This window comes from Bacillus sp. GMs2/2, from assembly GCF_050172095.1.
GTDB classification, from domain to species: domain Bacteria; phylum Bacillota; class Bacilli; order Bacillales; family Bacillaceae_G; genus Bacillus_A; species Bacillus_A cereus.
The window spans coordinates 1-56361 of sequence record NZ_JBNLYE010000007.1 but is presented as its reverse complement, the minus strand read 5'-3'; the positions used below and the strand labels follow the sequence as shown (position 1 = coordinate 56361).

Here is a 56361-nt window from a genome sequence, read left to right as displayed (position 1 = left end):
AATATTTAATTTATTTATTTGTATTAGAGGAAATAAAAGCATTTATGTTCCTTATTATGTGTACACTTATGTTAATAGTTGCATATATCATTTTAAATCGATTTTTACAATATCTTTCAGCCGTAAAGGAAAGTATTGCGATTGCTAGTGAATCACAAAAATTAGCAGTAATCGGAAAAATGGCAGCGACTGTTGGACATGAAATTAAAAATCCACTGGCTTCATTAAAAGGATTTACGCAATTACAACGAGAGAAGCATGAAGAGGATCCTATTTATAAACGTATGATTTTTGAAATAGAAAATATGAATAATATGATAAGTGAGTTGATGGAAGTTGCTACATGCAAACCTTCTATTTATAAGAAACATGATGTAGGAAAAATTGTATTACAAGTAATAACAAGTCTTCGCGGAAAAATGAATGAATTAAACGTGCAGTTTATTTCTAATGTGGAAGAAAAAACAATAGAAGTTGAATGTGATGAACGAAAAATAAGAGGAGTCTTTTTATATACGATAAAAAATGCTTTAGAGGCAATGGAACAAGGTGGCATATTACATTTACAATTAGAGAATAAAGGGAAAGAATATGTAATAATCAGCGTAATCGATAATGGTCATGGTATTAAGCAAGAAAACTTAACCCGTGTTACAGAAGCCTTTTATACAACGAAACAAGATAAAATTGGTCTGGGACTTACGGTAGCGAATCGAATTGTCGCCGAGCACTTTGGTGAGCTGCATATTTCAAGTGAAAGAGATACTGGAACGAGAATAGACATCATTCTCCCAAGGAAGTGTGGAAATACTGAAATCCAAGTGGAAGAAAAGCTAGGAGTTACCATATGAATAAAGGCTATATATTTAAAAATGAAGAAATAAAGGCATTGAAAGTATTTTTAAGTTTATTTTTTATTATATTTTTTGTGTATGATCTTGCCTATGAATTTATCGTACCTTTAATCGCGGGAGAGCAAGAAGGCGTAGGAAAGTTTGAAGATGGTTTAGGTTTATGGCTTTACCTTTTGACGGTAGTATTGTTTTGCATTGGAATATACTTTATGAAATGGAAGAATGTTTTTGTGGTAAAGTATATTATTCTAATTGGCTATAATGTATTAGATTGTATCCATAACATTATGATTTATTATGGTAGCGATGCGGAATTTGACGGTGGAAATATAGTAGAAGTATTTTTTATTTTGTTCGCACCAATCTTTGTGAACAAAAGATATTTCTGGTTAGTTCCAGCGATACTTGTCGGGAAGTACGCTCTTACAGGAATCATTATTCAATCTTCTCTCGTTTTAATCCCAATGGCATTATATAGTGTATTTACTATTATATGTTGGATTATATTTTTGAGGGTTCAGTCTTACGTTCGTACGCTTGAGATGATGGACAAAGAAATAAAACAGACAGAAAAACTAGCAGCTGTTGGAAAAATGGCAACGGTTATTGGTTATAAGATTAGAAGACCTTTAGCAAACTTAAAAAAACTTGTGAATAAACAAGCCGACAAGCATCCAGAGGATAAAATTTATAGTGATATTATGAAACAAGAAGTAGATCGGATTCATATAATTGCTACAGAACTTAGTGGATTTGAGAAATCTAAATCACTAGAATCAGAAACTCATAACATACAAGAAATTATCTCTTATGTTATTCGAGTTATGGAAAAGCCTGCTTTAAAACAAGGAGTCCACATACAAGGTATTTACAGTAAAGACTTACCGTCCATTACATGTGATGAAAAACGATTAAAACAGGTCTTTTTTAATTTAATCAAAAATGCAATTGAAGCAATGTCAGTTGGGGGAACAATTACGATTAAAGTTACTGTAAAAGATGGAATCATCGTTCAAGTGAAAGATGAGGGATGTGGTATTCCAAAAGATAAAATTCCAAAGTTAAATGAAGCCTTTTATACAACGAAAGAAACAGGAACTGGTCTAGGTTTAGTAGTTACAGAAAAAATTATTAAAGACCACAATGGTAAAATGAGTTTTGAAAGTGAAGTTGGGGTTGGAACAACGGTTGAGGTTATGTTACCACTGCATTAAATAGAAAAAACATCACTTATTTGGAAGTAATGTTTTTGTGTTCTTCTTAGGTAGACGTTCTAAAAAAGAGGACGATAACGAAAAATAATATATTGATAGTGTAAAAAGAAAATAATGGATGTTTTACTATGAAAAATATATAATGGCTTTGTCTGTTATTTGTTGTAGTTCATTTATATTTCTATTTGTTGACCCGAATCTCGGGTCTTTTTTTTATGAAATGAATTGCTATATGTCAGTGATTAGAAAAATAGAATATATATTCATGCTGTAATACTGGTAGCGCCAGTAAACTCGGTGCTACCAGTAGGTTCGTTTTCCGGCACAACGAAAGCATTTACGTTGGTACAGGTGGTGCTTTCACATTTCTCTATTTTTCTGTGATCGATTGTATTGTGTATATAAATTTAAAAAATGATAGCGTTAGAGCCACCATTTCTCCTGGGGAAGCAAAATAACATCCACATCAAAATTTTCTTTAAACCAATCATACATCAATGTCTCTTTCACTAAATATTCAGAGGCAGAGTGTGACACACCAATTAGAGACATATTCGTTTCTTTTACATAATCCATAATGAGCGAGTATTTATGTCGGCCGTAATCATTGTCGATATGGCAATGGATTTCTCCTGTAATATATGCTTCAGCACCTTTTTCTTCTGCTTCCTTCATTAAAGATACAACATCGCCACATCCAGCGATAATTGCGATTTTTTTGATGGAATCATGTCGTTTACCTTCGAAGTCTGTGTAAGGAATCTGGAAGAGTTGTTTTAGATGTTTTTGGAGTGCTTCTGTTGATGTTTCATCTATTTCACAAATAAGGCCAATTGGTTCTTGTTCTGGACCTCCATATGCAAAGTCGTCCACTACAGTAGCGTTTAATGCTTTTGCAATTGAAATACTCGTTCCATGCGTTTGATGAAAATCCATTGGTACGTGACATGTATATATAGAAAGTTGTTTTTCTTTTATTCCTTGCAAATATTTTTCAGGAATTGGTATGAAACCGCGACCGGATCTTCCAAGCGGATCACCACATTCCATTACAAGGGGATGGTGCATAAAGAGTAAATCACCAGGTGTGGATTGTGAAATGAATGTTTCAAGAACGTCATCTGTAGGGAATACAGCTAAAAATACTTTGTTTACATTTTCAGATCCGTGCATCATAAGGCCGTTAAATAAATCTACAAAATTTGCTTCGAAAAATTGTTGCCAAGGAAATTTGATAGGATCATATACGGCTGGGATAAATCGACTAAAGGCACTATCTTTTCCGTATTTTTCAATTTGGAATAAGTGATCGAGTGATTGCTCTATTTTTTTTAAGGCTGGCATGTTTGATAATCCTCCTTAAGATGATTCTTGCTTTATGAGTTGTTTGTATTCTTCGTAGCAAAATAAGAAGCGGATAGGAAACAAATAAAACCTAGGATCCAGCTAATAGAAGGAGAATAGGGAAGTACATGCTGTAATAGCATTCCGCTACAAATGAAGAAACTACTAAATAGACCTAATAACATGGGATATCGTTGTAGTTTGAACACGGATAGTAAACATCCTTTCTCCTGCATGAACTACTCATAAAAGCTCGATTACTGAAACTTTATCACATACATTGTATATTAGTCTTAATTTTCTGTATATAACTTTTAAGAAAAATGGTGATACAATATATGAATGATAAGAGAAGAGAGGATGAAGATTAACATATGTACGTTACTGTAACAGAAGCAGCATATAAAAAGATTATGGATACGATTCCAAGTGAAGCGAAATATATAAAGTTATTTTACGATAATGAAGGTTGCGGTTGTGTTATGAGCGGAATTATCGATTTAGTAGCTGTAGCAGAGAAAGATGAGCGCGATGTGGATATTGAATCAAGCACAATGAACTTTATCGCTGATCGTACAAAGCTTGTATTTATGGATGATAAGTTAACTGTTGATTGGCATGAAGGTGGAGGAACTTTTCAGTTAAAGAGCCCAAGCCAGTTTTATAATCCAAATATGAAGTTACACGTTCGAATATAGTAAAGGAAAGGTGATTCCAAAATGTATTTTGGAATCACCTTTTTTATTTTATAAGTCGCTATTATTGTCGATTTTTGTTGATAAGTCGATATATTGAAAAAATCGCTGATATAAATGGAGTTGCGCCGATATATTCAGAAAATCGCTGATATAATTTCATTTACCAAAACGTTTCAATAGTAAAAAGATTTTTTCACATAATGAAATGTACATGTGATTGAATTTTCTGTATAATCTTCTTTGCGGAGGGGATACGCATGAGAAGATGGGGAATTGAGTTGTTAATTTTAAGTGTTGTTATTATTTGGGGGATTAACTATACAATTGCGAAGTATGGACTTTTAGAATTTACAGCAATTGAGTTTACTGCACTTCGCATGATGGTGGCGGCACCGCTTCTGTTACTCCTTACCTTTTTTATTGAAAAGTCGGTTTATATGGAGCGAAAGGATATACCTAGATTAATTATCGTTAGCATTGTAGGTATTGTACTGTATCAAACGTTATTTATGGAAACTGTCAAATATACATCTGCTACAAATGCCTCTTTACTCATTTCTATTTCACCTATTTTTACAACTGCATTTGCGATTTTCTTGAAACAAGAAAAGTTTTCTTCTCGAAAGTTAATCGGTTCTATGACTGCCTTTGTTGGTGCAGCATTAGTTTTAGTAGCAGGACATTCGCTTACTAGTTCTTTTTATGGCAATGGAATTGGACTTATTACATCAATATGCTGGGGGCTTTATCCTGTTTTAGCAGGACCATTAATTAAAAAATATTCAGCATTACGTGTTACAGCATGGTCTGCATTAGTGGGTGCGATTCCGCTATTATTGTTAAGTGGTCCACATGTGTTTGTCATGCCATTTCACATTACTCACGGAATGACACTATTTGCTTTACTATATTCTATTTTCTTTGTAACAGTATTTGGTCTAGTAATGTGGTATGTTGGTGTTCAAAAAATTGGGGCGTCACATACGATGGTATATATGTATATAACGCCGCTTGTAGCTGTTCTATTTGCAGCTGTCTGGGCAAATGAATATGTATCGTTTCAACAAATCATCGGTGGAATTATCATTTTTGTCGGTCTATGGTTTGTGAAATCGGAGAAAGTAAAAGTTCATTCTATTGCAGGGGAACCTATATCAAAATAGGAAAACAGATCACCTATGATCTGCTTTCCTATTTTTTTATTTTTGGTAAGAAGATGAGAAATAAGATAGCAGTAATAAGTGGAATTAAGTTTAAAAATGGAATACGGAAGAGTGTAATAAGAATAATACCTGGAAGAAGAACACCGAGGACAGCGTAAAAAATGCTATGGTTTTTCGTGTACCAATACAATGAAAGTCCAATAAGTGCAGGGATAATGAGGTGAATGAGAGCCATTAAAAAATAAATCATTAGACGCCCCCTTTATTTGTGTGCTTATTACATCATATCCGTATGTTCATAGATTGATATCATTTTTTTCATAAATGGACGAAAAAAGTTTGAAAAACCGTCACAAAATATGAGAATATGATGTTTGAAATCTTGTATAATATTATTTTCTAAAAACATTAAAAACAACATAAACATACTGTTTATGTTGTTTTTAATTTGAATGAAATGGATGTAAGGAATATAAATTTGAAAGAAATTTTTTGTTGGATAGATAAAAATTACTGAAGAGGAGAACAGCATGATTAGTATGTCATTAAGATCGTTTAAAATTCAATCGTATTATTTACTAGGTTTTCTTTTACTAGGCTGGATGTTAACGCCGTTTTCAGCTCATTTTCTAGGTGCTGGAATTGGGCTTATTGTAAGTATGTATTGCGTTTGGCTTTTAGGGAGACGAATTGAGAAGCTTGGAGATAGTATTGTAAAGAAGACGAAAGCACCGACACTCGGTATGTTTAACCGTTTTGCAGCTGCCATTTTGGGTGCTATTATTATGTACGAAATTGAGCACCACATGGTTATGTGGGCATTTGCAGTAGGAATTATGGGCGGTTATTTCTTAATTGTTGTTAATTTAGGATACTATAGCATGAAAGATGAGAAAGAACTAACAAAGAGCTAAAAAAGATAAAAGACTTTTTTTTAGATGGAATAGATGATCCAGCCACGGATAGAAGCGGTCAGGGCCTTTTTTAGCACCATACGATGTGAAACCCGAGAGATGTAGCGAGTAGGGATATAATGTATATTTATAATCAAGGTCACAGATGAAGAGATTAGCGTTTCACTTTATATAAGATATAGAAAGAAGCTTACGTTTTCACGTAAGCTTCTTTTTTATGTAAGTGTGTGTAATCGTTAAGCCGCATTGGGTTTTGTCGGTGAGTACGCGAAACTTTACGGTTACACGACACTTATTCATATGAGTAAAGGGTTATTTCAACAGAAAGTTTTAATTTAAGCGATTGGACCGCCTAAGTTAATAATGTCTTCAGATACGCTGTCGAACTTTTTGAAGTTAGCTTTGAATTCGTTTGCAAGTTCGATTGCTTTTGCTTTGTAAGCAGCTTTATCAGCCCAAGTTTGTTCAGGCATTAACACTTCGTCAGGTACACCTGGTACGTGAAGTGGAACTTCAAGACCAAAGATGTCATGTTTAGCTGTTTCAGTTTTCGCAAGTTCACCGTTTAATGCAGCTTGAATCATTGCACGAGTGTAACCTAAGTTCATACGTTTACCAACGCCGTATTCGCCACCAGTCCAGCCAGTGTTTACTAAGAATACTTTCGCATCGTGTTTCTCAATTTTTTCACCAAGCATTTCAGCATAGCGAGATGCATCAAGTGGTAAGAATGGTGAACCGAAGCAAGTTGAGAATGTTGCTTGCGGAGATGTAACACCGCGCTCTGTTCCTGCTAGTTTACTAGTATAACCACTTAAGAAATGATACATAGCTTGTTCTTTTGATAACTTACTGATTGGAGGCAAGACGCCAGATGCATCAGCAGTTAAGAAAATGATTGTATTTGGGTGTCCAGCAACACTTGGCAGTACGATATTGTCGATCGCATGCATAGGGTATGCAGCACGAGTATTTTCTGTTAAAGTAGTATCGTTATAGTCTGCGATACGCGTTTGGTCATTAATGATAACGTTTTCTAAAACAGATCCAAATGTGATTGCATCGAAAATTTGTGGTTCTTTCTCGTGAGAAAGGTTTACACATTTCGCGTAGCAACCGCCTTCAATATTGAATACACCGTTATCAGACCAACCGTGCTCATCATCACCAATTAATTTACGATTTGGATCAGCAGATAATGTTGTTTTACCTGTTCCAGATAAACCGAAGAATAATGCTACATCGCCTTCTTCACCTACGTTTGCAGAACAATGCATAGAAAGAATATCTTGTTCAGGTAATAAGAAGTTCATAATAGAGAAGATTGATTTTTTCATTTCTCCAGCGTATTCTGTACCACCAATTAATACGATGCGTTTTTCGAATGAAACCATAATGAATGCTTCAGAGTTTGTACCGTCAACAGCTGGATCAGCTTTGAAATTCGGTGCAGAAACAATTGTGAACTCTGATTCATGAGTCGTTAATTCTTCTTCAGTTGGACGAATGAATAATTGATGTACAAATAAATTGTGCCATGCATATTCGTTAATAACTTGAATTGGTAGGCGGTAATTGCGGTCAGCGCCTGCAAATCCTTTGAAGACGAATAACTCTTCTTTTTCTTTTAAGTATTCTAAAACTTTAGTATATAATTTATTAAAATGTTCTTCAGAAATCGGTTGGTTCACAGCTCCCCAAGCAATTTTGTCAGCAACCGATGCTTCTTTCACAATAAATTTATCTTTAGGAGAACGTCCTGTATATTTTCCTGTTGAAGCAGAAACGGCACCAGTAGAAGTTAATTTCCCTTCATTTCGCATTAATACTTTTTCCACTAATTGCGGAACACTTAGTTGAATCTGTGCATTGCTTCCGTTCAATAATTCGTGTAAACCAATTTGGACATTCACAGTACTCATATTTATATACCATCCTTTTCATTTAATGAAATATTTCTCGTAATCCCCAACAAGAGTATAACACAATTATATAAATAATGTATACTATTTATTTCTTTTTGTTTGTGTGAATGCATTATTTCCTTATTAATATTTCATTTCAGGCGTATTGAGAAAAACTTTCAGGAAAATGTGAATATTAATTGACAAATGAATATCATTTCTTTAGTATAGGTTGGGACGGATACTCTCTTATCCCGAGCTGGCGGAGGGACAGGCCCGATGAAGCCCAGCAACCTCACTTGTATTGATAAATGCAGGTGAATAGGTGCTAAAACCTGTGCGAGGCTACAGGTCTCGAACGATAAGAGCGAAGGGCAAAAAGCAGTATGCAAGTAGCAAATTAAACCTTTCCTCTATGTAAAGTAGGAAAGGTTTTTCTGTATGCTTGTGTGGGAGAATAAATGTATGTCGCAGTTTGTGGCAAATTAAGGATGAGTTCCGTACAATATATACAATTACTGTAGGGAGGTTTACCACATGACAAAAAAACGTCATCTGTTCACATCTGAGTCTGTAACTGAAGGACATCCAGATAAAATTTGTGACCAAATTTCTGATTCAATTTTAGATGCGATCTTATCAAAAGACGCAAATGCACGTGTAGCTTGTGAAACAACTGTAACAACTGGTTTAGTATTGGTAGCGGGGGAAATTACGACTTCTACTTACGTAGATATTCCGAAAATCGTTCGTGAAACAATTCAAGGCATTGGTTACACACGCGCAAAATACGGATTCGATGCAGAAACTTGTGCTGTTTTAACATCTATCGATGAGCAGTCTGCTGACATCGCTATGGGTGTTGACCAAGCGCTAGAAGCACGCGAAGGTCAAATGACTGACGCTGAGATTGAGGCGATTGGTGCAGGAGACCAAGGTTTAATGTTTGGTTTTGCATGTAATGAAACACAAGAATTAATGCCACTTCCAATCTCGCTTGCTCACAAATTAGCTCGCCGTTTAACTGAAGTACGTAAAGATGATACATTATCATACTTACGTCCGGATGGAAAAACGCAAGTTACAGTTGAGTATGATGAAAATGGTAAACCAGTACGTGTTGATACTATCGTAATTTCTACACAACATCACCCAGATGTTACATGGGAAGAAATCGATCGCGATTTAAAAGAGCACGTAATTAAAGCTGTAGTACCAGCAGAATTAATGGATGGAGAAACGAAATTCTTCATTAATCCAACTGGCCGCTTCGTAATTGGTGGACCACAAGGTGATGCTGGTTTAACAGGACGTAAAATCATCGTTGATACTTACGGTGGATACGCTCGCCACGGTGGCGGTGCATTCTCTGGTAAAGATGCAACGAAAGTTGACCGTTCTGCAGCATATGCAGCTCGTTATGTTGCGAAAAACATCGTAGCAGCTGGTCTTGCTGAAAAAGCAGAAGTACAACTTGCATACGCAATCGGTGTAGCACAACCAGTATCAATTTCAGTTGATACATTCGGCACTGGTAAAGTATCTGAAGACGTACTAGTAGAACTAGTTCGTAACAACTTCGATCTTCGCCCAGCTGGTATTATTAAAATGTTAGACTTACGTCGCCCAATTTACAAACAAACAGCAGCTTACGGCCACTTCGGACGTACTGATGTAGATCTATCATGGGAACGTACAGACAAAGCTGCAGCTTTAAAAGAGCAAGCTGGTCTATAATATATGAAAAAAAGCTTTGCGCGGTGAGCGCAAAGCTTTTTTTATTTATAATTACGTTGGAATAAAGCGAAGAGTTCAATGTCATGCCAAGTGCCGTTGCGGAATATAGCTTCTTTACAAGTTCCTTCATGTTGAAAACCAAGTGATTTATATAATTTAACTGCTCTATCGTTAAAAGAAAATACTCGTAAAGAAAGGCGATGTAAATTTAATTCTAAAAATGCATAATCCAATAATAGGGTTAAAGCTTCCTGCCCATAACCTTGTCCCCAGTAATCCTTTTTACCAATATCAATAATGCATTCAGCGTTTCGATTATACGAATCAATATGAATTAAAGAAGTAATGCCAATTGGAAGATGCGTAGCTTTTTCTTCAATGATATAGCTCTTAGAGTTCGAAGAATGAATAAATTGCTGGCAAAGTTTTTCTGTGTCTTGAAAGGAATATTTATCAAGAGTAAGTGTAGTTGAACTCATAACGTCTATATCATTATGCCATTTATAATATGTTAGAATATCATCTTCGGAAAACTTTCGTAACTGGATACGGTTGGACTCAAACAATGTAAACACCCCTTTTGTATTTACTGGTTTTTATTCATTATCTCAACACACGAACTACAATAAATTTGTCCTTCTAATTCAATATACTTTTTCATATTCGTCATGCCATTCGCCGGAAAGGGCATATGAATCCACGCTTTTTCATACGTTTGTATTTCTGTTTTACATGATTTACAAAAGATTGATTTCTTTCTGAACATATGTAATCAACCTTTCATTTGACGTGCTTTACTTGCGCAAAAGGCACTACTTAGTAAAAATAGTGTCGCAAATATAATGCTTACTAATGTAGCGTATGGAATTGCGCCTTTTAAGGAAAAGCCGACAGTGATTGAAGCGATGAATAAGAGGATAAATGTTGTTGTTAATTTTTTATAAAGTTCCATACTATGTAGACCTCCAATTTATTTTTTAGTACAAGTTTTAAAATTGAATTCTATTATGTAGAAAATATAAAGAGTAGCTAAAGATGTGTAGTCTAGGAGTATAAGAAAGTGCACTTTCCTTTTTGTGGGTTAGTATACTTATATTGTATCATGGCGCATGATTGGCTTCATACATAATTGTGTAAAGGTATGTATGATAAAATGAAGAAAAGTCTTTAAGAAAGGAAAGATAAAAAATGAGTGTAACTGAACATAAAAAACAAGCTCCAAAAGAAGTGCGTTGCAAGATCGTGACGATTTCCGATACACGTACGGAAGAAACAGATAAGAGCGGACAACTATTACATGAATTGTTAAAAGAAGCGGGACATAAAGTAACTTCTTATGAAATTGTAAAAGATGATAAAGAAAGTATCCAGCAAGCAGTGTTAGCTGGTTATCATAAGGAAGATGTAGATGTTATATTAACAAATGGCGGTACTGGTATTACGAAACGCGATGTCACAATTGAAGCAGTATCAGCGTTATTAGATAAAGAAATTGTTGGATTTGGTGAGCTGTTCCGTATGATTAGTTATTTAGAAGATATCGGAAGCAGCGCAATGTTAAGTAGAGCGATTGGTGGTACAATTGGGCGCAAAGTAGTCTTCTCGATGCCAGGGTCTAGCGGAGCGGTTCGCCTTGCGATGAATAAATTAATTTTACCGGAATTAGGTCATATTACATTTGAGCTGCATCGCCAATGAGTAAGTATGCTGGAATTGTATTAGCAGGTGGTATGTCGAGTAGATTCGGTGAGCCGAAAGCGTTAGCAATTTGGAAGGGAACTACTTTTGTTGAGCATATTGTGAAAGTGATGGGAAATACTTTGCAAGACATTGTAGTAATTAGCCATACTGATATAAAAGAGCGAGTAGAGCAATTCGTACAAGTACCTGTTATAGAAGACATTCCGCACTATAAAGGAAATGGACCGCTTGCCGGCATTGTATCAGGTATGGAATACATAGAAGCAGATTGGTATGCTATTATGCCTTGCGATGCGCCAAATGTTTCGCATGAATGGTTTACCATTTTACTGGAGCAAACGAACAATGAATATGATGCGGTTGTACCTATTATTAATGGAAGAAAACAACCGCTACTTGCGGCGTATCATAACCGCGTGAAAGAAAAGATTTATGCTTTACTTCAGGAAGAAAAAAGAAGTATGGGGCAGCTTTTATCACAATGTAATGTGAAGTATGTTTCTGGAGAAGATGTACAAGCGAATGCGGATTGGTTTATAAATGTAAATACGAAAGAAGAATATGGGCAGGCTCAAAAAGACCTTTCAAATGAATGAAAGGTTTTTTTGATATACAGAATTGGGGAACAATTGCTGTATAAAGGTATGTGAGTAAGTTGATTTTAAGGGGAATTCTTAAAATCATTATACAGTTAAAATACTGTATAACCATATATTAATTTTTATGGGTTTTTATTACAAGTCTGTTTAGTTATGTTTATTTTTGATATAATTAATATAGAAATAAAACAATGCTTAACCTTATGTATCATTTATTAAACTAAAATTTATGACCATGTAATAAACTCCCTTCGTTTTTTTGAAGGGAGTTTTTCTATTTAAGCAAGCAACTCTGATGCGTTATGCTGAAGGACTTCTTCATATTGGTTAAGCAAGCCACGAAAGATCTCATCCCAGCTCTTTGATTTCGCAAAAGATGAAGCTGCTATTCCCATCTGCTCAAGTTTTTCTTCATTTTGTAATAAAAAATAAATGGATGATAGAAATGCATCTTCATTTTTAGGCGGACAAAGAACTCCCGTTTTTCCATCTGTAATAATATTTTTAACCCCGCCACTATTTGCACCAATAACAGGTGTACCGCATGCGAGTGATTCAAGTACGACATTTCCGAATGTTTCAGTAGCTGATGGAAATACCATTATGTTAGAACAAGCATATGCTTCAGCTAAATCTGCACTTTGTAAATAGCCAGTAAAAGTGATATTTGTTTTCGGAACAGCTTCACGTAAACTTGTTGCTAGAGGACCGTCTCCTGCTATAAGCCAATGAATGTCGCTTCGAGTATGTGCTGATTTAACGATAAGATTTTGCAACGTATCAATATCTTTCTCAGGAGCAATCCGTCCAACATAGGAAAGGACGTACTTCGCTGTAATATTATATTTTTTTCGGAATAGGTCTGTATTGTAAGATGGATGAAAGAGATTGCAATCTACACCACGTCCCCAAATAGAGAGGGCTTGAAAGCCTTTATGTTTTAATTGATGTAATGTTTCAGGAGAGGGTACAAAATTTTTTTGCATATGACTATGAAACCATTTTAAATAGTTCCACAGCATATTGGAGAGGAATTCGATTTTGTAATAACGTAAATAGGCATCGAAATCAGTATGATAAGAACCGACAACTGGGATGTTTAACTTTTTTGCATAATACAATCCACAAAGTCCCATGTTGAAAGGTGTGGCAATGTGAATAATGTCAGGTTTAAAGGAAAGTAGTTCCCGTTTAATGCGCGGAGTAGGAAAAGAAAAACGACATTCTGGATATAATATTGTTAACGGGATACTTCTCATCTTATTCACATTCGCTACAAAATTATCTTCAGCTGTATGCTGAGGGGCGAAAACAGAATAGGCGATCTGTTCTTTCTGAAAATATCGTGTTAATCGCTCTAACGTTTTCGCAACCCCGTTAACTTGTGGCGTAAAAGTATCGGTAAAAATGGCGACTCTCATCATATCACTCCTTTATGTGAAAAGTGGGATGAATTGATAAAAAGAGATGATGCCAGAGCAAGTGCCAAGGCACATACCGACGAATACATCTGACGGATAGTGAAGTCCTAAATAAATACGTGAAATACCAACGCATAATGCTAACGGTAATAGGAAAGCAAGTAAGCTTGGATTATAGCAAATAAATGGAATGAAGACAGAGAAAACGGCTGTTGTATGACCAGACGGGAAAGAGTGGTCTTTTAATGGATGGACTGGATATTTTGCATCCTGAATTGTTAAATAAGGACGTTTTCGTGGATACCATCTTTTTAATATTTGTACAGGAATATGGCTAATTGCTAAAGAAATAGCAGTTGCAATTGCAGCTTGATGCAAAGTTCCCTTTGCGAAAATCAAAAAGAAAAGTGTGAGTGCGATGGAGAAAGTCGCGCCACCGATATGAGTAATATTGCTGAAAAAGATATTTAATGTTTTTTGATCAAAGTAGCGATTAATTCCTTTGAAAATGTAACATTCTATTTTATATAATCCACTGACCTTCATGAAAATTCTCCTCCCTCGTTTACATATATATGGAGATATTAGCTTTTATTTTAATAAGATTTTGTTGAGGGAGTAATAATGTTTTGTAAAGAAAAAGTTAGATTTTATATAAAAAAAGCTGCCAATCGTATGGCAGCGGAAATTTACTTCTGTAATGATTTATAATATTGACCTTTTTCAACGTATTGCGTGCGAATACGCTCCATATCTTTACGGTCTTCTGCTGTTAATTCACGAATGACTTTCGCGGGACGACCGAAAGCTAACGTGTTTGGTGGAATTTTCTTTCCTTGTGAAACGAGGCTTCCAGCGCCGATAAAAGCTCCTTCGCCAATTTCAGCACCATCTAATATAATGGATCCCATTCCAATTAAAGCATCTTTTTTAATATGACAACTATGTAAAATAACTTGATGCCCAACTGTAACATCATCTTCTAAGATAAGAGGATACTGAGGGCTTTGGTGGAGTGTACATTGGTCTTGTACATTTACTCGGTCTCCAATGATCGTTGGTGACACATCACCACGGATGACCGTATTAAACCAAATACTTGATTCCTCGCCAACGTAAACGTCGCCTGTAATCGTAACATAGTCAGCGATAAAAGCACTACTCGCAATTTTCGGTTTTTTTTCTTTGTAAGGATATATCATGTAAAGTCTTCCTTTCCTAGAGACTAGTTTTAGTGTATCAAATTATGAGAAAGAGTGAAATGGAGGAGAGCCGTATGTGGAATTATGAAGCGGAGGAAGCAAAGGCTGTCATTGTTATTGTGCACGGCGCAATGGAATATCACGGACGTTACGAAGCCGTTGCGGAAATGTGGAATCATATCGGCTACCACGTCGTGATGGGGGATCTTCCGTCACATGGAACGACTTCAAGAAATAGAGGACATATTGATTCATTTGATGAATACATAGAGGAAGTTAAACTATGGGTGAAAGAAGCAAGAAAGTATAGGTTACCTATTTTTCTATTCGGTCATAGTATGGGTGGTCTTATTGTCATTCGTATGATGCAAGAAACGAAGAGAGAAGATGTAGAGGGCATTATTTTGAGTTCGCCTTGTTTAGGGGTAGTGACTGGACCCTCTGCTCCGCTTCAACTTGCTTCAAAAATATTAAATGTTGTGGCTCCAAAATTGCAATTTGCAACGAATCTTACGGTGGAAATGTCAACACGTAACCACGAAGTGAGAGATGCAATGGAGAATGATTCTTTGTTCTTGCGCAAAGTATCAGTACGTTGGTATAGTGAATTGATTAAGTCTATCGAAATTGCTCATAAAAAAATAGATGATTTTCCAGATGTTCCGCTCTTGCTAATGCAAGCTTGTGAGGATAAACTTGTAGATAAAACACGTGTCCGCACTTGGTTTGATAATGTTAAAATAAGTGATAAGGCTTTTAAAGAATGGCCGAATTGTTATCACGAGTTATTAAATGAGTATGAGCGAGATGAAATTTTGAGTTATATTCAGTCATTTACTGAAATGCATGTCAATAATATAGTAAAAACAAACAAATAAATCATTATTTGTACATTTAATAGAGGAGATGAAGGAAGAAGTGAACGTACCGAGTAATCCCATAACGCTCATGGCGAAAGTATACCGTGATGTGTTTCCGGTTGTACACCATGAGCTAGCGATGTGGAAAGAGCGTGCCTACCATATTCCGAATGATGAGCTTCATAGTCAGGCAATCGCAAGTATTGAGCATAAAACGTTTCATTGTGAGGGCGGTGGCATTTTAGCTCTGCTAGCAAATGAGCACCGAGAAGAATGTATTCGTTTTATCGTAGCGTATCAAACGATCAGCGACTACTTAGATAATTTATGTGATCGCAGTACATCACTTGATCCGAATGATTTTGCCGCACTCCATGAATCGATGTTAATGGCATTATCACCTGAAGTAGAAGGTGGCGGTAATTATTATCGCTATCGTGATGATCAAGATGATGGTGGTTATTTAGATGAACTTGTTGAAACATGCCAAGATGTTTTAAAGAAAACGAAGCACTATGACAAAATTGCTCCTGTTCTTCATGAACTTGCTTGTTATTATTGTGATTTGCAAATTCATAAACACGTGAAATTAGAAGAAAGAGAGCCGCGCCTGAAAAATTGGTTTGAAGCACATAAAGAAAACTTACCTGAGATGAGTTGGTTTGAATTTTCAGCATGTGCCGGTTCTACACTTGGAATTTTCTGTCTTGTAGCATATGCATTTCATGATGAATTACATGATGAAGATATTGCGAAAATTAGACAAGGGTACTTCCCTTACGTACAAGGACTTCATATCTTACTTGATTATTTCATTGATCAAGAAGAAGACCGCGCCGGCGGGGATTTGAATTTCTGTAGTTATTATGAAAACGAGCAAGCAATATTAGATCGTATGAAACACTTTGTAGAAGAAGCAGAGAAGAGCATTGGTGATTTGCCTCATGCGAAGTTTCATCGCCTTATAAGCCGAGGATTACTTGGTATTTATTTATCAGATCAAAAAGTATCAGCACAAAAGAATATGCACAAAATGGCACGGCGCATTGTAAAGTACGGAGGCCTCACTTCACGATTCTTCTATTGGAACGGGAAGATGTACCGAAAAAAAACAGCGCAGTGATGAAGAAAACCACTCATGTAGAGTGGTTTTTTTTTCATTATGATTGTATTTTTGAAAATACATATATGAGAAGTTCAATCGCAAAAATCACTAATACAGATAGTCCGAATAAAGGCATGATAGCGCCTAGTATAACCATCATGATAAAGAAAACGATTATGCTCTTCTTATCTCTTTGTTTTGGAGGTGCTGCTAATTTTCCTTTCGGCTTTCTTGCTAACCACATTTTTACTCCGTAATAAATAAGAAGTAGTAGAGATAATGTCGTTAGTAAGCATAATATTTTATTTGGCCATCCAAATAAATGTCCTTCATGAAGCGGGATGCCGTAAGTGAACCATTGTGCAAGTAATCCATAATCACGATAGTCCGTTTTGGAAATAAGCTTTCCGCTATATTGATCAAAGTAAGCTGTTATTTCTTCATTTGGTGCAACATGCATACCTGTAATACCAGAACCGCTCGATTTCGAAACAGTGAATACACCTTTCGGATCAGCTGGTAGTGAGATAACGTATGGCTTCTTTATTTCAATTCCTTTTTGTAATTCATCGACAGAAATAGCTTTCGGTTCATTTGAATTCGATTCAGGAGGAGCTTCTTTTCTTGTTGCCCATGGCAATTCTTTTACCTTTGATTCAGGCGGCGCCATATACAATTTCGGATATCCGAGCGATTCATTCGACGACGCAATTTTATAAATTTGGTTACCCATAAATCCTGACCATGGCAATCCAGATGCGACTAGCAGAACGAGTGGAATTGTAAATATAATACCGATAATAGAATGACGTCGTTTTGCTTTTTCTCGCTTATTGGATGCTGGTGTGTTTTTGAACTGTCGTATACTCATATACAAACCAGTTACAATTAAAAAGATTGTCCAGCACGCCGCAAGTTCTACAGTATAGTTGATGACAGTGCCACCAACTAAAAGAGAACTATGTAATTCCCGCATTATATTGGCAAACGTTTCACTTGCGTTTTGATCTCCGACAATTTGATTATTGCTATCTAAATACACATACTTTTGTTGCCCTGTATATTCATTTGTAATCGTAAGTCTCGTATTATAATCCCCATTAAACTCACTAATTTTCGCCACACTATAATGTGGATATTTTTTCTCGGTTAAGGAAATAGAATCAGACATCGAAATAGACTCTGTTTGGGCGCTCTTCCCAAAATATAAATCTTTATAGATGAAATCTTCAACCTCTTCCCGAAATAAATACCCAATTCCGCTCAGTGACAACGTAATAAGAAGCGGCGTAATAAAAAGTCCAGCATAAAAATGCCAACGCCAAAAAATGTAATGAAGCGAACGATTTACTTTCATACTTTCAGTTCCCCTAACCTTCCCTATATGAATAACTACGTATTTAATATAGCGAGATTAAGTGTGATTACTTTGAAAGAATTGTGAAGAAAGTTAAAAGTTTGTGGGATTTTTATTAAACAGAAAACACATTTTAGAAGGAGTGTTTTTTATGTTTATGAAGATCTCTTTATATTTGATAAGTACATCCTAACAACCGCTTTCGCAAGACATTGAGAAGAATCAACAAAATCCTCACTAGCCACAACATTCAAATCAGTACATGCGATAATTGCGTTATCTACTTCATCCTTCAATTGCACAACGAGTGCGCTCCATAATTTGTGAGCTTCTTCAACTTTTCCGCTTTTAATATACGTAATAATTTGATTAATCATCGTTTGCCATTTTTCATAATGAATGTATTCTATATTCCGCTTTGCAATCCCGTCTTGATAAATACCAGCTTGAACTGTCGCTTCCGTTGCAAGAAGAGCGACTCTTTTTGCAGTTTCAGGAATTGCTTTTAACGTTTCGTCAACTATATTTAAAATCGGGATAGAAAGAGAACGCTGTAATTCTTTAAAATAAAGATGTGCCGTATTGCACGGCATAGCGATAAAGCTTGCGCCAGTACTTTCAAGTTTTTGTGCTCCTTCAATAATCGCTTTTTTCATCGCTTCGTGATCAATAGGGCGATCTATGTAAAACGGTGTTGGGCACGAATAGATCATCATATGAGGAAAGTCCATATCATGCTTTGCTCCGTATATTGTTTGGCATTCTGCTACAACTGTATCGACGAATGGTCCGGTTGATTTTGGCCCCATTCCTGCTAGTATTCCGATCATTGTCTCGTCTCCTTTAATATGTAATTAAAAACGTTTTTTGCGAACGATAAAAAGAAATAAGGTAAATAATAAAAATGAATATACGATAGCCCAAGCTGTGAGCCATAGTGTGTGAGTCAGTATATTATATTTGTATTGGCCAAGCATTAGAAAGCTTTCGACAGGTGGTAAAAACCATAATAACTCTTTTTTAAACCGGATAGATGCGATCGTTATAAGCAATATAAAGGTAAGGCTAAGCCAAGCAGTGCCTGCTTTTTGAATCATATTTCTAGTAAATAATGTTGCGATTGAAATTCCTAGTATAGAGAAAGACATGTGAGAGAGAAATCCGACTAGAAATAAAGAAACTGTCATTTTTTCATTAAACATTTGCAAAATAATTGGATAGATTACGGATATAAAAGATAATACAGTACAAATGAGAAGAGCTGTAATATATTTACCAACGTATAATGCGGAAATATTATTTGTGTGAGAAATAGTAATTTGTTCTTGTACAGGGTCTTCAGTATGAAAAATTGTGACCGTAATCCAGGCAGATAATAAATAAAGCGCGAGAGCTGTTTCTAAATATGTCGGTACAATAGGAGTCGGTTTATATGTATATACAAAAAGCAAGCTCACAAAGTACATCGCAATAGGAGGGACATACTTATACGATTTTGTATAGTCGAGAAAATGGTAACGAATAAGCGCAAACATAATAAACCTTCTTTCGATTTAAAAGTTAGGTTGTAGCAGTGTGATAGATGCTTTTTTATGTAATAAAAACTGAAGTATTTCGTTTGTATATTCTTTTTCGATTTGTAATTGAATAAGATTTGGATTTGCATTGTGTGCAACGTGTATAAAACCGGATTGCTTTTTTAGTTCTATTGCTGAAAATGTGTCGTGAACGATTGCCTCAATATAGACCTGTTCCGCTACTTTTTGTGCAGAGGTATTTTCTACAATTGTATGATTTGCTAACGTCACAATTCTATCGGCGAAGTTTTCTAATAGTTGTTTTTCGTGACATGTGAAGAGTATAGATATACCTTGTTGTTTTAATGAGAGTAAAATATGTTCTAATTCTTGCTGAGAGTTAGGATCGAGCCCAGAAAGCGGTTCATCTAAAATTAATAAATGGACGTCTGTAAGTAATGCTTGCATAATACTAGTTTTTTGTTTCATACCTTTTGAAAAGTTTCGTACAACAGAATGTCTTGCATGCTGTAAATGAAAAGATTCAAGAAGCATCGGGATTTTATCTTTTAAATATTTGGTTGATAAACCGTGAATGTGGCCGAGATGATATAAATAATCCTCTAATGTAAAACGAATCCCTTCAGGAAAATGTTCAGGTACATAGCCAATTTGTATATGTTCTTTTCTTTGAAGTGCCCCTGCCGTAGGTGAAACAAATCCTGCAATTATTTTGAGTAGAGTACTTTTTCCCGTCCCGTTTCCGCCAACAATGGCGAGTGCTTCTCCTTCTGGAATGGATAAATCAATATTGTCTAGTATAAGTGATTTGCCGTACTTCTTTTGAATTCCCCGTAGTTCTACTAGCAAAGTTCTATCCTTCTTTCTTTAAATAGTGTATATATCCATTATATAGGAGAATAAAAAAAGACGTGCAGTGAATGCACGTCTTTTTTTGTTATGTTTTGTTGAATCGTCGATATATCCGAGAAATCGTTGATATATTGTAAGTTATGATAGATATATCGAAAAAATCGTTTATATATCCCGAGTTACGATAGATATAATTGAAAAATCGTTGATATATTACCCCGCATTAACGGGCAGTAAAACTCCCACCTTAAAATTGGGCTGGAGCAAAGAAGTTAGTTGGGAGATAAACTGCCCATAAATGCCCGATTGGTTCAACTAATAATCAGTGGGGATTCCCCCCACTGATTAAAGTTTCACTTTATCGTTTCTCAATCGCCACAATAAATGGCGGGTTATTTTGCTGGTTAATGAAGCCATATCGCAGTACGTGAGCTTGTTTTTGGTCTAGTTCTTCTGCAAATTTGAGAACAGCGTCGCGTTCTACTTGTCCTTCTGGGTGTCCGTGGTAAATGACGAGGACGATGATACCTTCAGGTGCCATTACTTCTAGTAATTGTTCAATTGCCGAAATTGTTGAGTTCGGTTTTGTAACGATATGCTTGTCACCGCCAGGAAGGTAACCTAAGTTGAAGATAGCGCCTGTTACTTTTCCTTTTGCGTCTTCTGGTAGTACGGATAGAAGTGTATCGTGACTATCGTGAACTAAAACAGTACGTTCAAAAAGTTCTTTTTCTTTTAGACGAGTTGTTGAGCTTTCAATCGCTTCTTTTTGAATATCAAATCCAAATACTTTTCCGCTATCCCCAACAATTTCAGCTAGGAAGCAAGTGTCATGACCATTTCCAAGTGTTGCATCTACAGCGTAGTCGCCTTCTTTAACAGCCGTTTGCAGCAGTGTGCGAGCAAACGGTAATACACGTTCTAATTTCATTGTTGTTTCTCCTCATTTGCATATTTTCCTTGCCAGCTTCCGCGGCGTACAAATTCTGCATCGATGGAATTTAATACTTCCCATTTATTTAAGCTCCACATTGGACCAATCATTAAATCAGGTGGGCCGTCACCTGTGATACGGTGCACAATTACGTCTTCTGGAATAATTTCAAGTTGGTCAACAACAAGACTTACGTAATCCTCAAGAGAAAGGAATTCGAGTTGTCCTTTTTCATATTGCTTCACCATTGGCGTTCCTTTTAATAAGTGAAGTAAGTGGATTTTAATTCCTTGTACGTCAAGTTTCGCTACTTCACGAGCTGTTTCCATCATCATGTCGTAATCTTCAAGTGGAAGACCGTTAATAATATGAGAGCAAACTTTAATGCCGTGCTTACGTAATTTATTTACGCCTTCCACGTAAGACGGATAATCGTGAGCGCGATTAATAAGGTTTGCAGTTCGTTCGTGAACAGTTTGTAAACCGAGTTCAACCCAAAGGTATGTGCGTTTATTTAAGTCCGCTAAATATTCAACAACATCATCTGGTAAACAATCTGGACGAGTTGCGATAGAAAGACCGACAACGTCTTTTTCTGCTAGAAGCGGTTCGAATTTTTCTTTTAACACTTCAAGTGGTGCATGTGTATTTGTGTACGCTTGGAAATAAGCGATACATTTGCCATCTTTCCACTTTGAACGCATTTTTTCTTTCATTTCATGATATTGTGTTATAACATCATCGCGGCGATCACCAGCGAAGTCGCCAGATCCGGCAGCGCTACAAAATGTACAGCCACCGTAAGCAACTGTACCGTCACGGTTTGGACAATCGAAGCCAGCATCTAATGAAACTTTAAAGATTTTTTCACCAAATTCATTTCGTAAATGGTAATTCCATGTATGATAACGTTTATTGTCGTTTGTATATGGAAAAGGGTTTTGAACCTTCATTATTTTCCCTCCTAAGCCGAGTCAAAATGAAACAAAATCCATTATAACATACTCATAAGGTAGAGATGGAAGGGACACACTAAAGGGGAATTGAAGCAAGGAGGGACAATTATGGCAGAGCGTCAATCACTTGAATCGTATATTACACAAGCGGAACAAGCGGTGGAATATGCAAAAGAACAATTAGAACAAGGCATGAGACAAGAGCATTACAATACGATGGAGTATTCAGATGCACAGTTACAATTAGAACAAGCGTATAACGATTTACAAACGATGCAACAACATGCGAATGATGAGCAACGTGAGCAATTAAATAGAGCACGTATGGCAATTCGCCAATTGCAACATCAAATGATTATTACACCGCACTAATAAGGAGTGAATGTAATGGCGAAACGTTCAGATCAAAATAACCCAGAGCAAAAAACACAAAATGGACATAACGCTGAGTTTTCGAATGAACTTGATCCCATTGTTCAAGTAAAACAGCGTAATAGTAAAAAAGGACAACCTCAAAAATCAAAACAATCAGAGTAAACCAGGTCGCAATATGACCTGGTTTTATTTTGTTATATGACAATAATGTAAGATTTCTGTAAGGTTTGCCGATAGTTGTAATTGTCCTTTTCCAGTAGAGTAAGGGAGGATTAAATTTTGGACAAGGAGCTGCTTTATGGGGAACAATATTACAAACAAACGAATTGATGAGTTAGATTACATTCGTGGCTTCGCATTACTGGGGATTATTTTAGTAAATATTTTAGCACTACTTAATATTAAAACTCCAGATCCTAATACAGTAGATGCTAGCTATCAAAGATTTTTATACTTATTTGTAGAAGGTCGTTTCTTCTCAATCTTCTCATTCTTATTTGGAGTGGGATTCTATATCTTTATTTCAAGAGCGATTGCGAAAGGGAAGAATGGCTATGTTTTATTTTTACGTCGCTTAGTAGCATTATTTATTTTTGGTTTAATTCATCAAATGTTTCAGCCTGGAGAAGCACTAGCGTTATACGCAATTTGTGGGTTAATCGTTTTGCCATTTTATAAAGCGAAAAAAGAAGTGAACCTAGCATTAGGACTTATTTTGACAATTGCCTTCAGTGTAATGGGAGTTAAAGAACTATTACCACTTGGCTTAATTTTATTAGGACTTGCTGCAGGACAATATCGTGTATTTGAAAATCTCACGCAAAATATAAAGAAAGTCGCTATTTTTGCAGGTATTATGTTTGTTTTAAGTGTCATAGCAGTATGGTATCAATATGGGCACGCTCCTGCTGAACCATTTATAAATGGGATAATGGAAACTGAAGATGGAACAATGGATGCTGCAAGTCAGTTTCTAAAAATTGGTATTACTGTTGGACCAATTATTTCAGCTTTCTATGTAGGAGCATTAATTTTATTACTTCAGTTAAAACCAGTTCAAACATTATTAGCACCATTGAAATACTACGGTCGTATGGCTTTAACAAATTATATCGGACAAACGGCAATGATTTTAATTGCTGGTAGTGTATTTAACTTTGCAGGAAATTTAACATACATGCAGACGTTATATGTATGTATCGCAATTTATGCAATTCAAATTGTGTTTAGTGTAATTTGGATGAAAATCTTTAAAATGGGTCCATTAGAATGGATTTGGCGTGTTATTACGTACTGGACGGTAACACCTTTAAAGAAATAAAGTGAAACTTTAATCAGTGGGCTGTTCCTTTCGCGGAACAGCCTATTTTTATTGTCATCTTTTGTCGATAAGTCGATATATTTTGGTAATCGCTGATAAAAGTGTAAGAATCGCCGATATATTTTGGTAATCGCTGATAAAAGTGTAAGAATCGCCGATATATTTGAAAAATCGCTGATAAAAGTGTAAGAACCGCTGATATATTTTAACAATCGCCGATATAATTTCATTTACCGATTCACTATGTCGAAATGCGAACTAGTATGAAAAGCCAAACTTACACGCCCACCTTCTTTATATTACAAAAGTGTAAGGTAAATGTAATGTTAACAAATAGCAGTTCACCTCCAAAAGGCGCAAAATAGGTAATGGAAAAACAAGCGTAGGAGGATATATATGACGAAACCAGTTGTAGACGTGAAAAACGTTCAAAAAGTGTACGGTAAAAAAGGTGAGAACCAATCACACGCGTTAAAAGGTGTTTCATTCTCAATTCAAGAGGGTGAGTTTGTTGGGATTATGGGACCATCTGGTTCTGGTAAAACGACATTATTAAATGTAATTTCAACGCTTGATAAAGCAACGGGCGGCGTTGTTGAAATTGCGGGTACGGATATTACGAAAATGAAACAAGGTGAGCTTTCTGATTTCCGTTCACAAAAGTTAGGATTCATCTTCCAAGATTTTAACTTATTAGAGAACTTATCTATTTATGAAAACATTGCACTTCCACTTTCTCTTCAAGGTGTCGCATCACGTAATATTGGACCGAAAGTAGAAAAAGTAGCGGATATGTTAGGGATTACAGAAATACTTCAAAAGTATCCATCTGAAGTATCTGGTGGACAGAAACAACGTTCAGCAGCAGCGCGTGCTTTAGTGCATGAGCCGGCAATTATTTTAGGGGACGAGCCAACAGGAGCGCTTGATTCTAAAAATGCAACGAGTTTACTTGATGCGATGACAAACTTAAATAAAGATCAAGGCGTATCGATTATGATGGTTACGCATGATCCATATAGTGCAAGTTACTGTCAGCGTATTTTATTCATTCAAGATGGTGAGCTATATAAAGAAATTCATCGCGGTGGTACGCGTGAAGAGTTCTACAAAGAAATTTTAGATGTACTTGCAGATTTAGGTACACAAAAAGCGTAAGAAAGGAGGTTCCAGTATGTTATTTAAACTTTCCATGTCGGGGCTGAAAAGTAAGCTGAAAGATTATATCGTCTTACTTGTCGGTCTTGTCATGTCGATTTCAATTTTTTACATGTTCCAAACGTTAGCACTGAATAAAGCATTTTTAGAATCTAATTCAGTGATTAAATCTATTGGATTCGTATTCCAAGCAGGATCATTTTTATTAGCAATTATAACGTTCTTCTACATTTTATATGCAAACTCTTTCTTATTATCTCTTCGTCAAAAAGAGTTCGGTATGTATATGATGTTAGGGGCGAAAAAACATAAAGTTACATTACTTATGTTTATTGAAACAATCGTATTAGGTGCTGCGTCTCTTGCAATCGGGATTGCAGTTGGAGTAGGACTTGCAGAAGGTATTGGACAGTTATTAATGAAACAGCTTGAATTTGCTGGTGAAGGGTATAAAGCATTTTATCTACCATCTATGACTGTTACGTGCATCTTCTTCTTTGCACTATTTGTATTATCAGCAATTATGAACAGTATTAAATTGTCACGTATTTCTGTATTGCAACTAGTACATGCAGATGCACAAACAGAGCGTGTTGCAGTAAAAGGTAAAAAGACAGTTGTAGTGGCATTCCTTGCTGTTATTTTATTAGGTATAGGTTATGCATCTATGATCTATATGGAAAAACTAAAAGAGATGGGAATCCTTATTGCATTAATTACAACGACAGCTGGTACTTACATGCTATTTGGCTCACTTCTTCCAGTCATTATTAAAAAGTTAAAAAGTAATAAAAAGCGTAGTGAAAAAGGACTTAACGCTTTTACATTTGCACAATTAAACTTCCGAATTAATAGTTTAACGAAAGTGCTTGCAACAGTGGCAATGTTAGTTGCGCTTGGAGCTGGTGCAATTTCGGGCGGTATGGCGTTCAAAAATAACGTTATAAAAATGGTAGATGGTTTAGTAATATATGATTCAGTAGTTCATAATCCAACAGCTGAAGAAAAGAAAGTTTTAGACGGTATTACATTTAAAGAGAAAAGCGAATATCGTTACAAAGTTGATGATAAATACGTTTACTATGTAAAAGAAGATTTAGAGAAAAATCGTCCTTTAGTAAAAGATATGGCAAAGATGAAGTCTATGAAGGATTTAGTAAATACGAAAAAAGTTTCAGAGGAACTACCGGTAGGTGCAGTTTCTAGAGAGATGAATCAAAAAGATGCGAACACTAAAGAACTTTCAGCGGAATGGATAGATGCTTTTAGTACAATCCATCCATATTATTTATACAATGATCATGCAATTAAAATTGTAGATCAAAAAATGTACGATGGGATAAATGGTAAAGATGGTATAGCATTTATCGGAAAAACAGATGATTTTTTAACATATAAAAAAGAATGGAAAAAACTTGACGAGTTGCAGCTAGATAAATATAAAAATGTAAAAGCTGAACAAATGGATAGTAAATATCAAGCTTATAGTGGGTTCTATGGCATTGCGAGTGGAACAGTATTTATGGGATTCTTCCTTGGAATTGCGTTCTTAGCAATGATGGCAAGCTGCCTTATGTTTAAAATTCTTTCTGGTGCATCAAAAGATATTACGCGTTATCAAATGCTTCGTAAAATCGGTGTGCGCCGTGAGTTATTAACGAAATCAATTTATAAAGAGTTATTCTTAGTATTCTTATTCCCAGCAATTGTGGGTATCGCTCACGTATTAGTTGGTATGAATATTTTCGGATTTATTTTAATCGATCCGTACTTCCGTATTTGGGTACCAATCGTAATTTTCGTAGTTATTTATGCGATTTATTACTTCATTACAGTTCAATTGTATAAAGGAATTGTTCTTCCGAAAGAAGATTAATAATAAAAACCGAGCAAAAACGCTCGGTTTTTATTATTTTCAGAAAAAACACTTTAACGTTACTGAAATGTATAATATAATGTAAATAAGTAACGTAATATAAAAGTAGGAGCAGCTGGATAAGGAAAGGAGGAATCCAATCTGTAGAAAAAAGCTGAACTTTTACCCCCACATTTTTTTACCGCAACGTATTTATACAATCGTAAGTTTCCACATTGAAAGTTTTCAGAACCACCTGAGTATATTGTGAAAATAATGGATAACACATGGAAATCTCATAGCATGATAAGGTAAAATGGACAACATAATGAGAAAATTACCGTTCATAAGATGAGGAGAATACATGTATGGAAGTTGTAGAGGCATTAAAAGATATAAGCCAAATTGAGGCTATGAAAAAATATTTAAAAGAGCACTCCCAGCGAGATTATCTTTTATTTGTTATTGGAATTAACACAGGATTAAAAATTACAGAATTACTTAGCATGAAATTTGAAGATGTATTAAATGAAGACGGGACTGTTAAAGAGTTTTATGCTCTTCCTGTGAAAGATGAAAAATTTAAACAAGATATTTATTTAAATACAAAAGTAAAAGAAGCGCTTTTAGATTACGTACAATCTATTGGCGTTAAAAGAGAAAATTACGTATTTCAATCTAATAAAACGCCAAATTCAATTACGCGCCAACAAGCGTATCGTGTAATTCATAATGCTGCAGAAGCAGTTGGAGTTGTTGGTAAAATCGGAACGAATTCAATGCGAAAAACGTTCGGATTTCATGCTTACAAAAGAGGGATAGCGATTGCGCTATTGCAAAAACATTTTCATCACGCGACTCCATCAGAGACACTAAAGTATTTAGGTATCTCAAAGGATGAGAGCTTTAAAACGGAGATTGATGTCGATTTATAAAAGCCGTAACTAAAAAATTAGGAGGCGGAAAATATGAATATTAGAGAGAGTGAACTGCCGGGTATTGGATGTAAGTTTGAAGTGATTACAAAAGGTAATGAAAAGATGGTTATCGTTATTCATGATGATGGCCGAAGAGAAATGTACCATTTTGATACTGATCATGAAGAGAGTATTTCAAGCGTCTCTCTTCGTGATTCTGAAGCGAGACAAATTGCAGCTATATTGGGCGGAATGGTATATAGACCACAAGCTTTAGATACGATTGAAATGGCTTTTGAGGGATTATCAATTGAGTGGTTTAAGGTGGAAAATAATGCACCAGTTGTACAAAAAACAATTGGTAGTTTACATGTTCGAAACACATATAACGTAACGATTATTGCCATTTTGAAAAAGAATATGAAGAAGTTCTTTAATCCAGGCCCAGATTCTATCATTGAAGCTGGCGATATGCTCGTATTATCAGGTGAAAGACATGAAGTGAAAAGAATTATTAATGAGTTGCTTTCAGTAGGAGGGGATTCATAATCGATGGATACTTTAATCTTTGAAGTTGGAACTGCGTTAGTATTAGTCGCTTTTGCAGCTATTCTTGCTGCAAAGTTAAAGTTCTCGATTATCCCGTTTCTTATTATACTCGGTATGCTAGTGGGGCCTCATGCCCCAGATTTAGGGCTTATCGATTTAAGATTTATTGAAAGTGGAGAAGTTATTTCCTTCCTCGGCCGTGTTGGCGTCATATTCCTCCTATTTTACTTAGGTTTAGAATTCTCAATTAAAAAATTAATTAAATCAGGAAAATCAATTGCTTTTGGGGGAACTGTTCATATATCGCTTAATTTTATATTAGGTTTACTTTACGGATATATAATGGGTTTCCCCTTATTAGAAACATTAATTATTGCTGGGATTATAACAATTTCATCGAGTGCAATTGTTGCGAAAGTAATTGTTGATTTAAGAAGATCTGGTAATAAAGAGACGGAGCTAATTTTAGGAATCATTATGTTTGATGATATCTTTTTAGCGGTATATTTATCAGTCGTTTCAGGATTAGTACTCGGAGGGGCAACGTCATTTGTAGGTGCTCTTACATCTATTTTAATCGCAGTAGGGTATATGCTACTATTCTTTGTAGTTGCTAGAAAAGCTACACGATTTTTAAATAAAATGTTAGATATTTCGTCCAATGAAATTTTTATTATCGTAATATTTGCTATTTTGTTCTTTGTAGCAGGATTTTCAGAAACGATTCATGTTGCGGAGGCGATTGGAGCATTATTACTAGGACTCGTTTTTTCTGAAACAGAGCATAGTGATCGAATTGAACAGCTTGTTGTTCCGTTTCGTGATTTCTTTGGAGCTATATTCTTTTTCAGCTTCGGTTTAAGTATAGACCCATTTTCGCTTGGCGGAGCAGTGTGGTTGGCATTAGGAGCAGTTTTCATTACTCTTATCGGTAATTTTACTGCTGGAATGGTTGCGGGGCGTAAAGCTGGGTTATCGCATAAGGCTTCTACGAATATCGGTTTAACGCTTGTATCACGCGGAGAATTTTCTATTATCGTCGCGAATATTGGAATTGCGGGTGGCTTAATGGCAGCGATTAAACCGTTCTCAGCTTTGTATGTTTTAATATTAGCATCGTTAGGACCTTTGTTAACGAAAGAATCTGGGAGAATATACTCGCTACTAGATAAGGTGTTTAAATGGAGTGCTAAAGAACGTGTGAAGCGAGAAAAGGAAGTTGGATAGTACAAATAAGGGTAGACTGCATGAAAATTTCATGCAGTCTACCCTTTTATATATTGTTACTGTTGTCGTTTTTTGTCGGTAAGTCGATATATTTTAATAATCGCTGATATATTTGTAGTTGCGCCGATATATTCTGATAATCGCTGATATAATCCAAGAAGCAACTAATATAAATTCATTTACCGACGAACTATTATCTGAATTTCATCAACTATTAATCAGTTGCCTTCCTATTTAAAAACGACTACAATTTTACTGTTATATATGAACGAAAAAAATAGAATAGGAGGGGAAGCTATGCCAAGGAAAGTATGGCTATTAGTAGCTGGGATGATTATTAATGTCACGGGTGCTTCTTTTTTATGGCCTTTTAATACAATTTATTTGCATGATCACCTAGGAAAATCTTTATCTGTGGCCGGAATGGTATTAATGATCAACTCGCTTACCGGTGTAATCGGAAACTTGCTCGGCGGTGTTTTATTTGATAAATGGGGCGGTTATAAATCAACTTTAGTAGGGATTGTGATTACACTTGTATCAATTTTAGGTCTTGTGTTCTTCCACGGTTGGCCGTTATACGTTGTGTGGCTAGCGTTAATCGGCTTCGGTTCTGGAATGGTCTTCCCATCGATGTATGCGATGGTCGGTACAGTTTGGCCAGAGGGCGGAAGACGAGCATTTAATGCGATGTATGTTGGACAAAACGTTGGTATTGCGATTGGAACAGCGTGTGGTGGATTAGTTGCTTCGTATCGTTTTGATTATATTTTCTTAGCGAACTTTATTTTATACTTTGTTTTCTTCTTAATTGCTTTTATTGGATTCCGTGGTATGGAGGACAAGAAGGAGCCAGGAGTACAAAAAGAAGTCGAAATGAAAAAAGGTTGGTCACTTACACCTGGATTTAAAGCACTTCTTATCGTGTGTGTAGCATATGCTTTATGCTGGGTTACATACGTACAGTGGCAAGGTGCAATTGCAACACATATGCAGGAATTAAACATTAGTCTTCGTCATTATAGTTTATTATGGACGATAAACGGAGCAATGATCGTTTGTGCGCAGCCACTTGTTAGTATGTTAATTCGCTGGATGAAGCGTTCCTTAAAACAGCAAATTATGATTGGAATTTTCATTTTTGCGGCGTCATTCATTGTGTTAAGTCAAGCGCAGCAATTTACGATGTTCCTCGTTGCGATGGTAACATTAACAATTGGTGAGTTATTTGTATGGCCTGCGGTTCCAACGATTGCAAATATACTTGCACCAAAAGATAAATTAGGATTTTATCAAGGGGTCGTAAATAGTGCGGCGACTGTAGGGAAAATGTTCGGACCGGTCGTTGGCGGAGCAATTGTTGATTTATACAATATGGAAGTATTGTTTATAGCAATCATGGTAATGCTTGTAGTAGCGCTTGTAGCAACAAGTATTTATGATAAACGAGTAAAAGTAGAAGAAACAGTTGAAGAAAAAATTGCAGTTTAGTTTGACGGAACATGTTCACATGTTTTAGAATATATTTAAATAAAACAACCTTTAGAACAAGGGAGATAGCTCGGCTGTCTTAAGATGAATTCGTTAGTTATGAAGAGTAACGATTAACCGAGAAGTCCTCGCTTTAGTAAGCTCTTAAGAGATACTAGGTGAAGGATAGTTCACGTAACTTATATGTGTAATAACAGTGAGAAGGAGTAGTAGTAATAGAAGCTGGTTTAGAGAGTTGACGGTCGGTGCAAGTCAATCCACGTTTCGTTATGAACTCGCCTTTGAGTTGCAGTTGTGAAATTAATAGTAGCAATTGCCGTTAATCCACGTTACGGATCTAAGCGAATGTACATTTGTACATTAATTTAGGGTGGTACCGCGGGAATCTACAACCTCTCGTCCCTTTCTAGGGATGAGAGGTTTTTTGTATTTTGGGCGGTGAAAATAAATATAATTTCAAGGAGGGTATCTCATGAGCTTTAATCATCAAGAAATTGAGAAGAAGTGGCAAGGGTACTGGGAAGAAAATAAAACATTCCGTACGCCAGATGAGACAGAAAAACCAAAATTTTATGCACTAGATATGTTCCCATATCCATCAGGTGCAGGTCTACACGTAGGACATCCAGAAGGTTATACAGCGACAGATATTTTATCTCGTATGAAGCGTATGCAAGGATATAACGTTCTTCATCCAATGGGATGGGATGCATTCGGTCTTCCAGCAGAGCAATATGCACTTGATACTGGAAACAGCCCAGCTGAATTTACAGAGCATAATATTAATACGTTCCGTAACCAAATTAAATCATTAGGTTTCTCTTACGATTGGGATCGTGAAGTAAATACAACAGATCCAAATTACTATAAGTGGACGCAATGGATCTTCCTAAAACTATTTGAAAAAGGCTTAGCTTACGTTGATGAAGTACCTGTAAACTGGTGCCCAGCACTTGGTACAGTACTTGCAAACGAAGAAATCATTGACGGTAAGAGTGAGCGTGGTGGACATCCAGTTGAGCGTCGTCCGATGAGACAGTGGATGTTAAAAATTACAGCTTACGGAGATCGTCTATTAGAAGATCTAGATGAGCTTGATTGGCCAGAAAGCTTAAAAGATATGCAACGTAACTGGATCGGTCGTTCTGAAGGTGCAGAAGTACACTTTAACATCGATGGTACAGACGAGAAGTTCACAGTATTCACAACGCGCCCTGATACATTATTTGGTGCAACATACTGTGTACTAGCTCCGGAACATGCGCTTGTTGCAGAAATTACAACAGCGGAACAAAAAGAAGCAGTAGAAGCTTACATTAACGCTGTAAAAATGAAGAGTGACCTAGAGCGTACAGAACTTGCGAAAGAAAAAACTGGTGTATTCACTGGTGCTTACGCAGTTAACCCAGTAAACGGTGAGAAATTACCAATCTGGATTGCTGATTATGTTCTTGCAACTTACGGAACAGGTGCTGTAATGGCAGTTCCAGCTCACGATGAGCGTGACTATGAATTCGCATCAGTATTTAATCTTCCAATGAAAGAAGTTGTAAAAGGCGGAGATATTACGAAAGAAGTGTACACAGGTGATGGTGCACACGTAAACTCAGCATTCCTTGATGGTTTAAATAAAGAAGAAGCAATCGCAAAAATGATTGAATGGCTTGAAGTAACGAGCGCAGGAAATCAAAAAGTAACGTACCGTCTACGTGACTGGTTATTCAGCCGTCAACGTTACTGGGGTGAGCCAATTCCAGTAATTCACTGGGAAGATGGTACAATGACAGCTGTGAAAGAAGAGGAATTACCATTAGTTCTTCCGAAAACAGAAAACATCCGTCCTTCAGGTACAGGTGAATCACCACTTGCCAACATTGACGAGTGGGTAAATGTTGTTGATCCTGAGACTGGTAAAAAAGGTCGTCGTGAAACAAATACAATGCCGCAATGGGCTGGTAGCTGTTGGTATTACCTACGTTACATCGATCCAAACAATAGCGAAGCACTTGTAGATCCTGAAAAAGTAAAACAATGGCTTCCAGTTGATATTTATATCGGCGGAGCGGAGCACGCTGTACTTCACTTACTATATGCTCGTTTCTGGCATAAAGTATTATACGATATCGGTGTAGTTCCAACGAAAGAACCGTTCCAACAATTATTCAACCAAGGTATGATTCTAGGTGAAAACAACGAGAAAATGAGTAAATCAAAAGGTAACGTTGTAAATCCTGATGATATCGTAGCAAGCCACGGTGCAGATACACTTCGTCTATACGAAATGTTCATGGGTCCATTAGATGCTTCAATCGCTTGGTCTGAAAATGGTCTTGACGGAGCTCGTCGTTTCCTAGACCGCGTATGGCGTCTATTCGTTCAAGATAACGGTGAATTAAGTGAGAAAATTACTGACGCACCAAATAAAGAGCTTGAAAAAGCTTACCACCAAACAGTGAAGAAAGTAACAGAAGACTATGCAGAGCTTCGCTTCAACACAGCGATTTCTCAAATGATGGTATTCATCAACGATGCATACAAAGCTGAAACACTTCCAAGAGAATATGTAGAAGGTTTCGTAAAAATGATTGCACCAGTTGCACCTCATATCGGGGAAGAGCTATGGAGCAAGCTTGGATACAATGAAACAATCACATATGCAAGCTGGCCAACATTTGATGAGTCTAAACTTGTAGAAGATGAAGTTGAAATCGTTGTTCAAGTTATGGGTAAAGTTCGCGCAAAACTAACAATGAGTAAAGACGCATCAAAAGAAGAAATGGAACAACTTGCACTTGAAGCAATTCAAGACCAAATTGAAGGGAAAACAGTTCGTAAAGTAATTGTTGTTCCTGGAAAACTTGTTAACGTTGTTGCAAACTAAATCATTTGAAAAAGCTCAGAGCGTTTATGTTCTGAGCTTTTTTGTATAGAAAATAATCTCAGGGTCACCTTCATCTAAGTTTTCAACTATTCCGCTACGTATAAAACCATTCGAGTTAAATACTTTCTGCATACTTTCATTCGATTCGTTCGTTGAAGAAAATATTTTTTGAGTAGGAGAATGACTTAACATATATGAGATTAACGAGCTTGCATAGCCTTGCCTTCTTTTAGTTGGTGAAACAATGATTAATGAGAGGAAAGTACAACCAAAGAAATTTGTATCGTATGTTAGAAAGCCAGAGATAGAATTTTCTTCTGTTACAATGATGCATCTGCCTTCACGGATAGTGTGCTTAATATAATTTCGTCTACTATCGTTTCCAATTACGTCAATATCTATATGTAAGATTGCATCTAAGTCATTGATAGAAGCCTTTATTACGTTTTTCAATAGAAATACCTCCTAGAAAAAATATTCAGTTAATTAATTTTATCATGAATGAAGAAAAAGGAGCGGAATTCTAGTGCAGACAAACACCTATTTTTCTATAGGAAATATGATAAAAAAGGTAGGCTAAATTGAGTAGAAGAGGTGAAAGGAATGAAAGGGATGGACAATAATGCACCACATGGTTTCTTCGGGAGTGGATCGGATAGTTATGAACAAATGATGTTAATGGGAGGAGGACAACAAGGATACGGTGGAATTCCGAGCTGGATGGGCGGAACACCTGGAGGGTTTTCTACATCAGTAGCGGGTGTACAAACTGGAATTCCAACATTAACAGGAGGATTTCCATCATCGGTAGCCGGAGTGCAAACTGGAATCCCAACATTTGTTGGCGGAGCAGCGGGAGGAGTACCAGTAGGCGTACCAACTGCATTTCCATCTTTCGTTGGAGGAGTACAGACAGGATTTCCTGTACCGGGAGTAGGTGTTGTAGCAGGAGGAGTAGGTGGATATCCGCAAGTAGTTCACGGCTACCATGGTCATCATCACCACCATCAAGGTCAACATGGCCATCATGGACATCACCACCATCAAGGTCAACACGGCCATCATGGACATCACCACCATCAAGGTCAACACGGCCATCATGGTCATCACCACCATCAAGGTCAACACGGCCATCATGGTCATCACCATCATCAAGGTCAACATGGTCATCAGGGGCAACAAGTACATCACCACGGTCACCACCACATTCATCCGCAAGCTGTTCTTTATCAAACTCACCAAGGCCAACATGGTCACCATGGACATCACCACCAAGGCCAACATCATGGACACCAAGGTCACCACCATCACCAAGGTCATCAAGGCCAACACGGTCATCATGGGCACCAAGGCCAACATCATGGACACCAAGGTCAACAGCACCAACAGCACCAACAGCACCAACAATATCAGCAATATCAACAACAACAACAATCTTCTCCTTGGACAGGTGGAATTGGAGCAGGAGGAGCAGGGGCAGCAGCAGGAGCAGCTAGTATTAGTGGAGCAGCAGGACACGCAGGGCACGTGGGTCATTAATGATTGGCAGAAAAAAAGCCATAATAAAAAACTGCTAGGAAATCCTAGCAGTTTTTTTCAGCTTCTTGGCGCTGACGTTCAATTTCAGCACGAAGTTGTGGTTCTGGTGCTTGCCAGCCTTCTGGCTTTAGAATCTTGCCGTCGCCTTCACGGAATCGAGGCTTCCCATCAGGGAATAGTTTTGCCATGTTGGCGTTGTTTACAATTTCGAATCCTTTATCAGGACGTACGCCCATTTCGGCAAACGTGCCGAATGCAAAGTAGATAAGATCAATTAGTGCATCGTATTGATCTTCAACAGTCGTTGCCTCAAGAAATTCTTCTAGTTCTTCCTGCATAAAACTTGCACGGATTTTTGCACGCTCTTCTGTTAATTTTGTTGGAGTATTTGTTACAGGATGTCCGAATACTTCATGCATTTTTGCAACAAGTTCATATCCTTTATCTAAACCTTTTTCGTTTGTCATGTTGTTTCATCCTTTCTTACGTTATGCCGAAGTTTATTGTAACATAAGGTGATTATGAAATGAAAAGAACATCTTATAGAAATAAGATGTTCGCTCGTTATTCTTCTTTCTTAATTAAAATAGATAAAATAAGATCAATACCGAATATACCAACGAGTAACATTGGTATAACGACAAGTAAATAACGTGTGAAGGAAACATTTTTTAAGTATGTATGAGCAAATAAAAAGACGGCGAGAAATAAAATACCATTTAAAATAGGCTTTACTAATTTTTTAGACATAAGCTCCCCCATAAATATCTTCTCTCTATTTGATAATAAAAAACTCCTCTCTCCGTTGTATCATGCTGGAGAGAGGAGTTCAATCATTTCTCATTCAATTACACCAGAATTTGTAATGTCTACGGTATATTTTATAGTAACGGGAACATCTTTGTACATTTGTTTCCACTCTTCTAATTTGAATGGGCGATAATGTTGCTTATATTTAGCTCCTAGCCCAAGAGGGTCGACATCTAGAGATTTAAAATGCTTAATTAATTTCTTACCTTGTGTCTCCAATTGTTTTTGAACGACCTTCTCAATCTTTTTTGTATTCTTAGCATTCTCTAAGTTAATCTGTTTCGATACTTCTTGAATACGAGCCTCAAGTTTAACATGAATGGAAAAGGAAGGCTTACCATTTTTTATTTTTATATCGTATGTTGGAATAGAACGAATATTATTAATCATTACGTACCCAGGATCTGCTTTAAATTCATGTGAATCTAACTTATGCTTTTCTAAAAGTCCTTTGAATATAAACATATCTTTTTCTGCAATTTTACCAACATATTTATCCTTTTTAAAAAGACCAATTCCCGTTATTTTTATTTTATCACCATGTTTCTTTAAAATTGGAATATAGTAGTCTTGCCCTTCTTGATAATAACGGAATGCTCCTATATGCAGATTATCTGTTGGTAAAGGACCGGTCTCCATATTATGTTCTAGCATTTTTTTTATATAAATTGCAACGTTGGATGAAGTCGTGTACTTTCCTTTTAAAAGTTCAGTACCATTACCTTCAAGTAAAGCAACATATAAGGCATTCCCAATGTTTACATCACGAATTAATGTATCGAAGGAAGCAACCATTCCTTTCTTAGCAATTCGGGTGGTAAATAGAGCAACCCGCATTTGCCCGCTAGCAAATGGTTGAGAAGACTCTAAAGATGTGTCAGCTTTTACTTGTTTTACCGCATTTGCTGTTCCTTCAAAAACTTGAACTTTGTTTCCTTTTTGCTGAATAGGACAAACAAATGTTACCTTTATTTTATTATCTTTTGCTACATCGAAGACAGTTCCTTGGATAAGGTGTACGTCATCGATAATATTTTTTTGTAAACATCCAGTTAGACTAAAGAGTGCTATACAAGAGATAAGTATTAATTTTCTTTTGATTTTTTCCATTTTCTTTTCACCCACACAATAATAAATAGAATTGGGATGTATACATAAATGAGCCAAAAGCTTCCTTTTGATGCATTACTAATAAAATTATTAATATCGTGTCTGTTTGTTAGAAGTTGTGAAACAATGAGGGTGATAAACATAAAAGCGATTAAAACACCTCTTTGTTTTACACGGAATATTTCGTGCGTTGCTCTCGTTGCCGCCCACAAAGGTAGAATAAAACTTGTAATGATAACGAGGGCATAAGCTGAAATTGCGATATATTCTAGCCTTTCTATGAATGGTAATTGAACAACTTGGGTCATAGAAAGTTGGGCCCATATCGTTTTTAGCAATTGTTTTTCACTAAAAAACGAAAAGGCTAAAAGAGTGCTAAATAAATATAGAAGATTTGAAAATAGTGCTCCAAGCTGAGCGTATTTATGAGATTGCATAGGCTTTTTCACAAATGGATACACCATGAGGTAAATCTCAAAACCAGTCATACTGTAGATTGACACTTGAGCGGATTTTAAAATGTCTGAAAAAGAATGTGTGAATATAGGCAGTAAATTCTCCCAATGTGAATATTTCAAAACGAATAAGCTTAAAAATAAATATCCCAATGTACCACCAACAGAGATGACGCAAATACCGGTAATGACACGAAATCCAGAAGAGACAATGTAATAGCTAACTAAGCATAAAAAGAGTGTTAACATCCACGTGGAAGTAGTTGGGAACATCCATACTTGAATAATTTCAACATACGTTCGAATGACCGAAATACTGACGATTAAAAAATAAGCTGCAAAGATGATATTAAAGATATTCCCTATCCACTTTCCAAACGTTTGTCGTTGTAAATCAATTAAATTTCCATTTGTTTCTTTTAATAAAAAATACATCATCCATATAAGGAGATGGATACAGAGTCCTGTGATTAGAACGCCGATCCAGCCGTCGTATCCAGCGGCCTTTGCGGTGATTCGAGCAAATCCGAGAACGCCAGCTCCAAACTGTGCACCGTGAATTAAGAAGAAAACAAAGATAGGAGATATTTGATATTTTTCTTGAACTTTACTCATCAATGCACCTCATCTCTTAATCATCAAAGTCTGATCTATGTTTTGTTGAAATTCCTTTAGCAGCTTTTTTTACATGTTGTGGTCTTGCTTGTACATCTCTTGTATCGATCATTGTTAACGGGAAACGAATCCAAGAGTCTTTAACAGATTGTTGTCTTGTCGGATAAAACAAAGCGTATGGTTTACGTAAGGAAGTAAGTCTAAATAGATGGGTAAATAAAAAGATAAACCCAAGAGAGATACCGAAAAGCCCCCCTATTTCCGCGAATGCTAGAAACGGGAAACGTAGTAATCGAACAGCATTACCCATTTTATAAATAGGTGTAATAAAAGAAGCGAGTGCTGATAGTGCAACGATAATTAATAAAATATTACTCGTTAACCCAGCTTGTACAGATGCTTGCCCGATTACGATACCGCCTACAATACCGAGTGTTTGCCCAACTTTCATCGGTAACCTCGCCCCGGCTTCTCTTAATAAATCGATTGCGAGTTCTAGAAAGAGCGCTTCAATTAAAGGTGGGAATGGTACTTGTGCCCTTGATAAAATCAAAGTTTCAAGTAAATCACTCGGAATAAGTTCATAATGATAATTTAAAACTGCAACGTATAACGGTGTAGCACATATCGAGAATAGAACGGCGATAAGGCGTAAAATCCTTGAAAATGTAGCGTACATCCAGGAGACGTTATAGTCTTCTGGTGAAATGAAAAAATCGAAATAGGATACAGGTGTTAGTAAAACACTTGGAGAACCATCAACAAAAATAGCGATTTTTCCATCAATTAGTGCTTTTGTAACTCTATCAGTACGTTCTGTATTGATATAGAGAGGGAAAATCGATTTTTCACCCATTAATTCTTGTAAATAAGCACTATCATTAATTTGATCATATTCAAGAGCGCGTAATGACTCGTCGAGAAAATCTATATTCTCTTTTTCAGCGAGGTTGTCTAAATACATCATGACAACTTTTGTTTTTGAAAACTCGCCAATAATCATTTCTTTTGTTTGTAAATCTAAAACAGGAAGACGTTTTCGAACTAAATTAATGTTTGTATCAATATCCTCTACGAAACCTTCTTGCGGACCAATAACAGTTGATTCGTTTAAAGGAGGGGTTGGTGCACGATAATTATCAATTGCAATGTTTGCAAGCATACATTTTTGATCTTGCTGATTCAATTGAATAATCGCATGCCCCTTTAAAACCATATCCTCAATTTTTTGTAAGTCGTTCGTAATTGTAATGCCGCTCATCGGGATATGTTCCTTAAGCTCTTCTAGTGATGCGTTAGGTCGTTCTAAAAGAGTGGGCATTAAATACTTTTGTAATTTTTCTCCATCAAGTGAAGGGCGATAGTAAGAAATCCAATAAGGCATCGTTTCATCGTCGGATGTATGATAATTTACAAAATCACTAGACTTTTTCAGCTTCTCTATTAAATTTTGTAAAGAATGAATACGATCTTTTTCTGGTTTTGTAAAGTCATAAATACTATTACCTCCAGAGCTTTGTTGCTTACTTTGAGAAGGTTCATCTTGCTTAGCGTTTTGCTGTTTATCTTGAAACGAATCACCTTGTTTAGCACTTTGTTGTTTATCTTGAGACGAATCATCTTGTTTAGCACTTTGTTGCCTATCTTGAGAGAAATCATCCTGTTTAGCGCTTTGTTGCTTATCTTGAGACGAATCATCTTGTTTAGCACTTTGTTGCCTATCTTGAGAGGAATCATCCTGTTTAGCGCTTTGTTGCTTATCCTGAAACGAATCACCTTGTTTAGCACTTTGTTGCCTATCTTGAGAGGAATCATCCTGTTTAGCGTTTTGTTGCTTATCCTGAGAAGAATCACCTTGTTTAGCGTTTTGTTGCTTATCCTGAGAAGAATCACCTTGTTTAGAACTTTGTTGCTTATCCTGAGAGGAATCCTCTTGTTTAGCGCTCTGTTGCTTATCCTGAGACGAATCTTTTTGCTCGTTATTTTTACCTTTATTATGTTGCATACTTCTAGTCTGTTCTTTGTTATCATCCTCTTGATTGTTAGAATGCTGCTCCTGATTATCTGTTTCGTTTGCTTCTGGTTTATTTGATTTTTTTTTCTTACGTAACCAATTCCAAATCATATGTACGCCCTCTTTAATCTTGTAATATAGTGCTATTTTGTGGCTAATTTTGTATATTATTCATTTATTTATGAAAAGAAGAAGGAGATTAGTTTGCATAGAAAAAAAACTTTAGTAAGCAGTTCATACTATAACGGGGAGAGGGAGAGTCTGTGCAAATTGTAAAAAAGGAGAAGTTTGTTTTAAAAGGGTTTACGTTTGAAAATGGCAGAGAAATTCCTGTTCAAATGGGATACGAGACATATGGCACTTTAAATAGAGAAAGGTCAAATGTGATTTTGGTTTGTCATTATTTTAGTGCAACAAGTCATGCGGCAGGAAAATATACAGTTCATGATGAGGAGTCTGGTTGGTGGGATGGGCTAATTGGACCTGGAAAAGCAATTGATACAAATAAGTATTTTGTTATATGTACGGATAATCTTTGTAATGTGCAGGTGAGGAATCCATATGTAATTACAACAGGACCGAAATCAATTAATCCAGAAACTGGAGAAGAATATGCTATGGATTTTCCGATTTTTACATTTCTTGATGTAGCTCGTGTACAATATGAGTTAATAAAAGGTATGGGAATTTCAAGGTTACACGCTGTAATCGGACCGTCGGCGGGGGGGATGATTGCACAACAATGGGCGGTTCACTATCCACATATGGTAGAGCGGATGATTGGCGTTATTACGAACCCACAAAACCCAATTATTACGTCAGTAAACGTAGCGCAAAATGCGATTGAGGCAATTCAACTCGATCCAAATTGGAAAGATGGAAAATATGGAGAAGAGCAGCCGATAAAGGGGCTTCATTTAGCAAATAGAATGATGTTTATGAACGCTTTTGATGAGTATTTTTATGAAATGGCATTTCCTCGTAATAGTATAGAGGTAGAACCTTATGAAAAGTTTTCTACACTAACATCATTTGAAAAAGAGATAAATAAAGCGACATATAGAAGTATAGAGCTAGTAGATGCAAATTCATGGATGTATACTGCGAAGGCAGTTTTATTGCATGATATTACACATGGGTTTTCTTCACTAGAAGAATCTCTTTCTAACATAGAAGCGAATGTACTTATGATTCCGTGTAAACAAGATTTGCTTCAGCCGTCTCGTTATAATTATAAAATGGTAGATATTTTGCAAAAACAAGGGAAGTATGCGGAAGTATATGAGATAGAAAGTATAAATGGGCATATGGCAGGAGTATTGGATATTCATTTATTCGAAAAGAAAGTTTATGAATTTTTGAATCGGAAAGTATCTAGTTTTGTGTAGAAGGAAAATGATGGGGAAAAGGTGCAGTGTTTGAAGTAGGCACCTTTTTTCACATGATTTGTAGACGGAAAATATATGTAGCAATTGCTATACCGAAAAACGCTATGCTAAGCAATAGAAATAAGAATGACATTTCTTGTGGCGATTTTATCTTTTTATTATTTTTCATACTAAGTACAATAATTGCAGCGAGTAAGAACACAATGCCTATAATGAAAAGAAAAAGCGTCATTTTAATCGACTCCTTTCATAAAACAAGTATATTGAGGATACAATGTGCTAGTTATGTTTGTAAAGAATAAGTTTTACGAGAAAATTGAGAAATAGCTTTTCGATTCTTTGCGTTCTTTCTTTTGCATGCTAAAATTGGTAGAGAATGTTTGTGAAAAAGAAACTAAAGGTTTTATTGTATATAAGGAGGATCTACATATGACAGAAGTTAAAACAATTACTACAGAAGAGGTGCAAGAGCGTTTAGAAAATGGAGAAACGTTATTTTTAGTGGATGTAAGAGAAGATGAAGAAGTAGCGGCAGGAAAGATTCCAGAAGCTGTACATATTAAAATGGGCGATATCCCACATAAAGTAGATTTCTTTAATAAAGAGAATGAATATATCTTTATTTGTCGTTCAGGAATGCGCAGTGAAAATGTATGTCATTATTTAAATGAACAAGGGTTTAAAACAGTGAACATGGTTGGCGGTATGCTTCAATATGAAGGTGAAACGAAATAGTTAATTGAAAAAAACTTGAAACGAGTCTGTTTCAAGTTTTTTTCTTTTGCATACAGTATAAAAAAGGAGGAGGGGTAAATGGGGATTAATTTGCGTAAAGTAAAAATTATTAATAATACAGGAGCTGTTAATGTCGGTGACTGTTATGATCTCTCACCTTTAGCTGTAGCAAAAGTATATGCAGGTGCTGGAGGATCAAGTGCGGCTATTTTTTTAAATGGAAAAAGGCAGCCAGAAGCGGTCATTAGAACATCAGTATTTCTTCCGCCTTTGGCAACGAGTACACGTACGTTAGGTTCATAGAGGAAAGGTAGAGTGTAATTATGCCTGCTCATATAAAAGAGTTTGTTATTGTGAATAACACTGGAAATATATTTACCGGTGATAATTTGAGTGACACTTCATTTACTGCTTCGAAATCATATAGTGGTTCAATGGGGTGTACTTGGATTGATGTTGTTACAGTAATAGGGACGGAGACGAAGCTTTGTTTACAGCCGGGAGATTCGGTGACGACGACGTATACAAGGGGCACTCCTGCTGGTACTGTAACAGGAGCAAATATGGGGCAAAATGTAAATACATCGAGTATAGCGCAAGCTGTCCCTAATACAGATAATATGGATTCAATTGCAGGACTCCCTTAAGAAATTAAGGGAGTTTTTATTATTTAAAATAAAAATAGTCTTGGAAATTATTTTTGTAAATAGATTAAGAAGAGGCTTATTTATTATGAAAAAGATGGTTTGTAGGTGGTGAAAGTGTGAAGAATCGTGATAATAATCGGAAGCAAAATTCGTTAAGCTCTAATTTTAGAATTCCACCCGAACTTATTGGGCCTACTTTCCCCCCTGTTCCAACTGGGTTTACAGGTATAGGGATTACTGGTCCAACCGGTCCACAAGGCCCAACAGGACCTCAAGGACCAAGAGGATTACAAGGTCCGATGGGGGAGATGGGCCCGACAGGACCTCAAGGTGTGCAAGGGATACAAGGATCAGTTGGGCCAATAGGTGCAACTGGACCAGAAGGACAGCAGGGCCCACAAGGATTGAGAGGACCACAAGGAGAAACTGGAGCGACAGGACCTCAAGGGGTGCAAGGGTTACAAGGTCCGATTGGTCCAACGGGAGCGACTGGGGCACAAGGTATACAAGGGATACAGGGATTACAGGGGCCAATTGGAGCGACGGGACCTGAGGGACCTCAAGGAATACAAGGCGTCCAAGGGTTACCGGGTGTAACTGGTCCACAAGGAATACAAGGAGCACAAGGGATACAAGGAACACAAGGACCGAGTGGAAATACAGGTGCAACCGGAGCAACTGGTCAGGGGATAACAGGCCCGACTGGAATAACAGGTCCAACTGGGATAACTGGACCATCTGGAGGACCTCCTGGTCCGACGGGGCCGACTGGTGCGACAGGTCCGGGCGGTGGACCGAGTGGAAGTACAGGTGCGACTGGAGCAACTGGGAATACTGGAGCTACAGGAAGTACAGGGGTAACAGGAGCAACGGGAAGTACAGGTCCGACTGGAAGCACGGGAGCACAGGGCTTGCAAGGAATCCAAGGGATTCAAGGGCCAATTGGGCCAACAGGTCCAGAAGGTCCGCAGGGTATTCAAGGTATTCCTGGTCCGACGGGAGTAACTGGTGAACAAGGAATACAAGGAGTTCAAGGTATTCAAGGGGCAACGGGAGCAACAGGAGATCAAGGTCCACAAGGTATACAGGGGGCTATAGGGCCTCAAGGGGCAACAGGGGCAACAGGAGATCAAGGTCCACAAGGAATACAAGGAGTACCAGGGCCATCAGGAGCAACAGGGCCACAGGGAGTTCAAGGGATACAAGGTCCGATGGGGGATATAGGACCAACAGGTCCAGAAGGCCCAGAGGGACTTCAGGGGCCGCAAGGAATTCAAGGTGTGCCAGGTCCAGTTGGAGCGACGGGTCCAGAGGGTCCTCAGGGGATACAAGGTATTCAAGGACCGGTAGGAGCAACAGGGCCACAAGGTCCACAAGGAATACAGGGAATACAAGGTGTGCAAGGGATAACGGGAACAACTGGAGTACAAGGAGCAACTGGAATTCAAGGGATACAAGGGGAAATAGGAGCAACGGGTCCAGAGGGTCCCCAAGGAGTGCAAGGTGCTCAAGGGGAGATTGGTCCAACAGGTCCGATGGGTCCCCAAGGTGTGCAAGGAGTACAAGGAATTCAAGGAGCGACGGGCGCACAAGGAGTGCAAGGTCCACAGGGAATTCAAGGAATCCAAGGTCCGACGGGGGCAACAGGAGATACGGGAGCAACTGGGGCGACAGGGGAAGGCACTACAGGTCCAACAGGAGTAACCGGTCCAACAGGGGTAACAGGACCATCTGGAGGACCAGCAGGACCGACCGGCCCAACGGGGCCATCAGGTCCGGCGGGAGTAACAGGTCCATCTGGTGGACCACCTGGCCCGACAGGAGTAACCGGGGCGACAGGAGTAACAGGAGATACTGGGGCGACAGGCTCAACTGGAGTGACAGGAGCGACAGGAGAAACGGGAGCAACCGGAGTGACGGGTTTGCAAGGTCCGCAAGGAATCCAAGGTGTGCAGGGAGAGATAGGTCCGACGGGTCCCCAAGGTGTTCAAGGTCCCCAAGGAATTCAAGGAGTAACGGGGGCCACTGGAGATCAAGGTCCGCAAGGGATTCAAGGCCCACAAGGCGACATAGGTCCAACCGGCCCACAAGGAATTCAAGGCCCACAAGGTTCTCAAGGAATCCAAGGAGCGACAGGGGGAACAGGAGCACAAGGTCCACAGGGAATCCAAGGTCCGCAAGGTGACATAGGTCCGACTGGGCCACAAGGTCCAACTGGAATCCAAGGGATACAAGGCGACATAGGTCCAACAGGTCCAGAAGGCCCAGAAGGACTTCAGGGCCCGCAAGGAATACAAGGTGTTCAAGGGCCAGTTGGAGCAACGGGTCCAGAGGGTCCTCAGGGGATACAAGGCATTCAAGGACCGGTAGGAGCAACAGGCCCACAAGGTCCACAAGGAATACAGGGAATCCAAGGTGTGCAAGGGATAACGGGAGCAACTGGAGCACAAGGAGCAACTGGAATTCAAGGGATACAAGGGGAAATAGGAGCAACCGGTCCAGAGGGCCCCCAAGGAGTGCAAGGTATACAAGGGGTGATTGGTCCAACCGGTCCGATGGGGACACAGGGAGTGCAAGGAATTCAAGGGATTCAAGGAGCAACAGGTGCACAAGGAGTGCAAGGCCCACAAGGAATTCAAGGGATACAAGGTCCGACGGGAGCAACAGGAGATACGGGGGCAACCGGAGCGACGGGAGAAGGAACTACCGGTCCAACAGGAGTAACCGGTCCAACAGGGGTGACTGGTCCGTCAGGAGGACCAGCAGGACCGACCGGCCCAACGGGGCCATCAGGTCCGACAGGAGTGACAGGTCCATCAGGTGGACCACCTGGCCCGACAGGAGCAACAGGTGCGACAGGAGTAACAGGAGATACCGGGGCGACAGGCTCAACTGGAGTGACAGGAGCGACAGGAGCAACGGGAGCAACCGGAGTGACGGGTTTACAGGGCCCGCAAGGAATCCAAGGTGTTCAAGGAGAGATAGGTCCAACCGGTCCACAGGGTATTCAAGGTCCTCAAGGAATCCAAGGAGTAACGGGGGCAACCGGAGCACAAGGTCCCCAAGGAATTCAAGGCCCACAAGGCGACATAGGTCCAACCGGCCCGCAAGGAATTCAAGGTCCACAAGGTCCTCAAGGAATCCAAGGAGCGACAGGACCAACAGGAGCACAAGGCCCACAGGGAATCCAAGGTCTACAAGGTGACATAGGTCCGACCGGCCCACAAGGCCCGCAAGGAATTCAAGGCCCGCAAGGAATTCAAGGTCCAACGGGAGCTACAGGAGCAACCGGAGCGACAGGTCCACAAGGGATTCAAGGTCCCCAAGGAATTCAAGGCCCGCAAGGAATTCAAGGTCCAACGGGAGCTACAGGAGCAACCGGAGCGACAGGTCCCCAAGGAATTCAAGGCCCACAAGGAATTCAAGGCCCGCAAGGAATTCAAGGTCCAACGGGAGCTACAGGAGCAACCGGAGCGACAGGTCTCCAAGGAATTCAAGGCCCACAAGGAATTCAAGGCCCGCAAGGAATCCAAGGTCCAACGGGGGCTACAGGAGCAACCGGTTCACAAGGCCCAACTGGAGATACAGGTCCAACCGGAGCTGGAGCCACTGGAGCGACCGGGGCGACTGGAGTTAGTACAACTGCAACATATGCATTTGCGAATAATACATCAGGAACCGCTATTTCTGTTTTATTAGGTGGCACGAATGTACCATTACCGAACAATCAAAATATTGGTCCAGGAATTACTGTTAGTGGAGGAAATACTGTATTTACAGTTGCGAATGCAGGGAATTATTATATAGCTTATACAATTAATCTAACGGCAGGATTACTTGTAAGTTCTCGTATAACTGTAAATGGCAGTCCGCTTGCGGGAACGATAAATGCTCCGACAGTTGCTACTGGTTCATTTAGTGCAACAATAATTGCTAACTTGCCTGCTGGAGCTGCTGTTAGCTTACAGTTATTTGGAGTAGTTGCAATAGCTACATTATCTACAGCAACGCCAGGGGCTACCCTGACTATTATTAGATTAAGTTAATAAGCAGAGAACCTTGAAGCTTTTATGTTTCAAGGTTTTTTTATCTTTGTATTTGTAAGTAAACCTCGTTAACCAGGGGGAGTGAATCCCCTCTAATTATTTAAAGTTTCACTTTATTCACTTGAGCAAAAACATCGCAGTTCGAAAATATATTATAATAGAATGAAAAGAAAGAAATTTGGCAGAAAGGGAGGGTGGCGATGCAGGAGATGGTTAAAGATTTTTTTGGACGCCCACTTCAAGATTTACGTATATCTGTCATTGATCGTTGCAATTTTAGATGTACATATTGTATGCCAGCGGAAATATTTGGGCCAGAATATGCTTTTTTGAAAGACGAGTTTTTACTAACTTTTGATGAAATTGAGCGTTTGGCAAAATTATTTGTTAGCATCGGTGTACGGAAAATTAGACTTACTGGCGGTGAGCCACTGCTTCGTAAAGATTTAACAAAACTTATTGCACGTCTTGTGAAAATTGATGGGCTAATAGATATAGGGTTAACGACAAATGCTATTCATTTAACGAAACAAGCGAAGGCATTAAAAGAAGCTGGATTACATAGAGTGAATGTTAGTTTAGATGCGATAGATGATGACATATTTAAGAATATTAATGGTCGAAATATTAATACGAAACCGGTAATTAAGGGAATTATAGCAGCTAAAGAGGCGGGCTTGGAAGTAAAGGTAAATATGGTTGTGAAAAAAGGGATGAACGATCATCAAGTACTACCGATGGCTGCGTATTTTAAAGAGCAAGGAATCACGCTTCGGTTTATTGAGTTTATGGATGTTGGTAGTACAAATGGGTGGAATTTTGATCAAGTCGTTACAAAACGAGAATTGATTGAGATGATTCATAAGGTGTATCCGCTTGAGCCAGCTGAAGCGCATTACTTTGGTGAAGTTGCGAAGCGATATCGGTACGTTGGAACAAATGTTGAAGTTGGTTTTATTACATCTGTTTCTGAGTCATTTTGTGTCTCTTGTACGAGGGCGAGAATTTCGGCAGATGGAAAGTTTTATACGTGCTTATTTGCGACAGAGGGTTTGGATGTAAGAGAACTTCTTAGAGGAAATCTTTCGGATGAGGAGTTATTAAGTGTTATACAAGATGTATGGATGAATAGAAAAGATAGGTATTCGGATGAACGAACAGAAGAAAGTGCAAAAAATCGTCCGAAAATCGAAATGTCTTATATAGGAGGATAAGAAAGGGGGCTATCGCATGCAGGAGCGATATTCAAGACAAATATTATTTTCTGGTGTTGGAGAAGAAGGGCAGAGAAAAATAAGAGAGAAGCATGTGCTTATTATTGGTGCTGGTGCTCTCGGTGCGGCAAATGCAGAAGCGATTGTTAGAGCGGGTGTTGGAAAAGTAACGATTGCTGATCGTGATTATGTAGAATGGAGTAATTTACAAAGACAACAACTATATACAGAAGAAGATGCAAAGCAGTATAAACCGAAGGCGGTAGCGGCAGCAGAGCATTTAAGAGCGATTAATTCTGAGGTGGAAATAACTCCGGTTGTGACAGATGTAACGGTGCAAGAAATGGAAGAATTAGTGAATGGTGTAGATTTAATATTAGATGCGACAGATAATTTTGAAACGCGTCTTCTCATTAATGATATTTCACAAAAGTATAATATTCCGTGGATATATGGTGGGTGTGTTGGAAGCTACGGAGTAACGTATACAATTTTACCAGGGAAAACACCGTGTTTTCGCTGTTTAATGGAGCATCCGGCGAGCGGAGCAACATGTGACACAGCTGGTATTATACAACCGGCAGTACAATTAGTAGTTGCGCATCAAACTACGGAAGCGCTGAAAATATTAGTAGAAGACTACGGAGCGCTTCGTGAAACGATGTTATCATTTGATCTTTGGAATAATCAACAGATGGCATTTAAAGTGAATAGGCAGAAAAAAGATACTTGTTTATCTTGCGGAAGGTTACGTACATATCCGAGTTTAACATTTGAAGCACAAACGAAAACAGAAGTGTTATGTGGGCGAAATACAGTGCAAATTCGTCCAGGTGTGCGGAAGAATTTTAATTTGGAAGAAATTAAAAAGCGCTTACAAAGAAGCGTAGAGATAAAGGCGACACCTTATTTATTGTCGTTTCCGGTAGAAGAATATCGTTTTGTTTTATTTACAGATGGCAGAGCTTTCATTCATGGGACGAATGATATAAATGTAGCGAAAAGTTTATATGCAAGATATATAGGTTGAACCTAAAGGGAATCCTTTAGGTTCAACGGAGAAAGGATTATGAATTTCTCGTATAATCTCCACTTTTTCCGCCTGTTTTTTCAAGTAAGTACGTTTCGCCGATAATCATACCTTTATCGACAGCTTTACACATATCATACACAGTAAGAGCGGTAGCCGAAGCAGCTGTTAAAGCTTCCATTTCAACACCGGTGCTACCTTCTGTTTTAACTTTTACTTCAATGAGTAAACGATATTGTTCTTCTGATTGTTTCCAATCGAAAGAAACGTCAACACCTTTTAATAGTAAAGGATGGCACATTGGGATAATATCAGAAGTTCGTTTCGCAGCCATAATGCCTGCGATTTGCGCAACTGCTAATACGTCACCTTTCCCAATTTCATTGTGAGAGATTTTATCGTAAATTTCTTTCGTAACGACAATGCTAGAGCACGCAATTGCTGTTCGAACGGTTGCTTTTTTGTCACTTATATCAACCATCTTCGCGCGTCCTTGGTCATTAAAGTGTGTAAATGAAGACATGGAATTCCTCCTTGAAGTAATTTCTATTGAATATATAAAGTTTAATCGAGATAAAAAAAATTGCAAATATGAGGTGAGAAACGATGGTAGAAAAACGAATTCCAATTCAAGTTGCTGAGGCAGTAGAACGGGTAATGAAATATGCAAAGCATGGTGAAGTAGAAGAAATTTCTATTACGGAAAGTTACGGGAGAATTCTCGGGGAAGATGTTGTCTCAGATCATGACGTTCCTCATTTTGATCGTTCCCCTTACGATGGTTTCGCCATTCGAGCAGAAGATACGAAAGAAGCAACTCAAGAGAATCCAGTTGAATTTGAAGTAATAGGAGAAATCGGGGCAGGTTCTGTTTTTACAGAAGAAGTAGGATCTTTTCAGGTGGTTCGTATTATGACAGGAGCAGCTATTCCACAAGATTGCAATGCAGTCGTAATGCTAGAGCTGACAGAAGGGTTTGAGAAGAACGGGAAAACATATATGAAGTTAAAACGCCCTTTTAATAACGGTGACAATGTGTCGTTTAAAGGAGAAGATATAAAACAAAATCAAGTTCTCGTTCAGAAAGGCGTTGCAATTAATCCAGGTGTTGCCGCCTTATTAGCAACGTTTGGATATAGCACTGTGAAAGTTGTAAAACAGCCTGTTGTCGGTATTGTAACGACAGGAAGTGAATTATTAGAAGTACATGAGCCGTTAGAACCGGGGAAAATTAGAAATAGTAACTCGTATATGATCGCAGCTCAAATTATGAAAGCTGGCGGGAAAGTTCGTTATTATGGTCAACTGGCGGATGAGTTAGATGCATGTTTTACAGCTGTTCAATCAGCGGTGGATGAGGTCGACATTTTAATTACAACAGGCGGTGTATCAGTAGGAGATTATGACTACTTACCAGCTATTTATGAAAGGTTACAGGCAAATGTACTCTTTAATAAGATAGCCATGAGGCCCGGAAGTGTAACGACAGTAGCTGAAGTTGATGGAAAGTTACTCTTTGGTTTATCAGGAAATCCGTCTGCTTGTTATGTAGGCTTTGAATTATTTGTGCATCCAATTATAAAAACGTATTTGTATGCGAAGGAACCTCACGTATATAGAGCGGATGCTATTTTACAAAAAGATTTTCCAAAGCCAAATCCATTTACTCGTTTCGTAAGAGCGAACGTAACAATTGTGGACGGGGCGTTACAAGCGATGCCAGTTGGTTTAGATAAATCGAGTGCGGTATCTTCACTTGCAGATGCGAATGCTTTTATCGTGTTACCTGGAGGAACGAGAGGATTTGAGACCGGAATGAAAGTATCCGTATTATTGTTAGAGCACTCTGAGGGATGTGATTGGCCATGGGCAAAGCCCCTTCAATCTTACAAATAGTAGGATATCAAAATAGCGGGAAAACAACACTTGTTGTGAAAGTGGTGCATGCATTAGCTGAACGAAAAATGAAAGTTGCTACAATTAAACATCACGGGCACGGAGGCTTTCCAGAAGTAGCGCAAAAAGATAGCGAAAGACACCGTAAAGCTGGTGCTGTCGTAAGTAGTGTAGAAGGTGCTGGATTGCTTTCACTTTCTTCACTAAGAAAGAAATGGTCCTTGCAAGAAATTATTCGCTTATATGAGTTTTTTGAAGTGGATACAATTTTAATAGAAGGCTATAAAAAAGAGAATTACTCGAAAGTAGTGTTACTTCGTTCTGCGGAAGACATTGAGCTTTTACATAAAGTAGAAAATATAGTGGCGGTTATTACGTGGTATGATGTTCCGGCAAATATACGAGAAGAATATAAAGTATTTCATATAACAGAAGAAGAGTTGTACATAGACTGGTTTTTACAAACGGTTAGGAGTGCGAAATGATAAATACATATTATGAAGTAATTGATACAGAAATCTCAATTGAAGAAGTAACGAAGAAAGTAATTCGACGTGAATGCGGTGCTGTTACAACATTTATTGGAACGGTTAGAGAGTTTACGAAAGGGCGTCGTACATTATACTTAGAGTATGTTGCTTATAAGACGATGGCAGAAAAGATGCTAGAGAAAATTGGCTTGGAAGTGAAAGAGAAATGGCCAGGTACATATGTTGCGATTACACATCGCATCGGTACGTTGCAAATTTCTGATATAGCGGTTGTTGTTGCTGTTTCAACACCACACCGTAAAGCGGCTTATGAAGCGAACGAATATATTATGGAACGCATAAAACAAATTGTTCCGATTTGGAAAAAGGAGTTTTGGGAAGATGGTGACTCATGGATTGGTGATCAATTAGAAAAAACACCATATCCGGCGGGAGAGCCTGGGAAGGAGCTATAAGTATGATTAGAGTATTGTTATTTGCGCACTTGCAAGAAGAAGCAGGGACAAGTGAATTACAAATAGAGAAAGAAAATATTACGGTTGCACAGTTAAAAGATGTTGTTGCGAACGAATATAATGTACCAGTTTCAGAGCCAATTATGGTTGCGATTAATGAAGAATACGCAAATGAAGATGACAGGGTCCAATCTGGTGATGTTGTTGCACTAATTCCACCAGTGAGCGGTGGTTAATATTGGATTCATTAAAACGACTTTCCTACATAGGGAAAGTCGTTTTTTTATGGCAGTTTTGAGAACACTAATCTATAGAACAAGGAGGGAACTATGAAAAAAATATGTGTAGTTATCACAATGCTATGTGTGGCCTTTTTCTCTTCTCCAAGCGATTCTTTCGCGAAAGAATCAAGAGAACAGCTTTTAGAGAGTGCATTATCAAATAGGTACTATTCAGTTATTAGACAAGTGACAGAAGATCAATATGAATGTGCTTCAGTTATAGATATAAAGCGTCTCGGCAAGAAAGATGAATTTGTTCCTAGATACGAAGTGAAGCTACAATTTCTTACATTTCAAGGAGCGCATAATCCGCCGAACGATAAAGTTACGCTTACTTTGGAAGATCATTTAGATCACGTAAAGATAAAGAAAGTGGAGCGAGAAAAGAATGTTTCTGACGTTATTGCAGAAAAAGTTTGTGAACGGGAAAAAGAAAAAATAAAAGCTCACTCTAACGACTTAGAGTGATAATCTATGGCATTTAGTAAAGAAAGGTAATGAGTGATGGATATATTTTTAGCGATTTTACCAGCTATATTTTGGGGAAGTATTGTGCTATTTAACGTAAAACTGGGCGGGGGCCCGTATAGTCAAACGCTCGGAACAACGTTTGGAGCACTTATTTTCTCAATTGTTGTTTATATTTTTATGAAGCCAGTATTAACACCTACCGTTATCGGAGTTGGAGTTGTGTCAGGTTTATTTTGGGCGCTTGGTCAGGCAAATCAATTGAAAAGTATTGATTTAATGGGTGTTTCGAGGACGATGCCAATTTCAACAGGACTTCAATTAGTCGCGACGACTTTATTTGGCGTTATCGTATTTCATGAATGGTCCACGACAATATCGGTCGTCCTTGGGATTTTAGCGCTCGTTTGTATTATTATCGGTGTTATTTTAACATCGCTTCAAAGTGAAGAAGAAAAGAATGCAGAGCAAGCAGCAAACTTTAAAAGAGGTATCGTAATTTTATTAATTTCAACAGTCGGTTATTTAGTTTACGTAGTAGTAATTAGGTTATTTAACGTAGATGGCTGGTCGGCTTTGTTGCCACAAGCAGTTGGTATGGTGTTAGGTGGGATTTTGCTTACCTTTAAACATCATCCATTTAATAAATATGCAATTCGAAATATTATTCCAGGATTAATTTGGGCAGCTGGAAATATGTTTTTATTCATTTCACAGCCGCGTGTTGGAGTCGCAACAAGTTTCTCGCTATCGCAAATGGGAATTATTATTTCCACGCTTGGTGGGATCCTTATATTAGGTGAAAAGAAAACGAAACGTCAATTAACGGGTATCGTTGTCGGTATCGTTTTTATTATCGCAGCCGGAATTATGTTAGGTATAGCCAAAAGTTAAAGGAGGTATGGAAATGTATAGTGATTTAGCAGGGAAAGTTGTCGTTATTACAGGATCAGCAACTGGTCTCGGAAGAGCGATGGGAGTAAGGTTTGCTAAGGAAAAAGCGAAAGTGGTTATTAATTATCGTTCACGAGAATCAGAAGCGAATGATGTGTTAGAAGAAATTAAAAAGGTAGGCGGCGAAGCGATTGCTGTAAAAGGTGATGTAACCGTCGAATCAGATGTTGTGAATCTTATTCAATCTGCTGTGAAAGAGTTTGGTACGCTTGACGTTATGATTAATAATGCAGGGATAGAAAACGCGGTACCGTCGCATGAAATGCCGCTTGAAGATTGGAATAGGGTAATTAATACAAATTTAACAGGTGCTTTTTTAGGAAGTCGTGAAGCGATTAAATATTTTGTAGAACATGATATTAAAGGGTCTGTCATTAATATGTCTAGTGTTCATGAGAAAATTCCGTGGCCACTATTTGTGCACTATGCAGCAAGTAAGGGTGGCATTAAACTGATGACAGAAACGTTAGCGCTAGAATATGCGCCAAAAGGTATTCGAGTAAATAATATAGGACCAGGTGCAATTAATACGCCAATCAATGCAGAAAAGTTTGCTGATCCTAAAAAACGTGCTGACGTAGAAAGTATGATACCTATGGGCTATATTGGAAAACCTGAAGAAATCGCAGCAGTAGCAACTTGGCTTGCTTCATCAGAGGCGAGTTACGTAACGGGAATTACGCTATTTGCAGATGGTGGAATGACGTTATATCCATCGTTTCAAGCTGGGCGTGGGTAATATAAAAGGACGAAGAGATAAAACTCTTCGTCCTTTTTTTACAAAAAAAATAGCGTTCGGCTATTTTAAAATTAATGATTAATTGTATCTTGAAGAAATTCTGTTGCTTGATGTTCAGTAACATTTTGTACGAGCGCGACTTCGCTGATCATCATTTTTCGTGCATTATCTAGCATTTGTTTTTCGCTCGCATTTAATGTTCTCTCTTTATTACGGCGAAGTAAATCCCGAACCACTTCTGCGCTATCTTGTAAATTGCCATTTTTCATTTTTTCCATATTCATTGTATATCTTTGTTTCCATGAGAGTGATGGGTCTGACTCCCCGTTTTGAAATTCAAGAAGTATATCATCTAACGTACCTCGATCAACGATATAACGAATACCTGATTTTTTTAATTGTTCCATCGGAAGCATTACTTGCATATCTTTACTAATGATGCGTATCACACAATATTGACGTGAAGTACCTAATATTTCTTTCTCTTCAATTGCTTCGATGATTCCTGCACCGTGCATTGGATAAACGATTTTATCACCAATTTGAAACAAATCATCCACCTCCATATGTGGTAACCACTTTTAATGATAGCATACGTATGTAAAAATGTCAAATTTTATATAATAACATAACATTTATATTCGAGTCAATAAGATAAAGTGCTTTTTTTATGTTTTTTTTGAACTTATTTATCCCGCATTAACGGGCGATAAGACCCCCATCTCAAAATTTAGAGAAAGCAAAGAAGTTAGGTGGGGGTCGGGCTGATTAAAGTTTCACTTTATAGTGATTTTTTTAGAAAAATAGTACAGGTGAGAAAGAAGGCATATCCACTTATTTTTAAGCATAAAATGTAAAAGCGCTAATACAATATACCTAAATCCGTTCTTTGCAAAGGAGGGAGAGAAGGTGGGGCGCACAATAAAAATTGATATTACAAATAAAGTTGTAGCTAAATTTAGACCAAATTATTTGGAATTATATACGAGTAAATTTATGATAGGTAAGTTTTATGTCTATACTGAAGATAAAAAATATGTGTTAGAAGACGGATATATATATGAGAATGGAAAGTTTTATCGCATCATAGATACGCACCGTGGCAATAATCAAGCGGCGGAGGGCTGCGATCTAGGATGGTGTTAACATGATTCGTGTGAAAGTGTTTGATGAAAGTCACGAAAAAGACTTAGAAGACGCTGTGAATGTGTTTTTGAAAAAGATTGATGATAGCAACTTTGTAGATATTAAGTATCAAGTTGGTGTTTCCATTAACGACGATGAAAACCAAATTTATTGTTTTTCAGCAATGATCGTTTATAAAACATAAAAAAGAGCTGGCTCACC

General features: G+C 37.7%; 61 protein-coding genes, 1 riboswitch and 1 other annotated feature. Of the genes, 37 read left to right on the top strand and 24 right to left on the bottom strand.

The genetic code is table 11. The annotated features are described in order from the left end of the window. Positions 1-851: ATP-binding protein (locus ACQGS6_RS02640; protein WP_426964867.1), on the top strand; the 851-nt coding region annotated here is incomplete at its 5' end. Continuing rightward, on the top strand, positions 848-2068 hold the full coding sequence (locus ACQGS6_RS02635; RefSeq protein ID WP_001032638.1) for an ATP-binding protein: 1221 nt from the start codon (positions 848-850) through the stop codon (positions 2066-2068). The genes ACQGS6_RS02640 and ACQGS6_RS02635, both read left to right, overlap by 4 nt. 423 nt (positions 2069-2491) lie before the next feature. Here the strand turns inward: ACQGS6_RS02635 and ACQGS6_RS02630 are convergent, their stop codons facing one another. Continuing rightward, positions 2492-3412: a Nif3-like dinuclear metal center hexameric protein gene (locus tag ACQGS6_RS02630; protein ID WP_001111121.1), complete on the bottom strand. Its 921-nt coding sequence runs from the start codon at positions 3410-3412 to the stop codon at positions 2492-2494. Between the two features lie 374 nt (positions 3413-3786). Between ACQGS6_RS02630 and ACQGS6_RS02625 the strand changes: the two genes are divergently transcribed. Together ACQGS6_RS02625 and ACQGS6_RS02620 are read left to right on the top strand one after the other, a co-directional pair. Further along, positions 3787-4110, top strand: a complete 324-nt coding sequence (locus tag ACQGS6_RS02625) for an iron-sulfur cluster biosynthesis family protein (RefSeq protein ID WP_000289569.1) — start codon at positions 3787-3789, stop codon at positions 4108-4110. A 257-nt stretch (positions 4111-4367) separates the two neighbouring features. After that, positions 4368-5273 carry a DMT family transporter gene (locus ACQGS6_RS02620; protein WP_426964866.1) on the top strand — a complete coding sequence of 302 codons (906 nt, stop codon included), beginning with the start codon at positions 4368-4370 and terminating at the stop codon, positions 5271-5273. 28 nt (positions 5274-5301) lie between these two features. Here ACQGS6_RS02620 and ACQGS6_RS02615 read toward each other — a convergent pair whose 3' ends face one another. Continuing rightward, positions 5302-5523 (bottom strand): hypothetical protein, encoded by a 222-nt coding sequence (locus tag ACQGS6_RS02615; protein ID WP_000639042.1) that lies wholly within the window; start codon positions 5521-5523, stop codon positions 5302-5304. A 280-nt stretch (positions 5524-5803) separates the two neighbouring features. Between ACQGS6_RS02615 and ACQGS6_RS02610 the strand changes: the two genes are divergently transcribed. After that, complete coding sequence (locus ACQGS6_RS02610) at positions 5804-6187, top strand: ATP synthase subunit I (protein ID WP_048656097.1); 384 nt, start codon at positions 5804-5806, stop codon at positions 6185-6187. Positions 6188-6522: 335 nt separating this feature from the next. On the opposite strand, the gene pckA is transcribed toward ACQGS6_RS02610, so the two are convergent. Further along, positions 6523-8109: a phosphoenolpyruvate carboxykinase (ATP) gene (pckA, locus tag ACQGS6_RS02605; RefSeq protein WP_000108802.1), complete on the bottom strand. Its 1587-nt coding sequence runs from the start codon at positions 8107-8109 to the stop codon at positions 6523-6525. 228 nt (positions 8110-8337) lie between these two features. Next, a riboswitch (SAM riboswitch) is annotated at positions 8338-8459 on the top strand. Between the two features lie 169 nt (positions 8460-8628). Here pckA and metK point away from each other — a divergent pair. Next, positions 8629-9828, top strand: coding sequence for a methionine adenosyltransferase (gene metK / locus ACQGS6_RS02600; RefSeq protein WP_000163123.1), 1200 nt, complete (start codon positions 8629-8631; stop codon positions 9826-9828). Positions 9829-9869: 41 nt separating this feature from the next. Here the strand turns inward: metK and ACQGS6_RS02595 are convergent, their stop codons facing one another. Genes ACQGS6_RS02595 through ACQGS6_RS02585 form a run of 3 tightly spaced genes read right to left on the bottom strand, consistent with a single transcriptional unit; the run spans position 9870 to position 10780 of the window. Beyond that, the gene (locus ACQGS6_RS02595; protein ID WP_000464119.1) at positions 9870-10394 is read right to left on the bottom strand and encodes a GNAT family N-acetyltransferase; all 525 of its coding nucleotides are present in this window, start codon (positions 10392-10394) and stop codon (positions 9870-9872) included. Between the two features lie 20 nt (positions 10395-10414). Then, entirely contained in the window at positions 10415-10594 is a 180-nt protein-coding gene (locus tag ACQGS6_RS02590) for a hypothetical protein (RefSeq protein ID WP_000488709.1), read from the bottom strand. 6 nt (positions 10595-10600) lie between these two features. After that, positions 10601-10780: a hypothetical protein gene (locus tag ACQGS6_RS02585; RefSeq protein WP_000424800.1), complete on the bottom strand. Its 180-nt coding sequence runs from the start codon at positions 10778-10780 to the stop codon at positions 10601-10603. Between the two features lie 236 nt (positions 10781-11016). On the opposite strand from ACQGS6_RS02585, the gene ACQGS6_RS02580 reads away from it, so the two are divergent. Both ACQGS6_RS02580 and ACQGS6_RS02575 read left to right on the top strand, forming a co-directional pair. Then, complete coding sequence (locus tag ACQGS6_RS02580; protein WP_000117123.1) at positions 11017-11526, top strand: MogA/MoaB family molybdenum cofactor biosynthesis protein; 510 nt, start codon at positions 11017-11019, stop codon at positions 11524-11526. After that, positions 11523-12125 carry a molybdenum cofactor guanylyltransferase gene (locus ACQGS6_RS02575; protein WP_000049595.1) on the top strand — a complete coding sequence of 201 codons (603 nt, stop codon included), beginning with the start codon at positions 11523-11525 and terminating at the stop codon, positions 12123-12125. Before ACQGS6_RS02580 ends, ACQGS6_RS02575 begins: the two co-directional genes overlap by 4 nt. A gap of 281 nt (positions 12126-12406) precedes the next feature. On the opposite strand, the gene ACQGS6_RS02570 is transcribed toward ACQGS6_RS02575, so the two are convergent. The 3 genes from ACQGS6_RS02570 to ACQGS6_RS02560 all read right to left on the bottom strand — a co-directional run bounded on the left by ACQGS6_RS02570 (position 12407) and on the right by ACQGS6_RS02560 (position 14751). Beyond that, on the bottom strand, positions 12407-13549 hold the full coding sequence (locus ACQGS6_RS02570; RefSeq protein WP_001261646.1) for a glycosyltransferase family 4 protein: 1143 nt from the start codon (positions 13547-13549) through the stop codon (positions 12407-12409). Positions 13550-13561: 12 nt separating this feature from the next. Then, on the bottom strand, positions 13562-14095 hold the full coding sequence (locus ACQGS6_RS02565) for a phosphatase PAP2 family protein (protein ID WP_000868582.1): 534 nt from the start codon (positions 14093-14095) through the stop codon (positions 13562-13564). Positions 14096-14238: 143 nt separating this feature from the next. Beyond that, positions 14239-14751 carry a gamma carbonic anhydrase family protein gene (locus ACQGS6_RS02560; protein WP_000640188.1) on the bottom strand — a complete coding sequence of 171 codons (513 nt, stop codon included), beginning with the start codon at positions 14749-14751 and terminating at the stop codon, positions 14239-14241. Positions 14752-14825: 74 nt separating this feature from the next. Between ACQGS6_RS02560 and ACQGS6_RS02555 the strand changes: the two genes are divergently transcribed. Further along, complete coding sequence (locus ACQGS6_RS02555) at positions 14826-15629, top strand: alpha/beta hydrolase (protein ID WP_044307041.1); 804 nt, start codon at positions 14826-14828, stop codon at positions 15627-15629. Positions 15630-15669: 40 nt separating this feature from the next. After that, entirely contained in the window at positions 15670-16734 is a 1065-nt protein-coding gene (locus ACQGS6_RS02550) for a tetraprenyl-beta-curcumene synthase family protein (RefSeq protein WP_001102460.1), read from the top strand. Between the two features lie 37 nt (positions 16735-16771). Here ACQGS6_RS02550 and ACQGS6_RS02545 read toward each other — a convergent pair whose 3' ends face one another. From ACQGS6_RS02545 to ACQGS6_RS02520, 6 genes are all read right to left on the bottom strand, one after another. Further along, positions 16772-18073 (bottom strand): PepSY-associated TM helix domain-containing protein, encoded by a 1302-nt coding sequence (locus tag ACQGS6_RS02545; protein ID WP_074625286.1) that lies wholly within the window; start codon positions 18071-18073, stop codon positions 16772-16774. A 155-nt stretch (positions 18074-18228) separates the two neighbouring features. Further along, a complete protein-coding gene (locus ACQGS6_RS02540) occupies positions 18229-18903 on the bottom strand; it encodes an aspartate/glutamate racemase family protein (RefSeq protein WP_016118763.1) in 675 nt (224 codons plus the stop codon). Between the two features lie 24 nt (positions 18904-18927). Next, positions 18928-19608 carry a hypothetical protein gene (locus ACQGS6_RS02535; RefSeq protein ID WP_000457774.1) on the bottom strand — a complete coding sequence of 227 codons (681 nt, stop codon included), beginning with the start codon at positions 19606-19608 and terminating at the stop codon, positions 18928-18930. Between the two features lie 18 nt (positions 19609-19626). Further along, positions 19627-20460 carry an ABC transporter ATP-binding protein gene (locus tag ACQGS6_RS02530; protein WP_000959741.1) on the bottom strand — a complete coding sequence of 278 codons (834 nt, stop codon included), beginning with the start codon at positions 20458-20460 and terminating at the stop codon, positions 19627-19629. 361 nt (positions 20461-20821) lie between these two features. Further along, positions 20822-21394, bottom strand: coding sequence for a class I SAM-dependent methyltransferase (locus ACQGS6_RS02525; protein ID WP_000764497.1), 573 nt, complete (start codon positions 21392-21394; stop codon positions 20822-20824). Next, on the bottom strand, positions 21391-22350 hold the full coding sequence (locus ACQGS6_RS02520; protein WP_000868030.1) for a TIGR01212 family radical SAM protein: 960 nt from the start codon (positions 22348-22350) through the stop codon (positions 21391-21393). The genes ACQGS6_RS02525 and ACQGS6_RS02520 overlap by 4 nt, the downstream gene beginning before the upstream one ends. 111 nt (positions 22351-22461) lie before the next feature. On the opposite strand from ACQGS6_RS02520, the gene ACQGS6_RS02515 reads away from it, so the two are divergent. The 10 genes from ACQGS6_RS02515 (at position 22462) to leuS (ending at position 34127) form a co-directional block, all read left to right on the top strand. Next, positions 22462-22725: a YtzC family protein gene (locus tag ACQGS6_RS02515; protein ID WP_000840871.1), complete on the top strand. Its 264-nt coding sequence runs from the start codon at positions 22462-22464 to the stop codon at positions 22723-22725. 15 nt (positions 22726-22740) lie between these two features. Next, positions 22741-22890 carry a hypothetical protein gene (locus ACQGS6_RS02510; protein WP_001129340.1) on the top strand — a complete coding sequence of 50 codons (150 nt, stop codon included), beginning with the start codon at positions 22741-22743 and terminating at the stop codon, positions 22888-22890. Between the two features lie 136 nt (positions 22891-23026). After that, positions 23027-24049, top strand: coding sequence for a DUF418 domain-containing protein (locus ACQGS6_RS02505; RefSeq protein ID WP_000527731.1), 1023 nt, complete (start codon positions 23027-23029; stop codon positions 24047-24049). A 396-nt stretch (positions 24050-24445) separates the two neighbouring features. After that, positions 24446-25207 (top strand): ABC transporter ATP-binding protein, encoded by a 762-nt coding sequence (locus ACQGS6_RS02500; protein ID WP_000165837.1) that lies wholly within the window; start codon positions 24446-24448, stop codon positions 25205-25207. Positions 25208-25223: 16 nt separating this feature from the next. After that, complete coding sequence (locus ACQGS6_RS02495) at positions 25224-27083, top strand: ABC transporter permease (RefSeq protein WP_326318294.1); 1860 nt, start codon at positions 25224-25226, stop codon at positions 27081-27083. A gap of 347 nt (positions 27084-27430) precedes the next feature. Beyond that, positions 27431-27997 (top strand): tyrosine-type recombinase/integrase, encoded by a 567-nt coding sequence (locus tag ACQGS6_RS02490; protein WP_000454205.1) that lies wholly within the window; start codon positions 27431-27433, stop codon positions 27995-27997. Positions 27998-28030: 33 nt separating this feature from the next. Continuing rightward, positions 28031-28528, top strand: coding sequence for a cation:proton antiporter regulatory subunit (locus tag ACQGS6_RS02485; RefSeq protein ID WP_001026056.1), 498 nt, complete (start codon positions 28031-28033; stop codon positions 28526-28528). Between the two features lie 3 nt (positions 28529-28531). Continuing rightward, entirely contained in the window at positions 28532-29755 is a 1224-nt protein-coding gene (locus ACQGS6_RS02480) for a cation:proton antiporter (RefSeq protein ID WP_000380174.1), read from the top strand. 297 nt (positions 29756-30052) lie between these two features. After that, entirely contained in the window at positions 30053-31246 is a 1194-nt protein-coding gene (locus ACQGS6_RS02475; RefSeq protein ID WP_001137555.1) for an MDR family MFS transporter, read from the top strand. Positions 31247-31433: 187 nt separating this feature from the next. After that, positions 31434-31653, top strand: a binding site (T-box leader). Positions 31654-31718: 65 nt separating this feature from the next. Further along, positions 31719-34127: a leucine--tRNA ligase gene (gene leuS, locus ACQGS6_RS02470; protein ID WP_000009466.1), complete on the top strand. Its 2409-nt coding sequence runs from the start codon at positions 31719-31721 to the stop codon at positions 34125-34127. A gap of 24 nt (positions 34128-34151) precedes the next feature. Here the strand turns inward: leuS and ACQGS6_RS02465 are convergent, their stop codons facing one another. Beyond that, positions 34152-34580: an N-acetyltransferase family protein gene (locus tag ACQGS6_RS02465; RefSeq protein WP_426964865.1), complete on the bottom strand. Its 429-nt coding sequence runs from the start codon at positions 34578-34580 to the stop codon at positions 34152-34154. 150 nt (positions 34581-34730) lie between these two features. Here ACQGS6_RS02465 and ACQGS6_RS02460 point away from each other — a divergent pair, with 150 nt between their 5' ends. Continuing rightward, positions 34731-35666 (top strand): hypothetical protein, encoded by a 936-nt coding sequence (locus ACQGS6_RS02460; protein ID WP_087875823.1) that lies wholly within the window; start codon positions 34731-34733, stop codon positions 35664-35666. Positions 35667-35710: 44 nt separating this feature from the next. Here the strand turns inward: ACQGS6_RS02460 and ACQGS6_RS02455 are convergent, their stop codons facing one another. The 5 genes from ACQGS6_RS02455 to ACQGS6_RS02435 form a co-directional block, all read right to left on the bottom strand. Next, positions 35711-36133, bottom strand: a complete 423-nt coding sequence (locus tag ACQGS6_RS02455; RefSeq protein ID WP_000180554.1) for a hypothetical protein — start codon at positions 36131-36133, stop codon at positions 35711-35713. 97 nt (positions 36134-36230) lie between these two features. Further along, positions 36231-36416 (bottom strand): hypothetical protein, encoded by a 186-nt coding sequence (locus ACQGS6_RS02450; protein WP_000038775.1) that lies wholly within the window; start codon positions 36414-36416, stop codon positions 36231-36233. A 90-nt stretch (positions 36417-36506) separates the two neighbouring features. Further along, the gene (locus ACQGS6_RS02445; protein WP_000411371.1) at positions 36507-37586 is read right to left on the bottom strand and encodes a Ger(x)C family spore germination protein; all 1080 of its coding nucleotides are present in this window, start codon (positions 37584-37586) and stop codon (positions 36507-36509) included. Continuing rightward, positions 37562-38656 carry a spore germination protein gene (locus ACQGS6_RS02440; RefSeq protein WP_426964864.1) on the bottom strand — a complete coding sequence of 365 codons (1095 nt, stop codon included), beginning with the start codon at positions 38654-38656 and terminating at the stop codon, positions 37562-37564. Before ACQGS6_RS02440 ends, ACQGS6_RS02445 begins: the two co-directional genes overlap by 25 nt. Before the next feature lie 16 nt (positions 38657-38672). Beyond that, positions 38673-40781, bottom strand: a complete 2109-nt coding sequence (locus ACQGS6_RS02435; protein WP_242785159.1) for a spore germination protein — start codon at positions 40779-40781, stop codon at positions 38673-38675. A gap of 152 nt (positions 40782-40933) precedes the next feature. Here ACQGS6_RS02435 and ACQGS6_RS02430 point away from each other — a divergent pair, with 152 nt between their 5' ends. Continuing rightward, a complete protein-coding gene (locus ACQGS6_RS02430; protein WP_044584918.1) occupies positions 40934-42058 on the top strand; it encodes an alpha/beta fold hydrolase in 1125 nt (374 codons plus the stop codon). A 49-nt stretch (positions 42059-42107) separates the two neighbouring features. Here the strand turns inward: ACQGS6_RS02430 and ACQGS6_RS02425 are convergent, their stop codons facing one another. Continuing rightward, positions 42108-42290 (bottom strand): hypothetical protein, encoded by a 183-nt coding sequence (locus tag ACQGS6_RS02425; protein WP_000171881.1) that lies wholly within the window; start codon positions 42288-42290, stop codon positions 42108-42110. 197 nt (positions 42291-42487) lie between these two features. Between ACQGS6_RS02425 and ACQGS6_RS02420 the strand changes: the two genes are divergently transcribed. The 6 genes from ACQGS6_RS02420 to ACQGS6_RS02395 all read left to right on the top strand — a co-directional run bounded on the left by ACQGS6_RS02420 (position 42488) and on the right by ACQGS6_RS02395 (position 49730). Then, entirely contained in the window at positions 42488-42793 is a 306-nt protein-coding gene (locus ACQGS6_RS02420) for a rhodanese-like domain-containing protein (RefSeq protein ID WP_000141207.1), read from the top strand. A 78-nt stretch (positions 42794-42871) separates the two neighbouring features. After that, positions 42872-43096 (top strand): spore germination protein, encoded by a 225-nt coding sequence (locus tag ACQGS6_RS02415; RefSeq protein WP_000512465.1) that lies wholly within the window; start codon positions 42872-42874, stop codon positions 43094-43096. Between the two features lie 20 nt (positions 43097-43116). Further along, a complete protein-coding gene (locus tag ACQGS6_RS02410; RefSeq protein WP_001110848.1) occupies positions 43117-43440 on the top strand; it encodes a hypothetical protein in 324 nt (107 codons plus the stop codon). Between the two features lie 116 nt (positions 43441-43556). Further along, a complete protein-coding gene (locus tag ACQGS6_RS02405) occupies positions 43557-47486 on the top strand; it encodes a BclA-related collagen-like exosporium protein (RefSeq protein ID WP_426964863.1) in 3930 nt (1309 codons plus the stop codon). Positions 47487-47686: 200 nt separating this feature from the next. Then, on the top strand, positions 47687-48700 hold the full coding sequence (moaA, locus tag ACQGS6_RS02400; RefSeq protein WP_001157117.1) for a GTP 3',8-cyclase MoaA: 1014 nt from the start codon (positions 47687-47689) through the stop codon (positions 48698-48700). Positions 48701-48716: 16 nt separating this feature from the next. Then, a complete protein-coding gene (locus ACQGS6_RS02395; RefSeq protein WP_001158108.1) occupies positions 48717-49730 on the top strand; it encodes a molybdopterin-synthase adenylyltransferase MoeB in 1014 nt (337 codons plus the stop codon). Positions 49731-49767: 37 nt separating this feature from the next. On the opposite strand, the gene moaC is transcribed toward ACQGS6_RS02395, so the two are convergent. Next, positions 49768-50253: a cyclic pyranopterin monophosphate synthase MoaC gene (moaC, locus tag ACQGS6_RS02390; RefSeq protein ID WP_000094146.1), complete on the bottom strand. Its 486-nt coding sequence runs from the start codon at positions 50251-50253 to the stop codon at positions 49768-49770. Positions 50254-50336: 83 nt separating this feature from the next. Here moaC and moeA point away from each other — a divergent pair, with 83 nt between their 5' ends. The 7 genes from moeA (at position 50337) to ACQGS6_RS02355 (ending at position 55014) form a co-directional block, all read left to right on the top strand. Further along, positions 50337-51626 carry a molybdopterin molybdotransferase MoeA gene (gene moeA / locus ACQGS6_RS02385; RefSeq protein WP_000229698.1) on the top strand — a complete coding sequence of 430 codons (1290 nt, stop codon included), beginning with the start codon at positions 50337-50339 and terminating at the stop codon, positions 51624-51626. Continuing rightward, complete coding sequence (mobB, locus tag ACQGS6_RS02380) at positions 51596-52111, top strand: molybdopterin-guanine dinucleotide biosynthesis protein B (RefSeq protein ID WP_000513647.1); 516 nt, start codon at positions 51596-51598, stop codon at positions 52109-52111. Before moeA ends, mobB begins: the two co-directional genes overlap by 31 nt. Then, positions 52108-52572, top strand: coding sequence for a molybdopterin synthase catalytic subunit MoaE (moaE, locus tag ACQGS6_RS02375; protein ID WP_000611226.1), 465 nt, complete (start codon positions 52108-52110; stop codon positions 52570-52572). Before mobB ends, moaE begins: the two co-directional genes overlap by 4 nt. Before the next feature lie 2 nt (positions 52573-52574). After that, a complete protein-coding gene (gene moaD, locus ACQGS6_RS02370; protein WP_000621778.1) occupies positions 52575-52808 on the top strand; it encodes a molybdopterin converting factor subunit 1 in 234 nt (77 codons plus the stop codon). A gap of 93 nt (positions 52809-52901) precedes the next feature. Continuing rightward, complete coding sequence (locus ACQGS6_RS02365) at positions 52902-53321, top strand: DUF3888 domain-containing protein (protein ID WP_000717679.1); 420 nt, start codon at positions 52902-52904, stop codon at positions 53319-53321. 36 nt (positions 53322-53357) lie between these two features. Next, positions 53358-54215, top strand: a complete 858-nt coding sequence (glcU, locus tag ACQGS6_RS02360) for a glucose uptake protein GlcU (protein ID WP_000350861.1) — start codon at positions 53358-53360, stop codon at positions 54213-54215. A gap of 13 nt (positions 54216-54228) precedes the next feature. Further along, a complete protein-coding gene (locus tag ACQGS6_RS02355; RefSeq protein WP_000286673.1) occupies positions 54229-55014 on the top strand; it encodes a glucose 1-dehydrogenase in 786 nt (261 codons plus the stop codon). A 71-nt stretch (positions 55015-55085) separates the two neighbouring features. On the opposite strand, the gene ACQGS6_RS02350 is transcribed toward ACQGS6_RS02355, so the two are convergent. Then, on the bottom strand, positions 55086-55580 hold the full coding sequence (locus tag ACQGS6_RS02350; protein WP_000451446.1) for a CarD family transcriptional regulator: 495 nt from the start codon (positions 55578-55580) through the stop codon (positions 55086-55088). 343 nt (positions 55581-55923) lie between these two features. On the opposite strand from ACQGS6_RS02350, the gene ACQGS6_RS02345 reads away from it, so the two are divergent. Together ACQGS6_RS02345 and ACQGS6_RS02340 are read left to right on the top strand one after the other, a co-directional pair. Further along, the gene (locus tag ACQGS6_RS02345) at positions 55924-56160 is read left to right on the top strand and encodes a DUF2553 family protein (protein ID WP_000533804.1); all 237 of its coding nucleotides are present in this window, start codon (positions 55924-55926) and stop codon (positions 56158-56160) included. Position 56161: 1 nt separating this feature from the next. Continuing rightward, entirely contained in the window at positions 56162-56344 is a 183-nt protein-coding gene (locus tag ACQGS6_RS02340) for a sporulation protein Cse60 (protein ID WP_000621752.1), read from the top strand. Positions 56345-56361 lie beyond the last annotated feature (17 nt).

Coding starts and splice junctions, on each gene's coding strand:
- ACQGS6_RS02475 (WP_001137555.1), top strand. CDS start 30,053: ATGCCAAGGAAAGTATGGCTATTAGTAGCTGGGATGATTATTAATGTC.
- ACQGS6_RS02525 (WP_000764497.1), bottom strand. CDS start 21,394: ATGAAATTAGAACGTGTATTACCGTTTGCTCGCACACTGCTGCAAACG.
- ACQGS6_RS02535 (WP_000457774.1), bottom strand. CDS start 19,608: ATGTTTGCGCTTATTCGTTACCATTTTCTCGACTATACAAAATCGTAT.
- ACQGS6_RS02590 (WP_000488709.1), bottom strand. CDS start 10,594: ATGTTCAGAAAGAAATCAATCTTTTGTAAATCATGTAAAACAGAAATA.
- ACQGS6_RS02540 (WP_016118763.1), bottom strand. CDS start 18,903: ATGATCGGAATACTAGCAGGAATGGGGCCAAAATCAACCGGACCATTC.
- pckA (WP_000108802.1), bottom strand. CDS start 8,109: ATGAGTACTGTGAATGTCCAAATTGGTTTACACGAATTATTGAACGGA.
- ACQGS6_RS02610 (WP_048656097.1), top strand. CDS start 5,804: ATGATTAGTATGTCATTAAGATCGTTTAAAATTCAATCGTATTATTTA.
- ACQGS6_RS02365 (WP_000717679.1), top strand. CDS start 52,902: ATGAAAAAAATATGTGTAGTTATCACAATGCTATGTGTGGCCTTTTTC.
- ACQGS6_RS02585 (WP_000424800.1), bottom strand. CDS start 10,780: ATGGAACTTTATAAAAAATTAACAACAACATTTATCCTCTTATTCATC.
- ACQGS6_RS02445 (WP_000411371.1), bottom strand. CDS start 37,586: ATGGAAAAAATCAAAAGAAAATTAATACTTATCTCTTGTATAGCACTC.
- ACQGS6_RS02625 (WP_000289569.1), top strand. CDS start 3,787: ATGTACGTTACTGTAACAGAAGCAGCATATAAAAAGATTATGGATACG.
- ACQGS6_RS02415 (WP_000512465.1), top strand. CDS start 42,872: ATGGGGATTAATTTGCGTAAAGTAAAAATTATTAATAATACAGGAGCT.
- ACQGS6_RS02480 (WP_000380174.1), top strand. CDS start 28,532: ATGGATACTTTAATCTTTGAAGTTGGAACTGCGTTAGTATTAGTCGCT.
- ACQGS6_RS02545 (WP_074625286.1), bottom strand. CDS start 18,073: ATGAAAGTAAATCGTTCGCTTCATTACATTTTTTGGCGTTGGCATTTT.
- ACQGS6_RS02485 (WP_001026056.1), top strand. CDS start 28,031: ATGAATATTAGAGAGAGTGAACTGCCGGGTATTGGATGTAAGTTTGAA.
- ACQGS6_RS02455 (WP_000180554.1), bottom strand. CDS start 36,133: ATGACAAACGAAAAAGGTTTAGATAAAGGATATGAACTTGTTGCAAAA.
- ACQGS6_RS02615 (WP_000639042.1), bottom strand. CDS start 5,523: ATGATTTATTTTTTAATGGCTCTCATTCACCTCATTATCCCTGCACTT.
- ACQGS6_RS02340 (WP_000621752.1), top strand. CDS start 56,162: ATGATTCGTGTGAAAGTGTTTGATGAAAGTCACGAAAAAGACTTAGAA.
- ACQGS6_RS02565 (WP_000868582.1), bottom strand. CDS start 14,095: ATGAAGGTCAGTGGATTATATAAAATAGAATGTTACATTTTCAAAGGA.
- ACQGS6_RS02435 (WP_242785159.1), bottom strand. CDS start 40,781: ATGATTTGGAATTGGTTACGTAAGAAAAAAAAATCAAATAAACCAGAA.
- ACQGS6_RS02490 (WP_000454205.1), top strand. CDS start 27,431: ATGGAAGTTGTAGAGGCATTAAAAGATATAAGCCAAATTGAGGCTATG.
- ACQGS6_RS02510 (WP_001129340.1), top strand. CDS start 22,741: ATGGCGAAACGTTCAGATCAAAATAACCCAGAGCAAAAAACACAAAAT.
- ACQGS6_RS02575 (WP_000049595.1), top strand. CDS start 11,523: ATGAGTAAGTATGCTGGAATTGTATTAGCAGGTGGTATGTCGAGTAGA.
- leuS (WP_000009466.1), top strand. CDS start 31,719: ATGAGCTTTAATCATCAAGAAATTGAGAAGAAGTGGCAAGGGTACTGG.
- ACQGS6_RS02395 (WP_001158108.1), top strand. CDS start 48,717: ATGCAGGAGCGATATTCAAGACAAATATTATTTTCTGGTGTTGGAGAA.
- ACQGS6_RS02425 (WP_000171881.1), bottom strand. CDS start 42,290: ATGACGCTTTTTCTTTTCATTATAGGCATTGTGTTCTTACTCGCTGCA.
- ACQGS6_RS02355 (WP_000286673.1), top strand. CDS start 54,229: ATGTATAGTGATTTAGCAGGGAAAGTTGTCGTTATTACAGGATCAGCA.
- ACQGS6_RS02520 (WP_000868030.1), bottom strand. CDS start 22,350: ATGAAGGTTCAAAACCCTTTTCCATATACAAACGACAATAAACGTTAT.
- ACQGS6_RS02420 (WP_000141207.1), top strand. CDS start 42,488: ATGACAGAAGTTAAAACAATTACTACAGAAGAGGTGCAAGAGCGTTTA.
- ACQGS6_RS02495 (WP_326318294.1), top strand. CDS start 25,224: ATGTTATTTAAACTTTCCATGTCGGGGCTGAAAAGTAAGCTGAAAGAT.
- ACQGS6_RS02440 (WP_426964864.1), bottom strand. CDS start 38,656: ATGAGTAAAGTTCAAGAAAAATATCAAATATCTCCTATCTTTGTTTTC.
- ACQGS6_RS02505 (WP_000527731.1), top strand. CDS start 23,027: ATGGGGAACAATATTACAAACAAACGAATTGATGAGTTAGATTACATT.
- moaD (WP_000621778.1), top strand. CDS start 52,575: ATGATTAGAGTATTGTTATTTGCGCACTTGCAAGAAGAAGCAGGGACA.
- ACQGS6_RS02560 (WP_000640188.1), bottom strand. CDS start 14,751: ATGATATATCCTTACAAAGAAAAAAAACCGAAAATTGCGAGTAGTGCT.
- mobB (WP_000513647.1), top strand. CDS start 51,596: ATGGGCAAAGCCCCTTCAATCTTACAAATAGTAGGATATCAAAATAGC.
- ACQGS6_RS02580 (WP_000117123.1), top strand. CDS start 11,017: ATGAGTGTAACTGAACATAAAAAACAAGCTCCAAAAGAAGTGCGTTGC.
- metK (WP_000163123.1), top strand. CDS start 8,629: ATGACAAAAAAACGTCATCTGTTCACATCTGAGTCTGTAACTGAAGGA.
- ACQGS6_RS02570 (WP_001261646.1), bottom strand. CDS start 13,549: ATGAGAGTCGCCATTTTTACCGATACTTTTACGCCACAAGTTAACGGG.
- ACQGS6_RS02635 (WP_001032638.1), top strand. CDS start 848: ATGAATAAAGGCTATATATTTAAAAATGAAGAAATAAAGGCATTGAAA.
- ACQGS6_RS02630 (WP_001111121.1), bottom strand. CDS start 3,412: ATGCCAGCCTTAAAAAAAATAGAGCAATCACTCGATCACTTATTCCAA.
- ACQGS6_RS02515 (WP_000840871.1), top strand. CDS start 22,462: ATGGCAGAGCGTCAATCACTTGAATCGTATATTACACAAGCGGAACAA.
- ACQGS6_RS02350 (WP_000451446.1), bottom strand. CDS start 55,580: ATGGAGGTGGATGATTTGTTTCAAATTGGTGATAAAATCGTTTATCCA.
- ACQGS6_RS02460 (WP_087875823.1), top strand. CDS start 34,731: ATGAAAGGGATGGACAATAATGCACCACATGGTTTCTTCGGGAGTGGA.
- moaC (WP_000094146.1), bottom strand. CDS start 50,253: ATGTCTTCATTTACACACTTTAATGACCAAGGACGCGCGAAGATGGTT.
- glcU (WP_000350861.1), top strand. CDS start 53,358: ATGGATATATTTTTAGCGATTTTACCAGCTATATTTTGGGGAAGTATT.
- ACQGS6_RS02620 (WP_426964866.1), top strand. CDS start 4,368: ATGAGAAGATGGGGAATTGAGTTGTTAATTTTAAGTGTTGTTATTATT.
- moeA (WP_000229698.1), top strand. CDS start 50,337: ATGGTAGAAAAACGAATTCCAATTCAAGTTGCTGAGGCAGTAGAACGG.
- moaA (WP_001157117.1), top strand. CDS start 47,687: ATGCAGGAGATGGTTAAAGATTTTTTTGGACGCCCACTTCAAGATTTA.
- ACQGS6_RS02450 (WP_000038775.1), bottom strand. CDS start 36,416: ATGTCTAAAAAATTAGTAAAGCCTATTTTAAATGGTATTTTATTTCTC.
- ACQGS6_RS02500 (WP_000165837.1), top strand. CDS start 24,446: ATGACGAAACCAGTTGTAGACGTGAAAAACGTTCAAAAAGTGTACGGT.
- ACQGS6_RS02410 (WP_001110848.1), top strand. CDS start 43,117: ATGCCTGCTCATATAAAAGAGTTTGTTATTGTGAATAACACTGGAAAT.
- moaE (WP_000611226.1), top strand. CDS start 52,108: ATGATAAATACATATTATGAAGTAATTGATACAGAAATCTCAATTGAA.
- ACQGS6_RS02555 (WP_044307041.1), top strand. CDS start 14,826: ATGTGGAATTATGAAGCGGAGGAAGCAAAGGCTGTCATTGTTATTGTG.